The organism is Olleya sp. KJ81-1 (genome assembly GCF_055808135.1).
The window spans coordinates 528,015-585,685 of the sequence record NZ_CM147854.1 but is presented as its reverse complement, the minus strand read 5'-3'; the positions used below and the strand labels follow the sequence as shown (position 1 = coordinate 585,685).

The 57,671-nt window shown below is 31.8% G+C and carries 52 protein-coding genes and 2 pseudogenes (1 of these 54 only partly in view); 21 read left to right on the top strand and 33 right to left on the bottom strand.

Annotated elements, in window-relative coordinates; translation table 11 throughout:
* On the top strand, positions 1-1,447 hold the 3' portion of the coding sequence (locus tag AC0L3M_RS02765; RefSeq protein WP_473431752.1) for a PhoX family protein. Its footprint begins 50 nt before the window's first position; only the last 1,447 of its 1,497 coding nucleotides appear in the window; its start codon lies off the left edge, out of view; its stop codon occupies positions 1,445-1,447.
* Between the two features lie 23 nt (positions 1,448-1,470).
* A pseudogene (locus AC0L3M_RS02760) lies at positions 1,471-3,329 on the top strand (cytochrome-c peroxidase).
* Here AC0L3M_RS02760 and AC0L3M_RS02755 read toward each other — a convergent pair.
* On the bottom strand, positions 3,326-4,378 hold the full coding sequence (locus AC0L3M_RS02755; RefSeq protein ID WP_473431751.1) for a proline iminopeptidase-family hydrolase: 1,053 nt from the start codon (positions 4,376-4,378) through the stop codon (positions 3,326-3,328). The pseudogene AC0L3M_RS02760 and the gene AC0L3M_RS02755 overlap by 4 nt on opposite strands.
* A 121-nt stretch (positions 4,379-4,499) precedes the next feature.
* On the opposite strand from AC0L3M_RS02755, the gene AC0L3M_RS02750 reads away from it, so the two are divergent.
* Both AC0L3M_RS02750 and AC0L3M_RS02745 read left to right on the top strand, forming a co-directional pair.
* Positions 4,500-5,909, top strand: coding sequence for a DUF294 nucleotidyltransferase-like domain-containing protein (locus AC0L3M_RS02750; protein WP_473431750.1), 1,410 nt, complete (start codon positions 4,500-4,502; stop codon positions 5,907-5,909).
* Positions 5,910-6,063: 154 nt separating this feature from the next.
* Positions 6,064-6,399 carry a putative nucleotidyltransferase substrate binding domain-containing protein gene (locus AC0L3M_RS02745; RefSeq protein ID WP_473432467.1) on the top strand — a complete coding sequence of 112 codons (336 nt, stop codon included), beginning with the start codon at positions 6,064-6,066 and terminating at the stop codon, positions 6,397-6,399.
* Between the two features lie 28 nt (positions 6,400-6,427).
* Here AC0L3M_RS02745 and AC0L3M_RS02740 read toward each other — a convergent pair whose 3' ends face one another.
* From AC0L3M_RS02740 to AC0L3M_RS02650, 19 genes are all read right to left on the bottom strand, one after another.
* Complete coding sequence (locus tag AC0L3M_RS02740) at positions 6,428-7,189, bottom strand: NYN domain-containing protein (protein WP_145001473.1); 762 nt, start codon at positions 7,187-7,189, stop codon at positions 6,428-6,430.
* A 557-nt stretch (positions 7,190-7,746) separates the two neighbouring features.
* The gene (locus AC0L3M_RS02735) at positions 7,747-8,412 is read right to left on the bottom strand and encodes a response regulator transcription factor (protein ID WP_473431749.1); all 666 of its coding nucleotides are present in this window, start codon (positions 8,410-8,412) and stop codon (positions 7,747-7,749) included.
* 3 nt (positions 8,413-8,415) lie between these two features.
* Positions 8,416-9,687, bottom strand: coding sequence for a tetratricopeptide repeat-containing sensor histidine kinase (locus AC0L3M_RS02730; RefSeq protein ID WP_473431748.1), 1,272 nt, complete (start codon positions 9,685-9,687; stop codon positions 8,416-8,418).
* 547 nt (positions 9,688-10,234) lie between these two features.
* Positions 10,235-10,969: an acyl-CoA desaturase gene (locus tag AC0L3M_RS02725; RefSeq protein WP_473431747.1), complete on the bottom strand. Its 735-nt coding sequence runs from the start codon at positions 10,967-10,969 to the stop codon at positions 10,235-10,237.
* A 58-nt stretch (positions 10,970-11,027) separates the two neighbouring features.
* Positions 11,028-11,600 carry a Crp/Fnr family transcriptional regulator gene (locus AC0L3M_RS02720; protein WP_473431746.1) on the bottom strand — a complete coding sequence of 191 codons (573 nt, stop codon included), beginning with the start codon at positions 11,598-11,600 and terminating at the stop codon, positions 11,028-11,030.
* 38 nt (positions 11,601-11,638) lie between these two features.
* Positions 11,639-13,348, bottom strand: coding sequence for a serine hydrolase (locus tag AC0L3M_RS02715; RefSeq protein WP_473431745.1), 1,710 nt, complete (start codon positions 13,346-13,348; stop codon positions 11,639-11,641).
* 337 nt (positions 13,349-13,685) lie between these two features.
* On the bottom strand, positions 13,686-15,593 hold the full coding sequence (gene acs, locus AC0L3M_RS02710) for an acetate--CoA ligase (RefSeq protein ID WP_473431744.1): 1,908 nt from the start codon (positions 15,591-15,593) through the stop codon (positions 13,686-13,688).
* 199 nt (positions 15,594-15,792) lie between these two features.
* Entirely contained in the window at positions 15,793-17,688 is a 1,896-nt protein-coding gene (locus AC0L3M_RS02705) for an acetate--CoA ligase (protein ID WP_473431743.1), read from the bottom strand.
* 2 nt (positions 17,689-17,690) lie between these two features.
* A complete protein-coding gene (locus tag AC0L3M_RS02700; RefSeq protein WP_292949106.1) occupies positions 17,691-17,909 on the bottom strand; it encodes a hypothetical protein in 219 nt (72 codons plus the stop codon).
* Positions 17,910-17,980: 71 nt separating this feature from the next.
* On the bottom strand, positions 17,981-18,346 hold the full coding sequence (locus tag AC0L3M_RS02695) for a response regulator transcription factor (RefSeq protein WP_145001464.1): 366 nt from the start codon (positions 18,344-18,346) through the stop codon (positions 17,981-17,983).
* 16 nt (positions 18,347-18,362) lie between these two features.
* The gene (locus AC0L3M_RS02690; protein WP_473431742.1) at positions 18,363-21,053 is read right to left on the bottom strand and encodes an ATP-binding protein; all 2,691 of its coding nucleotides are present in this window, start codon (positions 21,051-21,053) and stop codon (positions 18,363-18,365) included.
* Positions 21,046-21,240, bottom strand: coding sequence for a hypothetical protein (locus AC0L3M_RS02685; RefSeq protein WP_473431741.1), 195 nt, complete (start codon positions 21,238-21,240; stop codon positions 21,046-21,048). The genes AC0L3M_RS02690 and AC0L3M_RS02685 overlap by 8 nt, the downstream gene beginning before the upstream one ends.
* A gap of 167 nt (positions 21,241-21,407) precedes the next feature.
* Positions 21,408-23,174 carry a sodium:solute symporter family protein gene (locus AC0L3M_RS02680; protein WP_473431740.1) on the bottom strand — a complete coding sequence of 589 codons (1,767 nt, stop codon included), beginning with the start codon at positions 23,172-23,174 and terminating at the stop codon, positions 21,408-21,410.
* 31 nt (positions 23,175-23,205) lie between these two features.
* The gene (locus AC0L3M_RS02675) at positions 23,206-23,466 is read right to left on the bottom strand and encodes a DUF4212 domain-containing protein (protein ID WP_292949116.1); all 261 of its coding nucleotides are present in this window, start codon (positions 23,464-23,466) and stop codon (positions 23,206-23,208) included.
* A 12-nt stretch (positions 23,467-23,478) separates the two neighbouring features.
* Positions 23,479-23,922, bottom strand: coding sequence for a hypothetical protein (locus AC0L3M_RS02670; RefSeq protein WP_473431739.1), 444 nt, complete (start codon positions 23,920-23,922; stop codon positions 23,479-23,481).
* On the bottom strand, positions 23,901-24,725 hold the full coding sequence (locus AC0L3M_RS02665) for a hypothetical protein (protein WP_473431738.1): 825 nt from the start codon (positions 24,723-24,725) through the stop codon (positions 23,901-23,903). The genes AC0L3M_RS02670 and AC0L3M_RS02665 overlap by 22 nt, the downstream gene beginning before the upstream one ends.
* Before the next feature lie 106 nt (positions 24,726-24,831).
* Positions 24,832-25,251 (bottom strand): transposase-like zinc-binding domain-containing protein, encoded by a 420-nt coding sequence (locus tag AC0L3M_RS02660; RefSeq protein WP_145001459.1) that lies wholly within the window; start codon positions 25,249-25,251, stop codon positions 24,832-24,834.
* Between the two features lie 153 nt (positions 25,252-25,404).
* A complete protein-coding gene (locus tag AC0L3M_RS02655; protein WP_473431737.1) occupies positions 25,405-25,758 on the bottom strand; it encodes a DUF779 domain-containing protein in 354 nt (117 codons plus the stop codon).
* Positions 25,759-25,827: 69 nt separating this feature from the next.
* Positions 25,828-27,327, bottom strand: a complete 1,500-nt coding sequence (locus AC0L3M_RS02650; RefSeq protein WP_473431736.1) for an aldehyde dehydrogenase family protein — start codon at positions 27,325-27,327, stop codon at positions 25,828-25,830.
* A gap of 173 nt (positions 27,328-27,500) precedes the next feature.
* Between AC0L3M_RS02650 and AC0L3M_RS02645 the strand changes: the two genes are divergently transcribed.
* Positions 27,501-28,421: an AraC family transcriptional regulator gene (locus tag AC0L3M_RS02645; protein WP_473431735.1), complete on the top strand. Its 921-nt coding sequence runs from the start codon at positions 27,501-27,503 to the stop codon at positions 28,419-28,421.
* Here AC0L3M_RS02645 and AC0L3M_RS02640 read toward each other — a convergent pair.
* Entirely contained in the window at positions 28,418-29,794 is a 1,377-nt protein-coding gene (locus AC0L3M_RS02640; RefSeq protein ID WP_473431734.1) for an alanine/glycine:cation symporter family protein, read from the bottom strand. The two genes, AC0L3M_RS02645 and AC0L3M_RS02640, sit on opposite strands and share 4 nt — an antisense overlap.
* Before the next feature lie 117 nt (positions 29,795-29,911).
* On the opposite strand from AC0L3M_RS02640, the gene AC0L3M_RS02635 reads away from it, so the two are divergent.
* The 9 genes and pseudogenes from AC0L3M_RS02635 to AC0L3M_RS02595 all read left to right on the top strand — a co-directional run bounded on the left by AC0L3M_RS02635 (position 29,912) and on the right by AC0L3M_RS02595 (position 35,834).
* Positions 29,912-30,946: a heparan-alpha-glucosaminide N-acetyltransferase domain-containing protein gene (locus AC0L3M_RS02635; protein WP_473431733.1), complete on the top strand. Its 1,035-nt coding sequence runs from the start codon at positions 29,912-29,914 to the stop codon at positions 30,944-30,946.
* A gap of 85 nt (positions 30,947-31,031) precedes the next feature.
* A complete protein-coding gene (locus AC0L3M_RS02630) occupies positions 31,032-31,595 on the top strand; it encodes a TetR/AcrR family transcriptional regulator (protein WP_473431732.1) in 564 nt (187 codons plus the stop codon).
* Between the two features lie 73 nt (positions 31,596-31,668).
* Positions 31,669-32,220: a carboxymuconolactone decarboxylase family protein gene (locus tag AC0L3M_RS02625; protein ID WP_473431731.1), complete on the top strand. Its 552-nt coding sequence runs from the start codon at positions 31,669-31,671 to the stop codon at positions 32,218-32,220.
* Between the two features lie 93 nt (positions 32,221-32,313).
* On the top strand, positions 32,314-32,628 hold the full coding sequence (locus tag AC0L3M_RS02620) for an EthD family reductase (RefSeq protein ID WP_473431730.1): 315 nt from the start codon (positions 32,314-32,316) through the stop codon (positions 32,626-32,628).
* A 3-nt stretch (positions 32,629-32,631) separates the two neighbouring features.
* Positions 32,632-33,279 carry a hypothetical protein gene (locus AC0L3M_RS02615; protein WP_473431729.1) on the top strand — a complete coding sequence of 216 codons (648 nt, stop codon included), beginning with the start codon at positions 32,632-32,634 and terminating at the stop codon, positions 33,277-33,279.
* Positions 33,280-33,355: 76 nt separating this feature from the next.
* Positions 33,356-34,011 (top strand): annotated as a pseudogene (locus AC0L3M_RS02610) (DsbA family oxidoreductase).
* 30 nt (positions 34,012-34,041) lie between these two features.
* Positions 34,042-34,704, top strand: a complete 663-nt coding sequence (locus AC0L3M_RS02605) for a peroxiredoxin-like family protein (RefSeq protein WP_473431728.1) — start codon at positions 34,042-34,044, stop codon at positions 34,702-34,704.
* Positions 34,705-34,714: 10 nt separating this feature from the next.
* Entirely contained in the window at positions 34,715-35,131 is a 417-nt protein-coding gene (locus AC0L3M_RS02600) for a hypothetical protein (RefSeq protein ID WP_473431727.1), read from the top strand.
* A 19-nt stretch (positions 35,132-35,150) separates the two neighbouring features.
* The gene (locus AC0L3M_RS02595; RefSeq protein ID WP_473431726.1) at positions 35,151-35,834 is read left to right on the top strand and encodes a haloacid dehalogenase type II; all 684 of its coding nucleotides are present in this window, start codon (positions 35,151-35,153) and stop codon (positions 35,832-35,834) included.
* 196 nt (positions 35,835-36,030) lie between these two features.
* Here AC0L3M_RS02595 and AC0L3M_RS02590 read toward each other — a convergent pair whose 3' ends face one another.
* Together AC0L3M_RS02590 and AC0L3M_RS02585 are read right to left on the bottom strand one after the other, a co-directional pair.
* Positions 36,031-36,978 carry a phosphoribosylaminoimidazolesuccinocarboxamide synthase gene (locus tag AC0L3M_RS02590; protein WP_473431725.1) on the bottom strand — a complete coding sequence of 316 codons (948 nt, stop codon included), beginning with the start codon at positions 36,976-36,978 and terminating at the stop codon, positions 36,031-36,033.
* A 48-nt stretch (positions 36,979-37,026) separates the two neighbouring features.
* Positions 37,027-37,980 (bottom strand): PhoH family protein, encoded by a 954-nt coding sequence (locus tag AC0L3M_RS02585; RefSeq protein WP_145001444.1) that lies wholly within the window; start codon positions 37,978-37,980, stop codon positions 37,027-37,029.
* A 108-nt stretch (positions 37,981-38,088) separates the two neighbouring features.
* On the opposite strand from AC0L3M_RS02585, the gene AC0L3M_RS02580 reads away from it, so the two are divergent.
* From AC0L3M_RS02580 to AC0L3M_RS02550, 7 genes are all read left to right on the top strand, one after another.
* Positions 38,089-38,922, top strand: coding sequence for an SAM hydrolase/SAM-dependent halogenase family protein (locus AC0L3M_RS02580; protein ID WP_145001443.1), 834 nt, complete (start codon positions 38,089-38,091; stop codon positions 38,920-38,922).
* Between the two features lie 42 nt (positions 38,923-38,964).
* On the top strand, positions 38,965-39,261 hold the full coding sequence (locus AC0L3M_RS02575; RefSeq protein ID WP_292949160.1) for a putative quinol monooxygenase: 297 nt from the start codon (positions 38,965-38,967) through the stop codon (positions 39,259-39,261).
* Positions 39,262-39,288: 27 nt separating this feature from the next.
* Positions 39,289-40,002 (top strand): gliding motility-associated ABC transporter permease subunit GldF, encoded by a 714-nt coding sequence (gene gldF / locus AC0L3M_RS02570; RefSeq protein WP_339809486.1) that lies wholly within the window; start codon positions 39,289-39,291, stop codon positions 40,000-40,002.
* A gap of 1 nt (position 40,003) precedes the next feature.
* A complete protein-coding gene (locus AC0L3M_RS02565) occupies positions 40,004-40,489 on the top strand; it encodes a DUF2062 domain-containing protein (RefSeq protein ID WP_342862313.1) in 486 nt (161 codons plus the stop codon).
* Positions 40,470-42,149, top strand: coding sequence for a gliding motility-associated ABC transporter substrate-binding protein GldG (gene gldG / locus AC0L3M_RS02560; protein ID WP_473431724.1), 1,680 nt, complete (start codon positions 40,470-40,472; stop codon positions 42,147-42,149). Before AC0L3M_RS02565 ends, gldG begins: the two co-directional genes overlap by 20 nt.
* An 85-nt stretch (positions 42,150-42,234) precedes the next feature.
* Entirely contained in the window at positions 42,235-43,353 is a 1,119-nt protein-coding gene (dnaN, locus tag AC0L3M_RS02555; protein WP_028283060.1) for a DNA polymerase III subunit beta, read from the top strand.
* Between the two features lie 162 nt (positions 43,354-43,515).
* Positions 43,516-43,893, top strand: a complete 378-nt coding sequence (locus AC0L3M_RS02550) for a hypothetical protein (RefSeq protein ID WP_473431723.1) — start codon at positions 43,516-43,518, stop codon at positions 43,891-43,893.
* A gap of 76 nt (positions 43,894-43,969) precedes the next feature.
* On the opposite strand, the gene AC0L3M_RS02545 is transcribed toward AC0L3M_RS02550, so the two are convergent.
* The 10 genes from AC0L3M_RS02545 to AC0L3M_RS02500 all read right to left on the bottom strand — a co-directional run bounded on the left by AC0L3M_RS02545 (position 43,970) and on the right by AC0L3M_RS02500 (position 57,470).
* Positions 43,970-44,524 carry a hypothetical protein gene (locus AC0L3M_RS02545; protein WP_473431722.1) on the bottom strand — a complete coding sequence of 185 codons (555 nt, stop codon included), beginning with the start codon at positions 44,522-44,524 and terminating at the stop codon, positions 43,970-43,972.
* A gap of 28 nt (positions 44,525-44,552) precedes the next feature.
* Positions 44,553-47,093: a T9SS type A sorting domain-containing protein gene (locus tag AC0L3M_RS02540; protein WP_473431721.1), complete on the bottom strand. Its 2,541-nt coding sequence runs from the start codon at positions 47,091-47,093 to the stop codon at positions 44,553-44,555.
* A gap of 191 nt (positions 47,094-47,284) precedes the next feature.
* Positions 47,285-48,508, bottom strand: a complete 1,224-nt coding sequence (locus AC0L3M_RS02535) for a hypothetical protein (RefSeq protein ID WP_473431720.1) — start codon at positions 48,506-48,508, stop codon at positions 47,285-47,287.
* Between the two features lie 116 nt (positions 48,509-48,624).
* Complete coding sequence (locus AC0L3M_RS02530; protein ID WP_473431719.1) at positions 48,625-49,377, bottom strand: LytR/AlgR family response regulator transcription factor; 753 nt, start codon at positions 49,375-49,377, stop codon at positions 48,625-48,627.
* A gap of 3 nt (positions 49,378-49,380) precedes the next feature.
* Positions 49,381-52,284 carry a sensor histidine kinase gene (locus tag AC0L3M_RS02525; protein WP_473431718.1) on the bottom strand — a complete coding sequence of 968 codons (2,904 nt, stop codon included), beginning with the start codon at positions 52,282-52,284 and terminating at the stop codon, positions 49,381-49,383.
* 126 nt (positions 52,285-52,410) lie between these two features.
* On the bottom strand, positions 52,411-52,749 hold the full coding sequence (locus AC0L3M_RS02520; protein WP_473431717.1) for a DUF4870 domain-containing protein: 339 nt from the start codon (positions 52,747-52,749) through the stop codon (positions 52,411-52,413).
* A gap of 86 nt (positions 52,750-52,835) precedes the next feature.
* Positions 52,836-53,249: a DUF6691 family protein gene (locus AC0L3M_RS02515; protein WP_473431716.1), complete on the bottom strand. Its 414-nt coding sequence runs from the start codon at positions 53,247-53,249 to the stop codon at positions 52,836-52,838.
* Between the two features lies 1 nt (position 53,250).
* Positions 53,251-53,805 carry a YeeE/YedE family protein gene (locus tag AC0L3M_RS02510; protein ID WP_473431715.1) on the bottom strand — a complete coding sequence of 185 codons (555 nt, stop codon included), beginning with the start codon at positions 53,803-53,805 and terminating at the stop codon, positions 53,251-53,253.
* A gap of 93 nt (positions 53,806-53,898) precedes the next feature.
* On the bottom strand, positions 53,899-54,108 hold the full coding sequence (locus AC0L3M_RS02505) for a YgaP family membrane protein (RefSeq protein WP_090838743.1): 210 nt from the start codon (positions 54,106-54,108) through the stop codon (positions 53,899-53,901).
* 167 nt (positions 54,109-54,275) lie between these two features.
* A complete protein-coding gene (locus AC0L3M_RS02500) occupies positions 54,276-57,470 on the bottom strand; it encodes an efflux RND transporter permease subunit (RefSeq protein WP_473431714.1) in 3,195 nt (1,064 codons plus the stop codon).
* Positions 57,471-57,671 lie beyond the last annotated feature (201 nt).

Here is a 57,671-nt window from a genome sequence, read left to right as displayed (position 1 = left end):
AGGATTTGGATTAATAGGCTGTGAAGGAGAAAATGGATTAGACGGAACTAACGGTCAGGATGGTCAAGATTTTACGCCTACCGATGAGCTTTTTAGTAACAAATCGGCTTTAGATCCTTTAGTAGATATTAGCGCTAACTTTAACAATGTAAAAGCTTACTCATTAATTAGCTCGACAGATTATTTACCAAATGGATTCCGTTTAGTTGGTGCACAAGATGGTGCAGGTTTATTAAAAGATGGTAACGAATATATTTATGTTGTCAATGCAGAGGACGATTACAGTGTCTCTAGAATTAGATTTGACGAAAACATGAGACCTATAAAAGGTGAATGGTTGTTAAACGCAGGAGTTGCTGATTTTGCAAGACAATGTTCTGGTACAATGTGGGAAGCTGCAATACATGGTGGCTCTCAAGATTTCTTTTTATCTGCTTCAGAAAGTATTGCATACGATGTTAAAGCAATAGATCCTTGGATAGAAACACCTACTCCAAATGCTGACTTTGGTTTGGACGCTCTGGGTGAATTTTCTTGGGAAAACGCAGTACCATTACCTCAAAATTCATATGCAGGAAAAACAGTGATTATTGGTGGAGATGACGATTCTAGTGGGTCTGAAGGTCAAGTAATCATGTATTTATCAGAAAATGGAGATGCAGATTTAACTAACGGTAAAATATATGTATTACGTTTAAAAGAAGTATCTGATGGTGCCAATGGTATCCAAAATGTTGCTGCAAATACAGTTTATAATGAAGGAAGCTTAGATTTTGGAGCCACCTATGATGTTGAATTTGTTGAAATAGAAAATGGTGCAGCCATGACCAAAAACGAAATGGAAACAGCTTGTACTGGTGTTTTTGCTTCTCAGTTTATGCGTGTTGAAGATGTTGACTACCAAAAAGGAAGTGATGAAAACGCTAGAAACGTTTATTTTGCAGTTACAGGAAGAGGTCCTGGAGCAGGAACTTATAATGATTGGGGAACCATTTACAAATTAAATCTAGATGCCAACAACCCTTTACAAGGTCAATTAACACAAATTGTAAGTGGTAACACAGACACAAACAACCAAGATGGTAACTTATCTAGCTTACAAAGTCCGGATAATATTTGTGTAACAGAAAACTATGTGTACATTCAAGAAGATCCTAACTCTTTTGATAGAGGTCATGCAGCTAGAATCTACCAAACAGACTTAAACGGAAATAATCCAACAGACGTATTAGATTTAAAAATTGAAAGCAACTTATCTCCTACTGGAAGCTCTTCTTTATCTGGAGAATTTGGTGCTTTAATTGACATTTCTGACAAAGTTGGTGTGCCAGACACATTTATTCTAAACTTACAACCACACTACTGGAAAAGTGACGATTTTATATCTACAAACTTACCACACAACCAAGGTGGACAAATCGTATTACTACAAGGATTACCTAGATAAAACGACATCTTTTATTATTAATAATGAATCTCCATTGTACAATGGAGATTCATTTTGTTTATTACAATCTTAACATGAAATCATACCATTCACTTTTAATTACAATAGTATTATTAGTAACATTATCAGCTTGCAAATCGGATAAAACCGAAACCGTAGACGTCATAAATTGGGACAGTGCTCAAAAGTACTATATAAACAATATAGACCTTGCTTCTAAATACTTAGATAGTTTAAAAACCGAAGGTCTTACTGGTAAAAACACCAAACACTATTTTACATTAGCACGAGAGGCTTTTAAAAAAGCAGAGCCTTTTGCCTCATATTTAAACCCTGAAGTAGGACACAGAGCTAATGGTCCTGCACTTCCTGTGTATAAAGAAGATACTGGCAAAATATTAAAACCTATTGGCCTTCAAAAAATAGAAGAAAGTATTTATGAGCAAGAGACGTCTGTCACAGATTTTAATCAAGAAATCTATGTTACACAAGGGTTGTTTGCTATCTTAAAAGTAAATATGGAAAACAGAGCGTTAACACCACAACGGTTTTTTATAGCTACACACCAACAGCTTTTGCGTATTGTAAGTTTGGGTATGTCAGGATTTGATACTCCTGTTAGTCATTTAGGTATAAAAGAAAGTGCTGTTTCATTAAAAAGCCTTCAAAACGTATATAATAACACCTTAAAATCTTCTATTATAAACAAAGACAAATCCTTAGATGATGCGTTTAACAACTCGATTTTAAAAGCAATAAATTACATTAATCAACATCAGGATTTTGATACTTTTGATAGGTTTACGTTTACCAGAGATTACCTAAATCCAATCACACGTCATTGGGTTTCTATCCGTAAAACAGCTGACATTTGGAAACCTACTAATACCGAACCATTCAATTTTGATGAACCTACTTTTTTTGAAAGCAACAGCTTCAACTTAAATTATTTTACACCAACAACTAACCGTAACCCAAGCGACAAACAAATAGCTTTGGGCGAAAAATTGTTTTTTGACACACAACTTTCTGCTAACAACAGTATGGCTTGCGTTACCTGTCATAGTCCTGCTTTAGGGTATGCAGATGCTATGACTGTTAACTTAGATAATAACGGTAAGCCATTACAGCGCAACACACCAACTTTAATAAATAGTGCCTTTCAAAAAGCTTTTTTTGGGATGGTAGATCAGAAACGATGATTGAACAAATTTCATCTGTGTTTTTAAATGATAAAGAATTTAATACTAACGTTCACACCTTTTCTGAAGCTATTTTACAAGATTCAACTTACGTTACATTATTTAAAGAAGCCTATGGACAAGTTCCAAAAAATAATACCAATGTTATTAAAGCATTGTCTGCTTATATTTCTACTTTAAACGGTTTTGACTCTAAATTTGATAAAAATATTAGAGGAGAACTTAATAATTTTACAGATGAAGAAACCTTAGGTTATAACCTATTTATGGGTAAAGCACTATGTGCCACATGCCATTTTATGCCTTTAACTAGCGGAACTGTACCGCCTTTTTTTACTGAAACAGAAAAAGAAGTTATTGGTGTTCCAAAAACAGCTCAAAATAAAAAGCTAGATGACGATTCTGGTTTTTATTATAAATATAAAGAAGCCTTACATAAAGGTATGTTTAAAACGCCAACGGTTAGAAACGTAGCTATAACAGGTCCATATATGCATAATGGCATCTATACAACTTTAGAGGAAGTCCTTAATTTTTACAACCTTGGTGGAGGTGGTGGATTAGGTTTTGATTTGGACCATCAAACGCTTCCTTTTGATAATTTAAACCTTACAGAAACCGAGCAGCAAGCCATTATAGCTTATCTAAAAACCTTAACTGATGTACCTGACACGTATTAAAACGCACCAGAATCTACATCTTTAATAAAACTAATTAACCCTTTAAAAAACACCTTTTGATCATCAAATTGAGATAAATGACTGCCATTTGGGCAAAGCAAAAAACGTCCATTTTGGACTTCGGTACTAATCCATTTCATGTGTTCTGGATCCATAGTATCATGCGTTGCTCCAATGGTAAGGGTTGGTGTTTTTATTTCTTTTAAACGGTCTTTTACATCCCAATTTTTAAGCGTAGCATTACCTTTAATACCAAACTCACTTGGTCCTTGCATTGTTACATACACATCAGGATTTAAATGCTTAAAACCTCTGTTAATTGGTTCTGGCCAATCTTTGACTGGCATTCTAATAACATGCTTGGTGTAATAATTTTCGACAATTAAATCTAAATATCTTTGGTTTGTGTAATCTTCTTTATCCTCATAGCTCATAATTTCTTTTAAAACTTCAGGATCTAATTTTGGTGCTAACACCTGGTCAGAATATTTTTGATAGTCAGGTATTGAAGCTACCATGTTAGATATAATTAATCCTTTTAAATTATCTTGATATTTTAAGGCATATTGCATACCCAAAATTCCTCCCCAAGATTGACCATATAAGTAAAAATTATCTTTATTTAAACCTAAAGCCATTCTGACCTGTTCCACCTCTTCTACAAATCTATCTAAATCCCATAAACTTAAATCTTTGGGTTGATCGCTGTAATACGATCCTAATTGATCGTAGTAATAATACTCTATATTTTCCTGCGGAAAGTAACCATCAAAACATTCATAAATTTCATGTGTCATTCCTGGACCACCATGTAATAAAAGCACCTTCATTGTTGGGTTATTTCCAACGCGTTTAGTCCAAACCTTAAATTCGCCTTTAGGTGTTGTAATTGGTATCATTTTTATACCTCCTAAAAATTGATCTTCAGTATTGGGTTTTAAATAATTTTCTGCAGTATTAGTAGCCTCAACCTTTTTTGTTTCTTCTATCTTTTTACAATTAAAACATAATAAAGACAAGACACTTAAAATAAATAGTTTGGTTTTCATAAACTTGATAATTAGAAGACTAAGTTAATCAAATAAAATGTCTTTTTATCTTGCTAATTATTTTAACAAAATGATAGTAATAGTCCAATTTTAACCTATTAATTTTGCATAAATTAGTAAGATGAAAAACGCCATTACAGAACGTATTTTAGATTTCATAAAAGGCTTTCCTCCTTTTGATGCTTTAAGTCATGAGCAATTGTTAGCTATCGCGTCTGAGATTGAAGTAATTTACATTGAAAAGGATAATTTTATTTTTAAACAAAATGAAGCTTTACAAGAGGTGTTTTACGTGGTAAAGGCAGGTGCAATTGGTATTTTTAAAGATGATAAATTAGTTGACAAATGTGATGCTGGAGATATTTTTGGATTACGAGCATTAATACGTAAAGATCATTATTTATTGGATGCAAGAGCTATTGAGCAAAGTATTATTTATAGTATTCCTGCTAAGGTTATTGAAGATATTATAATAAATAACCCAAAAGCCAATCAGTTTTTAATAGCCAGTTTTGCTACTAATACACGTAATCCTTATAGTGATGAAGACAAGGGTACATTATTTGCTAACATTGGTGTTTTAAAACCTGAAGCCTCTAGTTTTACCGAAATGCAATCGGCAAAGTTTTCTAAAAATCCTGTGGTATGCAATCCATTAATTAGCATACAAGAAGCTTCGCAAATAATGAGCACTAATAAAGTGGGATCTATTGTAATAACTAATAACAAACAGCCAATTGGTATTATTACAGATAAAGATTTGCGTAATAAAGTGGCTACTGGATTACACACCATAACAGACACTGTGGAAGCCATTATGTCTTCTCCAGTTATCACGTTTCCTGACAGTATATCTGTTGCCGAAGCACAAATTGCAATGCTTAAAAATGATATTTCACACCTATGTATTACCAAAGATGGGACACCATATTCTGAGTTAATTGGTATCCTATCAGAGCATGATATTATTGTAATTTATGGTAATAATCCTTCGGTTTTAATTAAAGAAATAAAACGAGCAAATTCTGCTGAGTCGTTAAAATATATAAGGGAAAAAGCGCAAGATTTATTAAAAGGGTATCTTAAACAAAGTATCCCAATTAGTTTTATAACCAAAATAATTTCTGCAATAAATAATGCTATTACATCGCGTATTTTAGAGTTAACTATTGCAGAGTTTAACCAAGAACCACCTGTGTCTTTTGCTTGGTTAGCTATTGGAAGCCAAGGAAGAAAAGAGCAACTATTATATACTGATCAAGACAATGCTTTAGTGTATGAAGACAGTACAGAAGACTATAAAACAAAAGCTTACTTTTTAAAATTAGCAACTGCTGTAAATAAAAAACTAGCTATTGTTGGCTTTAAGTTTTGTCCTGATAACATGATGGCAAGTAACCCAAAATGGTGTTTAACCGTCTCTGATTGGAAATCTCAATTTACCAATTGGATTACCCATTCTGACGAAGATAAAATGATGTTGTGCAACATTTTTTTGATTATAACTTTGTTTATGGAAACCAAAGTCTAGTTAGTGGTATGTCTGATAATATTTTTAGAGCCATACATAGTCATGAAATCTTCTTAACTTTTATGGGTAGAAATGCTTTAAAAAAACCTGCACCTTTAAGCTTTTTAGAAGCTTTTTAGTAGAGCATTCTGGAGAACATAAAGATCAATTTGATATTAAATCCAGAGCTATTATGCCACTTGTTGATGCTGCACGTGTTTTAATTTTGTCGCATGATATTAAGGATGTAAACAATACTATAGCACGCTACCAAAAACTGGTTGAAATCGAACCTCAGCACAAAGATTTGTTTGACTCGTGCATAAACGCATTTAGAGTATTGCTACGCTTTAGAACAAAACAAGGATTGAAAAATAATGATTCTGGTCAGTTTATTGACGTAAAAAACCTTAGTAAAAATAACAAGTTAAAACTTAAAGGTTGCTTTAAACCTATTAAAGAAGTACAAGATTTATTAGCTGCGCGATATAAAGTGTCGCAATTACCTTAAATTATAGTAGTAATAATTGTGTGAATAATTATCGTTTTCGGCCTTTAGGTTTTACCTCTTTAATTCTGACATAAATTAGCTTCATGCGACCTCTAGTGTCCTCACGACTATCTATTTCAAACGCTGGAATACTGTTAATTAAAGGTGTTAGTTTTTGAAAACCATAATTTCTAGAATCAAAATTAGGTTGCTTTTTTTGTAATAAACTTCCAACATCACCTAAAAATGCCCAACCATCGTCATCTGCAACATCGTCAATAGTTGTAGCAATAAGCTTAATTTCTTTTTGTGTAATGGTGTCGTAATTATTTTTGGACTTAGAAGATTTGGTTGAGGGTTCTAATGTACTGTCTTCCGTTAGGTTTTTAAGTATTTCTATGTAAATAAACTTATCACAAGCGACTATAAAAGGGTTTGGCGTCTTCTTTTCTCCAATACCATAGACTTTCATTCCAGCTTCACGTAAACGCGTTGCAAGACGTGTAAAATCACTATCACTAGATACTAAGCAAAAGCCATCTACTTTCTCTGAATATAAAATATCCATTGCATCAATAATCATAGCAGAATCTGTAGCATTTTTACCAGTAGTATAGCCATATTGTTGGATTGGAGTTATAGCATTTTCTAATAGTAAACTTTTCCATTTATTAAGATTTGGTTTGGTCCAATCTCCATAAATACGTTTAATTGTTGGATTACCATATTTAGCGATTTCTTCCATCATCTCCTTTACATATGCTGAAGGAATATTGTCTCCATCAATAAGTACTGCTAATTTTATATCCATAAGTGCTAAGTTGAAATTTATAACGTAGCTAAAGGTAATAGCTTTAAATTAAAAAACCACTCATTTTTGAGTGGTTTTAACAGTCTATGGATAAGCTATTATTTTCGTGTTGCTTTTTTAGCTAGTTTAGCAGCCTTTTTTTCTTTAGGCGATAAGGTCGCTTCCTTTTTTACATTTTTTTGCGTCTTGTGATTTAGCCATAATTATTGTTTTTAATAATGAATTACATATTAATTAAATGTAATGAAAAGTAGCATACAAATTAAAATTAAAACCATTAATTGAATTTTATTTTTGATTACAAGATTAATACAAAATAAAAAAGCCCTACAATAAATTTGCAAGGCTTTAATCGAGAATACATCATGACAATTAGCTAAAATTATTTCTGTAAACTCTAATCAATTTACTTGGTTAAAGTAAATCATAAAAAAGGCAATCACTAAGGATTGCTTAAAGTTTTTTCCCTTAGAAAAAACATTATTAATTAATTAGCATACAATTTTAAGACTTGTTAGCTTATGTATTTTACGGTTTCCCGTAAAGACTTGTTTTTTTTAAATTAATCCTAAATCTTTTACGATTGCAACAAGATGTATTGCATTGTTAGCTTTAAATTGTATACGTAGTTTGTTTAGCTTTTTTTCGATAGTACTCAAGCTATTAGGCGAAATATTATCTATTTTTAGTTGTTCTCTAATTTGTTCTTGCGACAAACCATTAGATAGTAGTTTAATTAATAAAATGTCATAATCATCAATCTCTAAATTAGACTTTGGACTTAAAGCTTGTTGCACTTGAGGTGATAAATATTGACCATTTTGATATGTCGTTACAATAGCCTGATCAAGTTCTATCAAACCACGTCTACCTTTACAAACATAACCATCAATGTTATGTTTATTAACCAAGACTCTTACTTTTTGTAATCTATCTTCTACCGAATAAACAATAATTTTTAAATCAGGATTCTGTTGCTTTAAAGCAGCAACAAGCTCTTCTCCTGATTTATATTTCTGGTCTCTATGATCTGCAATAAACGATAAATCTGTAATTAACAACTCAAATGGTTGTTGGTCTAGAATTGCTTTAGATATTTTAAGATAAGCATCATCACAATATTGTACTTGTGTGACATTAGTTATGGATAAATTACTCAAGACAGATAAAACACCTTGACTAATACTACCTAAATCATCTGATATAATTACTTTACTAAACATACTTTATAATATAATGTTTGCTTTAAACCCTTTATTAACTGTGGATGTAAAAGTAATTGTTCCATTAACAGATTGAATACGGTTTTCCACATTTTGCAAACCATTATTCTTTTTTAATAGTGTTCCTACACCATTATCGTTGTAATTAATAGTCACTTTTTTATTGTTTTGACTAAAAACTACGACTACAATATTAGCTTGACTATGTTTTTTCATATTGGTCATTAACTCCTGTAACACTCTGTAAAGTGCAGTCTTTTTAACATCTGACACCTTTTTCCAATCTACCTTTGCAATGTCCTTTGTAATCACATTAACCTGATTACTACTATAATTAGCTAATAAATCTGTAAGTAGGATTTCAAAATCTTGATTAACATTTATTGTGCTATTTTCTTTAGAAATATCTCTAGTTTTAATGTAAATTTTTTCCAGATCGTCTAAAAAGTCTTCATTTATAGTGGCTTTACTCTGTAATTTTGTCATTATTTGATAGACATCATTTGCTACCTCATCATGTACTTTTTTAGATATTCTAGTTTCTGTTGTATAAACCTCTTTTAATTTTTCTTTTTTATGTTTAGCTCTAAAAAAATAGAGTAAACCCAAAGCTAAAATCAATATTACAACTGCTAATAGTTGGTAGATTTGTTTTTGAGCTTTCTCTATTTGAGACTGTAATTGACTTTTACTAACGTTATATTTTAGTAAAGCAAACTTATTTTGACTCAGTTTTGTCGCTTTTAATAAGCTATCGTTTAAAAATGAATACTCCTTAAATACCGTATTATCTCCTAAATTATACCTTGTTTTAACTGCATCTAATTTGTAGGACAAACTGTTTACCTTATTAGCAACGTCATAGGCTTTTATAGCAAAGGATAAAGCTTGGACTGTATCCTTTTTACTTAAGTAATATTCTGATAAATTTTTATAACTTGGATATAACTCGGCTAAATTATCAACATTTTGACGTATGGTATAAGCTGTCCTAAAATCGTCAAATGCACCTTGATTATTTAATTTAAATTTTATAAACCCTAAATTATCAATAACTCTAGCCTTTTCTATTGAATCTTCTACCCTATTAAATAAATTAGTTGCTTTTATTAATGTGCTCTTAGCGTTATTATATAATTTTTGATTTTTATAAATATTAGAAATGTTGTTATACAATACCAAACTATCTCTTGAAGTCGCAGTAATAGATAACGCTTTTAAATACGTCTCATTAGCTTTATCAAACATGTTTTTTTGATTATAGACTTGTCCCAAAAGGTTTAAAACTCCTGTTGTTAGTTTAGTATTATAATCATTAACTTTTAGACCATCTAATATCTTTAAAGCTTCAACAGCACTTACTTCACTATCATCATAAAAACCTACTTTGTAGTCTATTCTTGCTAAAAAATATAAATCATAAGCTATACCTAATTGGCTGTTTTTTTCTTTTTAATTTCTAAATGCTCAACTAAATATTGATATGCCTTAGCTAGCGTTTCTTCAGAGGTTACTTTCTCTATAGCATTTGTATAGTATGACAAGCTATCTGTTTGATGCTGCGAAAAAGCCTTATTACTAAAAAGACAAGTAACGCTTATATATATAAAAAGAAATAATTTTAGGTTGGTTTTCATACCTCTAAAATAGAAACTTATATTTAGTTATCTAAGTACTAAATTTACTTTTTAGTCACTAAAGCTAAATAGCCTATTTCACTTTTTATTTAGCTTAATCCAAGCCAATTGTAAAACATTAAAAAACAGCTCTATATAAAAATTAATCATTTTGGATTAAACATATATGCAAAAAAAACTGCTAATTAATTAGCAGTTTTTTTAATTTTTATAATATGTAGTTTATCTAAAACATACATTATGCAGTATGTAAAATCAATTTCAAACCAACGTACACCAAAATTAGCACGTCCACTATGCGAGTGGTGGTTATTATGGTATCCTTCTCCCATCATCAAAATATCTACAGGCAGTAAATTTTTAGACGTGTCACTAACTTTAAAGTTACGATAACCATAAATATGCGCAAACCAGTTTATAATAACTCCGTGGATTGGTGCCATAAAAAAGGCGATAGGTAGTAATAACCATTGCCACCAAGCAGTTGCAAAGACACTAAAAAACACAATATAGGCTGCAACCCATGATAATCTTGAAATTCTAGAACTTGCTATTTTATCAAATGCCTTCCATTGTGGTACATTTTTAGTAAACTTATCTGCTACTGCAATACGTTTTTTATTAATATCCTGATAAATATTTTTTGTGCGCCACATCATAGTAAACAAATTACTATCGTATTTAGGTGAGTGCGGATCTTTTTCTGTATCTGCATAAGCATGATGCATCCTATGCATTACTCCGTAACCATAGGCACTTAAATAATTTGATCCTTGAAAAACCCATGTTAATACAAAGCAAACACGCTCTGTCACTTTGGACATTGTAAAGGTTTGATGTGCTGCGTAACGATGTAAAAAGAAGGTCTGAAAGAACAAACCTGTATACCATAAAATTATGATAAATATTAAAATAGCCATAGACTTTACTTTATTTACAAAGGTCTACATACTATTATGCTCATACAATGAACCTAAGTTAAGAAATTCGCTTTCTAATCCTACTTAAAGCCTGAGGAGTGACTCCAATATACGATGCTATATATTTTAACGGAATCTCCTTTATTAAGTTTGGTCGCTCTGTAAACAAATTTAAATAACGCTCTTCAGCTGTTTCATTTAAAAGCGATTGCTCACGTTTTGATTTAATCAAAAACAAACGTTCTGAGGATAAACGACCAATTACATTACCTGCAAAACTTTTTTCGTACACTTCCTGTAGATCGTCATAAGATATGCTCCACATGGTAATATCCGTTAACGCTTGTAACTTATATAATGAAGGTTTTCTGGTCAAAAAAGAATCGTAAGCACTTACAAACTCATTTTTAAAACAAAATCCAAAGGTCAAATCTATTTCTTTTTCTTCCTTCGGAATTAAAAAACGAGCGATACCTTTTTCTATAAATGAAATATAGTTTTCTGTATCGCCAACGTCTAGTATTGTGCTTTTCTTTTTAAAAATTCTATTCTCTAATTTAGACGAAAACAGTTGCCAATCTTGATCAGATATAACCACTGTTTTTTCTATATATTCTCTAATATTAATCATATTTGCATGTACACTACAAATATCGCGAATTAATTTTATTATTCTACGCGCTGACCTGGTAATACTTGACCATTTTGAAATAAAATCATTTGGTCTATTTCACCTTCCTTGTTTGCTTTAAACTCCACTTTAGCCTCCACAACTTTTAAATAAAACTGATTTACTTCTGAGGGATAAATTTCGAATTGTGATTGGTTAGTTGCTTGTAAAAATAAACGTCCATCGTTTGTTGAAATAGTAATAAAAAAATCTGGTGTTAATTGATATTTACCAACATACGTTTTTAGTATTTCTGGAGATATAACAACCTCTTCCAATACCACATCTAACGATTTTAAAACGGTTCTTGCATTGTCGTTTGCTGGATTTAATGCTAAAGACTTTTTGTAGTTAGTAATAGCTAATGTTTGTTCTCCTGATTTTAAATATGCTTCACCTAATGAGTCGTATGGATTTGAAGCTTCCGGAAATTGTGCTACATTTAATTTAAATAATGCTAAAGCAATTTCGTTTTGGTCATCATTTAAAAACTGATAACCTAAAGTGTTAAGTTGGTCTACATCAAAATTATAAGTATCGGCTTGACTTACCTTAGCATCTTTATAAAACATGACAGCCTCAGCTATACTACTCTCTTTAATTTTATTAGCCATTACCTTTGCTATCGATGGTTTGACAGGTTGTAATGGATATGTTGGTACCATTAATTTAATAGCAATAGCATCCACATTTTCATTACTATTTGTCAAAACTATTACGCCTTTTTTATCTGCTTTATCAATAGCTGACATTGCACAATAACCACCTGTTGCACCATTATGCATTAAAAATTTACCATTTTCAATATGCCAAGCTAATGCCATTTCTACACGCTGTTCTTCACTTTTAAAAGTAGACTGATGTGCTAGTTGCATCGCCTTATCTAATGGTGTGTTTCCAGAAGCACAGTTTAAATTTGCTTGGATATATTTTACCATATCACTAGTAGTTGACCTTAATCCTCCTGCTCCAGCTAAGGTGATAATATCCCAATTATTAGTTTCTGATAATCCTGTATGTCCTTTTGCTAAACGATTTTTCATTTGCTGAGTTAATACTATTCTGGTATCATCCATTTGTAAGGGATTAGCAATATGTTGTATTACTAATTCCTCAAAAGTTTGACCACTTTGAAGCTCTAAAATGTGACCTAATAATCCCATTCCTAAATTTGAATACTCACTAATAGCACCAATATCTCTAGTTAACTCGTAATTAGAAATAAAACTATATAATTGATTATAGGTATAATCTGCAAACGGATTGTTTACGTCTTTTGGGTTAATATTATCTGGCATACGTGGTAAAGCAGACGTGTGTGTTGCTAAGTGTTGTAATGTAATCTCTTTGCCATTTTTTGTTGGCACTGTAACTGTTTCTGGTAAGTATTTTGAAATTGGGTCGTTTAAACTCATTTCGCCATTATTAACCTTTAATGCTAAAATGGTGGTCGTAAATGTTTTTGAAATAGATCCAATCTCAAACACTGAATTTTTATTTACAGGTGTTCCATCCTTAATTGCAGTATTACCAAAGCTATAATAATCTATATTTTGACCATTAATATATCCAACTACGATACCAACATTAACTTGATTATTAACTCGTGATTGAATGTATGTTTTAACTTCATCTGGAATTTGAACGTCTTGTGATTTAGCTTGAAAGCTGATGATAAATACGATAAGAATGACTATTAGTTTTTTCATTTTGGTAATGGTTTTTATTTATGCTAATAATTAACTTGAATATAGGCTAATGGTTAATTTATCCTAAAAATAAGACGTTTTTAATCTGTTTTTGTTACAAAAAAGTACTTTTTAATAAATTATGCAGACTAAATTATTGCTTTTTAATAAAAAAAACGCAACCTAAAAAGGTTGCGTTTTTTGCATTAGGGATTGTAGTGGCATCCTTTTGCTTTTTTTGCAAAAGATATAACGGAAAGCCCGACACTTTGTAGCCTAAGCGGAAAAGTGTAATGCCCAAATAAATAATTATATATTACTATTTAAGTTTGCTTTGTCATGCTTTTTTACAATGATACTACAGTACATTATCCATTATTTCTTGCACACATTCTGGATTTAATAATGTACTTGTATCTCCTAAATTTTCTGTCTCATTACTTGCTATTTTACGTAAAATACGACGCATAATTTTACCACTTCGTGTTTTAGGTAATCCATTGGTAAACTGTATTTTATCTAACTTAGCGATTGGTCCTATTTGCTCAGTAATTAACTGATTAATCTCTTTACGTAAATTGTCTTGATCTCTACTTTCTCCTGTTTCCTTAAGGGTTACGTAACCGTATAAAGCGTTTCCTTTAATATCGTGCGGAAAGCCAACAATTGCACTTTCTGATACAGCTGGATGCTCGTTAATAGCATCTTCTATTGGTGCAGTACCTAGGTTATGTCCTGAAACAATAATAACATCATCCACACGACCAGTTATCCTGTAGTAGCCAACCTCATCACGTAATGCGCCATCTCCTGTAAAATATTTACCCTCGTAGGCAGAGAAATAAGTGTCTTTATAACGTTGGTGGTTTCCCCAAATGGTTCTTGCCATACTTGGCCAAGGGAATTTTATACACAAACGACCATCGACTTGATTTCCTTTTATTTCTTGTCCATGCTCGTCCATTAATGCTGGCTGAATACCAATAAATGGTAAGGTTGCATAGGTTGGTTTTGTTGGTGTTGCAAATGCGATTGGTGTAATCATTATTCCTCCAGTTTCGGTTTGCCACCAGGTATCTACAATTGGAGCTTTACGTTTTCCAACGTTATCATCGTACCAATGCCAAGCTTCTTCGTTAATTGGCTCGCCAACTGTACCCAATACTTTTAATGAGGATAAATCGTGTTTTTCTAAATGCTCTACGCCTTCTTTAGCTAAGGCACGTATTGCTGTTGGTGCTGTGTAAAACTGATTGACTTTATGTTTTTCGACAATTTCCCAAAAGCGTCCAAAATCCGGATAGCTTGGTACACCTTCAAACATTACGGTTGTTGCTCCGTTACATAATGGTCCGTAAACAATGTAACTGTGTCCAGTAATCCAACCAATATCTGCTGTACACCAATACACGTCTTGCTCTCTGTATTGAAATACATTTTTAAACGTATATGCCGAATATACCATGTAACCTCCTGTGGTGTGCACCATACCTTTTGGTGTACCTGTGGATCCTGAAGTGTATAAAATAAATAACGGATCTTCTGCATCCATTATTTCTGGTACGCAGTCATGATACGCTTCGTCCAAAAGTGGTTGTAACCATTGGTCACGACCTTGTTGCATATTAATGTCTGAGTTAATACGTTTTGCAACTAAAACAGTATTTACACCAGGACAATCCTGAAGTGCTTCGTCCACAATACCTTTTAAATCTATTGTTTTTGCACCACGATAAGATCCATCACTTGTAATTACCATTTTACAATCACTATCATTTATTCTGGTTGCTAAGGCTGTTGCCGAAAATCCTGCAAATACAACAGAATGAATTGCGCCTATACGTGCACATGCTAATACAGAAACTGCCAATTCAGGAATCATTGGTAAGTAAATACAGACTCTGTCTCCTTTAGCTACTCCATTTTCTTTTAATACGTTTGCAAATCTACAAACGCGATCGTGCAATTCTCTGTAGGTAATATGAAGCGCTTCTTCGTCTGGACTGTTAGGTTCAAAAATAATAGCTGTTTTATCTCCTCTTGTATATAAATGTCTGTCTATACAGTTTTCGGTTATATTTAATTTGGCACCTTCAAACCATTTGACTTCAGGTTTATCAAAATCCCAGCTTAAAACGTTGTCCCATTTTTTACGCCACATAAAATGCTCTTCGGCAATTTCTTCCCAAAAACTCTCTGGGTTTCTGACGGATTTACGGTAAACTTGGTAGTACTCTTCTAAATGTTTTATGTGATAATTACTCATAATTAGTTTAATTTATTAAACACTATACTTGTGTTTATTGGGATATTTATATTATTAATTTAGTTTTTATTTTCTAGACACTTCGACTGCGCTCAGTGTGACAAATAGCTATTTATCTTTTTACATCTCGATACAATTTTCTCGTACCTCAAAAATCACTCGATGTGACGTATAATTTAAAGCGCATTGTATCCATAACTTATTTATGAATCCCAATACTATGGGTTTTATATACTATTTTTATTTCGTCTATAATTGTAACATCATCAATGGTTGACGGTATATTATACTGTTGCTCATCAGCGATATTACGTAACAATTTACGAAGAATTTTTCCACTTCTAGTCTTTGGTAATCGGTTTACTACCAATACCTCTCTAAAGGAGGCTACTGCTCCTATTTCGCGACGCACATCTTGTATAATTTCATTTTGAATAGCATCGTTATTTAAAGTTGTTTCTGTTTTTAAAACCACTAAGCCTAATGGCTTTTGTCCTTTAAGTTGGCAATGCACGCCAAATACAGCACATTCTGCTACAGATTTATGTGAAGAGACAATTTCTTCCATTTCGGCAGTAGATAATCGATGTCCAGCAACGTTTATAATATCGTCTACACGACCAGTAATAAACACATAACCATCTTCGTCTTTGTAACCACCATCTCCAGAAAAATAATAACCAGGAAAACGATCCAAATAGCCCGATTTAAAACGTTCTGGATTTCCCCAAAGGTTACTTAATGTTCCTGGTGGTAATGGTAATTTTATAGCAACATAGCCTTCTACACTAGATTCTACTTCCTCTCCTTCTTCATTTAATATGCTAATATCATAACCTGATACAGGTAATCCAGCCGAACCTGGTTTTATGTCTTGTAAAGCAACACCAACCATATTTGCAATCATTGGCCATCCGCTTTCGGTTTGCCACCAATGATCAATTACAGGAATTTGAAGTTTTTCTTCAGTCCAACTTAAGGTTGCCACATCACAACGCTCTCCTGCTAAAAACAAATATTTTAAACTTGACAGATCAAAACGTTTTAACATCTGACCATTAGGGTCTTCTTTTCTAATAGCTCTAATTGCTGTTGGAGCAGTAAACATTGCTTTTACATTATGCTCATTAATTACACGCCAAAACGTAGACGCATCTGGTGTTTTAATAGGCTTCCCTTCAAAAACAATAGTTGTGTTGCGGTTTAATAATGGTCCGTAAGCTATAAAACTGTGTCCTACAACCCAACCTACATCACTCGCTGCCCAAAATGTTTCACCTTCATTTACACCATAAATATATTTCATAGAGAATTTTAAAGCGGTTGCATAACCTCCTGTATCTCTAATAATTCCTTTTGGTGTTCCTGTGGTTCCTGAAGTATATAATATATAAGAAGGATGTGTGGAATTTACCGAAATCGCTTCGATTGATGGAGATGTTTCGACTAAAGTTTGATAATCTACATCGTAGTTTTTCTTCGGAATCTCAACACCTAATTGTCTATCAAAAACTATAACATGTTCTGGCTTTACTTCCGCTTTAGCGATTGCTTGATCTACAAAAGGTTTATAAGGAATAATTTTCTGGATTTCGACTCCGTTTGATGCAGTAATAATTGCTTTTGGCTTACAATCATTAATTCTAATAGCCAACTCGTGTGGTGCAAAACCACCAAACACAACCGAGTGTATTACACCAATCCTAACACATGCCAACTTAGCATATAACGCTTGCGGAATCATAGGCATATAAATAATACACGTATCGCCTTTTTGCAATCCTAAACTTTGTAATCCACCTGCAAGTTTTGATACTTCGTGGTGTAATTGATTAAAGGTAATATGCTGTTTTACATTAGTAACTGGCGAATCGTAAATAATTGCATTTTGATCTCCAAATCCTTCTTTGATATGTTTGTCAATACACAAATAACTTAGGTTAAGCTCTCCATCCTGAAACCATTGATCATAGTCATATTTATCTTTAGACAATATGTTTTTTGGTGCCGTAAACCAATCCAATTGCGAGGCCTGTTCTTGCCAAAATTGCTTTGGTTGCTCTATACTTTTTTTATAAAATTCTTGATAATACATAGCTAGGCTTTTTTAGAATTAAATAAGCCAAACCAATTAGGATTAAGTACTTTTAACTTGACAAGTGCATAGATTATAAGCACAAAACAAAGCCCTAAAACTATAGACAGCATTGGACTTGTATAGGTTTGACTTTCAAATTTAAACCTAAGATAAAGCGTAGCGATAACATAAATACTAATTATAATATCTGACGCTAATGGATTGATGTGAAATTTCATGTCTTTAAACTTTAATTAAACTTAGTTTGTTTGCACACAAAACCAATTTTAAATAAACTTAAAAAACTGTTTTAAGTCACTAGCTCCATAATTTCTGAAACTATTTTTTTTACTGAAAAAGGTTTTGTTAAATACTTATCTGCTCCAAGTTTTAAACCTTTTTCAATATCTGAAGCCTTATTTTTAGCAGTTAAAAATACCACTTTAGTATTCTTTAAACTGTCCGTATTTTTAATATGTGTTAATGTTTGATAACCGTCTACATTTGGCATCATAATATCTAACAAAACTACATTAGGAATATGATGTTTTAATATCTCTAAAGCCTCACTTCCATCTCTTGCAATAAACACTTCAAAATCTTGTTTTTTGAAGGTATATTCTAACGACATTACAATATTAGGTTCGTCGTCTACAATTAAAATTTTCTTCTTCATACTTTACGATAACAATTTACTTAAAAGGTATGGTAAAAACAAGCGTTGCGCCATTTTTAACGTCTTTTTTTGCCCAAATTTTTCCGTTATGCTTTTCTACGATTTGTTTTGTGATTGCTAAACCTAATCCGCTACCCTGTGGTTTAATAGTATTTTGGTGTTTTGACTGGTAAAATTTATCAAAAATAAACTTATGGTCTTCTTCTGGAATCCCTTTACCATTATCAGTTACCGAGATTTCTACAGTTTGATTTCCTAACTTATAGTCTATTTCAATAACTCCTGTTTTTGGATTACAAAATTTAATTGCATTGGATAATAAATTAATTAAAACCTGAAGGATGCGATCCTCATCATATTTAGTACTAAATGTATGTGGATTATTATTAATTATTTTAACCTCTTTTTTAGCTGCAATCTGAGAGATACTGCTAATGGCTTGGTGGATTGTTTTTTGAATATCGTGATATTGTAAGTCTAAATGTAAACGACCAGTTTCAAGCTTTTCAAAATCTAATATATTATGTATTAACCGTCCTAAACGATCAGTATCTTGCAAGATGTTTTTTAAAAACTGAGCTTTAATGTCTTTTGGCATATCATCGTCATCATCCATTAATAGTTCGGTTGCAGCTCTAATACCTGTAATTGGTGTTTTAAGCTCATGTGCAACTGTATCTAAAAACTCGTCTTTTTGTTTGTCTTTACTAATTAATTCTTCATTTGCATCTTTTAATTTTGAAGACAGTTGAGACAATTCGTTAGATTTTTCTAGAAGTACCTTGTTGCTAACAATGTTTTCTTTAGACTCTTCCAAAATCTTTAACACTTCTACTAAGCTAATCTGTTCTTCTTTTACAACACTTGCAATTAATATTTTAGCTGAAGCCGAACCAATACTTCCTGTTAACAATTTTTCTGAAAAATTAATTAATCTTGCATCTGCCAATTGGGTGTCTTGAGGCAACTTATATTTTGTGAAGAATATATTTAATGCTCGAGTGGCTCTTTTTTCACCTAAAAAACGAATTAATACATTTTTAATATCTGCAACATGTGCTTCACCTTTCCAGACCAATGCACTATCCTGAAGCGTTGTAAAATTATTACTATCCACAAACATCTCTGCATAATTACGCTCTCGGTAATTACCTTTTGAGGTTAATGAAAACACTAAATAACTCATAATATTAAATGTCATACTCCAGAAAAACGCATGCGCAGGTGGACTTAAAAAATCGATACCAAATAAAGCATAAGGTTTTAAAGCTGAAATACCGAATAACCCTAACTGAGTAAAATCATCCTTACCTGTATAAGCCTGTAATGTAAAGGGTAACACCAAAGTATAAATTGCTATAAAAAAACCTACAATTATACCTGTAATTGCTGCTTTAGAAGCACCTCTATTCCAATATAATCCTATAAAAAATGAAGGTGCTAACTGTGATATTATGACAAATGAAATTAACCCTATGGAGTACAACGATAATTCTTTTGAAAAAGAAACATAAAAGAAATAAGCCGAAATTATAATAGTAAAAATAGAAATACGACGAATGTTCTTAATGTATTTTGAATTTCGTTCTGGTTGGTTTTTAATAAACTTATCTAAAAAACCATAAGGAATAATCAAGTTGTTACTCACCATTGTAGACAACGCCAAAGTAGATACAATTACCATGGATATTACAGCAGAGAAACCTCCTAAAAAAACTAGTGTTGCTAGAAAAGAATTTCCGTTTTCTAATGGTATTAACAGTGAGTAATACTCTGCATTTTGAGTATCTCCAAAAGTTAATTTTCCAGCCCAAGCAATAAAAATAACAAACAGATTAAATAACAATAAATACAATGGAAACAGCCAAATTGCTTTTTTAAGATGTTTTTCTCTATTGTTTTCTAAAACCGAAACCTGAAATTGTCTTGGTAATAAAAATATAGCCATAAAGGACAAGCCTATCAAGAAAAACCAGTTAAAACCATCTTCTATCCCACTAAGTGTGGTGAGCTGTTTAAAGTTTTCGGTAACTGAAATTTTCTCGTAAATATCTGTTGTTCCATCAAATAGATAAAACGTGACATAAACACCGATTGCTAAAAAGAAGACTAGTTTTAAAACCGACTCAAAAGCTACTGTAGCAATAATACCTTTATGTTTTTCCGAAGCATCCGCATTTTGAGTCCCGAAAAAAGTAGCGAATATTGCTAATAATAAAGCGACGTAAAAAGTAGAATCGTCAATTACTGCGGTAGAAACATAACTAGTATCGTCGGACATTATTTCAAACGTTTCTGAAACTGCTTTTAATTGCAATGAAATGTATGGCAAGGTTCCGAATAAGCAAATAATAGTTACTAAAGCACCAAGAAATCGACTATTTCCATAACGTAAGGATATAAAATCTGCAATAGATGAAATTTTATGTTGTTTAGAAATACTAATAATCTTTCTAAGCACTACAATCCATAAAGGCGCAGCTATAACTGGTCCTAAATAAATTGGTAAAAAATTGATTCCTGAATTTGCTGCAATTCCAACACTTCCGTAATACGTCCATGCCGAACAATAGACTGCTAATGACAACGTATAGACATAGGGATTATTAACCCATTTGCTTTGTCGTTTTTTTTCAGCAAGAAAAGCAATGTAAAATAACACTGCTAAATAGATGACAATTATGGCTATTAATGCGTAATTATTCATAGTGGCGTTTTAATACGATATATGAAATAACTATGGATAACAACCAAATTGAAAATATTGATAAATATAAGGTTGGGATTCCAAAAATGGCACCTTCAAAATTGAAAACTAAAATAAACGGAATATTAAAAATTAAACACAATGCTATTGATAATACCACTAGCTTTTGTTCGTGTCTTTTTTTCATTAGGTTAATTGGTTTTGCTTTCCGCGAAAGCGAAAAATTTATGATGTTACTAATATAAGAAAATCAGCACTACAATTTGTAATGCTGACTTTCTAACTAACTAAATTAAAATTAAGCTCAATACATTTTCGCTTTCGCGGAAAAATACTCAGACCGAACTCAATGTTTTAATGGTCTTGAGCTTCTCCAGCTCCTGAAGGGATTCTAATACTTTCAACCATATCTTGTACATCTTGAGGTGGTGCAGGTGTTAATCTAGACACCACTAATGATATTACTACATTTACACACATTGCAATGGTACCAAATCCTTCTGGAGATGTACCAAACCACCAATCTGCACTTGTACCACCACCAAACATGTTTAGTTTAAATTTCATCATGTAGAACAGCATTAAAACAATACCGACAACCATACCAGAAATGGCACCTTGACTATTCATACGTTTATCAAATATTCCTAAAATAATAGCAGGAAAAAAGGAGGCTGCTGCCAAACCAAATGCTAGCGCGACGACTGCTGCCACAAATCCGGGCGGATTAATACCAAAGTAACCTGCAATTAATATAGCTACAAATATGGCTATTCTAGCTACCTTTAATTCGTCTTTATCAGAAATATCTGGTTTTAATTGCTTTTTAACTAAATCATGAGACACAGATGTTGAAATTACCAATAATAATCCTGCTGCTGTAGATAATGCTGCTGCCAATCCTCCGGCTGCTACTAAACCAATAACCCAATTAGGCAGATTTGCAATCTCTGGGTTTGCCAATACCATAATATCTCTATCTACATATAGCTCGTTTGAAGCATCACTTACATTAGCTACTATACGCTCTCCACTTGCGCCTCGTGCATCTGTATATTCTGGTTTTTTACCTGATAAAGCATCTCCAGCAACATATTGAATTTTTCCATCTCCATTTTTATCAGACCATGCTATCAATCCTGTATTCTCCCAATTTTTAAACCATTCTGGGATTTCTTTATACTCTTTATTACTAACCGTTTCTATTAAATTAGTTCTTGAAAACACTGCAATTGCAGGTGCAGTAGTATATAAAATAGCGATTAAAAACAAAGCATAACCAGCAGATTTACGTGCATCTTTTACTTTTGGTACTGTGAAAAAACGCACAATTACGTGTGGTAATCCTGCAGTACCTGTCATTAAAGCCAATGTAATTGCAAACACATCCCAAGTAGATTTTGTTCCGCTAGTATATTCATTAAAACCTAACTGTGTGTGTAAAGTGTCTAATTTATCTAGCAAAAATGCACCACCTTCTACCTTACTTCCCATCCCTATTTGCGGAATAATATTTCCGGTCATTTGCATTGATATAAAAAATGCAGGCACCATAAATGCAAATATTAACACACAATATTGTGCTACTTGTGTGTATGTGATTCCTTTCATTCCTCCTAATAAAGCAAAGGTTAAAACCACTGCCATACCAATAGCAACTCCAATATTAATATCCACTTGTAAAAATTGAGAAAATACAATACCAACACCTCGCATTTGTCCTGCAACGTAAGTAAATGATACAATTAATGCACAAATTACAACTACTGTTCTTGCGGTATTGGAGTAATACCTATCACCAATAAAATCAGGTACTGTAAACTTACCAAACTTACGCAAATATGGTGCTAATAATAAAGCTAAAAGCACATATCCACCAGTCCAACCCATTAAATAAACCGATCCATCATAACCTGAAAAGGAAATAATACCAGCCATACTAATAAAGGAGGCTGCACTCATCCAATCGGCTGCTGTAGCCATACCATTTGCTAACGGAGAAACACCTCCACCAGCAACATAAAATTCTTTTGTTGAGCCTGCTCTGGCCCAAATTGCGATTCCAAAATATAAGGCAAAAGTAAGTCCTACTAATAACCATGTCCAAAATTGTACACTCATAATATTATAGTTTTTAAGTTATTAGTTTAGACTACTCGTCAAAACCGTATTTTTTATCTAGTTTATTCATTAATCTTACATACACGAAAATTAAAATTACGAATACATAAATGGATCCTTGTTGGGCAAACCAAAAGCCTAGTTTAAAGCCTCCTAGCCTAAATTGGTCTAATTCTTCTCTAAATAAAATGCCACATCCAAAGGACACTACAAACCATATGACAAGTAATATTGCTAGGTATTTAATGTTTTCTTTCCAGTACGCTGTTGCGTGTTTTTGTTTATCACTCATAGTTGTTAGTTTTTATAGGTAAATCATTGCTTGAAGCGAAATAGTATTTGAATCCAATGCTCCAAATTCTTGATTTGTATATTCTAAAGTTAATTTTGAATTATGTCCACTCATATACGCATTTACTCCAATGCCTAAAGTAGATCTATCATCACTTACAGCATCATAACTATGAGTACCGTAACTTACGTAAGGTTGATAACGTGTTTTAGCTTTGTCACCTTTAATAACATAACCAACATGACCGTAAATCATGCTTCCTGTACCATAAGCGCTATATAAATAATCTTTACCGTAATCGCTATTTTGATAGACCGCATAAGCAGTAATTGCGCTTCCATTATCACCTAGAGGCGCATCATAAAAAGCATCTACTGCAAAGATGGAAACATCCTCACCTTCTAAATTTGGTGTTAATGCAGTACCAGTATCTATTACAGATCCTTTTGGATGCAAGAAAAAACCAGCTCCAACATTAAATATTTTTTTCCACCTAAATAACTACCTACTTTGTAAGGCAGAAAGTTAGATTCTTGATCTAAGAAATTATAATCAAAATAACCTGCATATGTTTTACCTGCATCTTTAGATCCTAAAGTTGCACGACCATTATAAACTGCTTCGCCACCTGCAACAGCAGTACGCGCATCTAACGATGATACAGAGGCATCATTAATAGCTACGCGATATTGAAGTTTATCAAATTTACCTTTTGCAAATACACCTAAATGACGCGCAAATTGATCCGACAACCCAATTGTTGCCCAAGATTGACGGTTGTTATCCAACGTCATCATATTAAGCGTGCTTTGATTATTTAATCTAGAAATCCCATTAAAATAGTGCAAACCTCCACCAACTGTGTGGTCTTTGCCTAAATTGTATTGTGCCCAAACATCATGAAAAAAGAGTTGAGAACCATCTCCTTTTCCAGTAGGACTAAGTGTAGAACTTGTTAAACTGTTTAATCCGAAGTGTGTTACGATTAAAAAGTCTTTATTAATTTGTGCAAACATCAAAATTCGAGCACGACGCAAATTAAAATTTAATTTACTATTCTCATTTCCGTTTGCATCAAAAGTATCGTCTGTGTTATAATTAGCTTGGACTTGTGCCCAAGAAATAAGCCGAAGATATTTAGAACCATCTTCGTTAAACTTAAACTTAAGACCTCCATCGTAATCGGGAGAGCCTTGAGCTGTCATTAATTGAAAGGACATTAAAAAGAGTCCTACCAATAATACGGTTGTTTTTTTCATTGTTTTAAGGATTAATTAGTAGTTAATTGGTTTTGTGTGCACTACTAAGCTCTTAAAAACAATGTGTTAACAAAAAATTAATATATTTATTTGTTAATTTACTATACTAATCCTTAAAGCGTTCCCATTTAATCAACATGAATTTATCTCCTAACTCAGTAACTACAACGCCTGCACCTTTTATGTTTTTTGAATCACTAAAATAAATAGCTAACTCTGATGCGTTTAAAATCTTATATGTTGGGTGATAATTGGAATTGTATGGGCGTTTTATGTTGTACTTTTTTACCCAATTCATGATGCTTACATGAGAAATTCCTAAAATGCGTTCAATTTCCCGATAGGTTAAGCCTTCTAAGTATAACTGTAACGATTTATTAACGTAGTAGTCGTCTATTTTCTTTCCTATCTTATTAACAGAGAAGAAATAGTTGCATTTTTTACACTTATAACGTTGTCTATCGTTAACAATTCCGCTTTTAATGTAATGGTCTGATCCACAATTTGGGCACAAATCTACTGTCATATATATTAATTTAGCATAAATATATCAATTTAGCAATATAATTAATACTTATTTGTTAAATAATTAATGAATACCCACAAAAAAAGCCCTAAAAACAACAATATTGTTGGTTTTTAGAGCTTAAATTATTAAAATAGGAATTCCTTTTTAAAATCAGTTATTAAAAAAAGCCTCCTCTTCTGTAGTTAATAATCTTGAATGAATTAAAAATCGTAAACCTAACGGAATCTCTAAAGAGAAGCTTGCACCACGACCTTCTGTAATGTCTACTGTTAAATGTGTGTGTTTCCAATATTCAAATTGGTCTTGATTCATATAAAAATTAACACCATTTAAAGTTCCTAAAAGTATATCGCTTTCATCTAAATACAAATCGCCTTTTTCGAATAACATAGGAGCAGAACCATCGCAACAGCCTCCACTTTGATGAAAAATTAAATCGCCATGTTTTGTTTTTAATTGTTCTAATACTTTTACTGCCTCTTCTGTGATTGCTACTCTTTCCATAATTTAAAGTTATTAAAAAAGGCTGAATTATAATTTAAGTCAGCCTTTTATACTATTAATCTGTTTCTACTAAAAGAAACCTAATTTGTTTTTATCGTATGAGATTAACATATTTTTAGTTTGACGATAGTAATTAAGCATCATCACATGGTTTTCTCTACCAAATCCAGATTTTTTATAACCTCCAAATGGTGCATGTGCAGGATAAGCATGATAACAATTTACCCAAACACGACCAGCTTTAATGGCTCTTGGTATTTGGTATAATTGGTGTGCATCTCTAGTCCACACTCCTGCTCCAAGTCCGTAAAGTGTATCGTTAGCAATTTCTATTGCTTCTGCTTCATCTTTAAATTTAGTAACACAAGCTACAGGACCAAAAATTTCTTCTTGAAAAACTCTCATTTTATTATGTCCTTCTAAAATAGTTGGCTGAATGTAAAATCCATTTGCTAAATCTCCTTCTAGTTTTTTAGCATCTCCTCCTGTTAGTACTTTGGCACCTTCGTCTTTACCAATCTTAAAATAAGATTGTATTTTTTGGTATTGATCGTTAGACGCTTGTGCACCAACCATGGTGTTAACATCGTAAGGATTATCTTGTACAATTGCATTAGTACGTTCTATAACGCGCTCCATAAAAGCATCGTAAATATCTTCTTGAACTAAAATTCTTGAAGGACACGTACAAACTTCACCTTGATTAAACGCAAATAAAACTGCTCCTTCAATAGCTTTGTCTAAATACGCATCGTCTGCATCCATTACAGAATTAAAAAATACATTTGGTGATTTACCACCTAACTCCATTGTTACAGGATTTAAGTTTTTGGATGCGTATTGCATAATTAATTGTCCTGTTGTAGTTTCTCCTGTAAACGCAACTTTATCTACTTTAGGACTTGAAGCTAAAGGTTTACCAGCTTCTGGTCCAAAACCGTGTACAATATTTACAACTCCTGGAGGAAATACATCTGCAATTTTCTCCATTAATAAAGTTGCCGAAGAAGGTGTTTGTTCGGCTGGTTTTAAAACTACACAGTTACCAGTTACTAAAGCTGGAGGCAACTTCCATGACAACATTAATAATGGGAAGTTCCATGGTATAATTTGACCTACAACACCTAATGGCTCCTTAATATTCATGGATAATGTGTGTTGGTCCAACTCTGTTGCACTACCTTCTTCCGATCTAATACAAGCTGCAAAATAACGCCAATGGTCTGCTGCCAATGGGACATCTGCATTCAACGTTTCTCTTATTGGTTTTCCATTATCACAAGTTTCAACTAAAGCAAATTCTTCTAAATTGGCTTCAATAATATCTGCTACTTTGTTTAATAAATTAGAACGTTCCGTTGCTGAGGTATTTCCCCAAGCTTCCTTTGCTGCATTGGCTGCATCTAAAGCCATTTCGACATCTTCTTTTTGAGATCTTGGATATTTAGCAATTAAACTATTATCTATTGGAGAGGTGTTCTCAAAATATTGTCCACCTAAAGGTTCTATAAATTTTCCGTTTATAAAATTGCCATATTGTTCTTTAAATTCAGGTTTAGAATAACTCATATAATTTCATGTTAAATTAGTAATTAGATAATTTATTAGTTTAAAAAATAGATTATCTTTAGTTTTGATAAAGTTATTTTATCATATTCTAATTTAATTGAACAGAATTATCATAATCTTGAACATATCTATTATTAACAAATTTATGTTCAAATTTTATTGTAGTATTGATTATGCAGTCCTTATTAAACAATCATAAAAGCAACAGAAAACTGACCACCTTAGTGGAAAACAGAACAACGTATAATGCAGATTATGCCGAGCTTAATATTTTTGAAACTCACGCTTTCGCGGAAAAAGTCTCGTTGACGTTTAACTTTCCGATTATTGCAAGTATGCTAACTGGACAGAAAGTTATGCATTTAGATGGTTTTGACCCTTTTGATTTTTTTCCAGGTGAATCTGTAGTGATGCCAACCAATAAAGAAATGGTAATTGATTTTCCTATTGCCACAAAAGAACAACCAACACAATGTTTAGCCTTAGGTATTGATGCTTTTAAAATTAATGAGGTTGTAGAAAAATTTAACCAACAAGTGGCTATTGAAAATGAAAATAACAGTTGGGATTTAAATGAAACCACTTCTCATTTAATAAACAATACAGATGTTAATCATTTAATTGAAAGACTAACCTACACCTTTACTAATAACAACAAATCTAAAGATGTATTACTAGATTTAATGATACAAGAATTGATTGTTAGACTGCTTCAAACTAAAGCAAAGTCCTTAATTATAAACGACCCTAATCAGATTTTTAATGATACTAGAATTGGAACGGTTATTAAATATATTAAAGACAATTTAACCAATAAAGATATTAGTGTAGACCTACTTGCTAAAAAAGCCTACATGAGCACGTCTCACTTCCATAAACAGTTTAAAAACACCTTAGGTATCTCTCCTATTGATTATATAAATTCTGAAAAAATTAAATTTTCTAAAAAACTGATTAAAGAATCCAAAGATTTTAGAATGTCCGAAATTGCATTTAAATCTGGATTTAATAACACCAGTTATTTTAACCGACAGTTTAAAAAAATGGAACTAATGACGCCTCAACAGTTTAAAGCTTCGGTAAATAAAATTTAAATTTCTTTCATCCTTTTAAAATATGCTTTAGCTTCTTTTAAAACTTTAGGAGCCAATATTAAAGTTGCTGTCATAGTTGGAATTGCCATTAAAGCAAAAACACCATCAATCAAATTAATCATTAACGCAAGTGATGTTGTTGCTCCTAAAATAATACTTAGTATATAAAAATAATTATAATAATGTTTGTGTTTATCTCCTATTAAAAACGATAGACATTTTCCGCCATAATAGGCATAAGAAAACAATGATGACACACTAAATATTACAATACAAAGCAATAATAAATAGCGTCCAAAAGTTGGCATTGCTGCTCCAAAAGCATTAGCTGTTAGGCTTACTCCATTAGCTTCTGTAGTTTGCCAAACACCTGTTACCAAAATTGCCAAAGCAGTAAGCGTACAAACTATTAAAGTATCTATTGCTGGTCCTAGCATAGCAACTAAACCTTCACGAATAGGTTCGTTAGTTTTTGCTGCTCCATGTGCTAAAGGTGCTGTACCAATACCAGCTTCGTTTGAAAATGCACCACGACGAACACCCAAAATTATTAATCCACCTAAAAGACCACCTAAAAAAGCATCTCCTTTATAATTTTCTGCTGCAAAAGCATCTGTAAAAATAAGTTTAAAATAAGTTGGCACGACTTCCGCATTAGCGAACAAAATAATAAGAATTAACACAAAATATAGCAACACCATACTTGGTACTAATTTGGATGCTACTTTACTAATTCTGTTTAAACCACCTAAAATTACAACAGATGTTATAGTAACTAATACCAAACCAATAACTAAATTGGAGGTAAAATTTACTGTAATTCCGTTAGGCTTTAAAACAATATCATTAATGGCTTGCGTTAATTGATTAACGTTAAATACTGGTAAAGCACCAATCAAACCACAAAAACTAAACAAAACCGCTAATGGCTTCCAGTGTTTACCTAATCCTTCCATTATAAAATACATTGGACCACCTTGTGTATTACCTTCGCTATCCTTACCACGATACATTATAGCTAAACTTGAAGTAAAAAACTTGGTTGACATACCAACTACTGCACTAATCCACATCCAAAATACAGAGCCTGGTCCTCCAATAGAAATTGCGACTGCCACACCAGCAATATTACCCATACCAATGGTAGAGGATAAGGCTGTGGTTAATGCTTGAAAATGAGTGATTTCTCCTTCGTCATCCTGATTATCATACTTACCACGTAATATTTGTATGGCATGACCTAAATATCTAAACGGTAAAAACTTAGACAAAATTAGCAGGTATAATCCACCTCCAATTAATAAAATTAGTAGTGGTAAACCCCAAACAAAAGAGGCAAAATCTGCTATAAAGTCATTTATTTTATCATACATATAACTACAAAGTTTTAGACTTTAAATATAACTATTATCTTTACAACCCTAACAAAAATACCATTTGAAACCAACTAGACTTTTTTTCTTGATGCTGTCAGAGCTTTTGCTATACTAATGATGTTACAAGGTCATTTTATAGACTCGCTTTTAAACGCAATTTATCGGGACACTTCCAATACTATTTATAATATTTGGGCTTATTTTAGAGGGATTACAGCTCCAACCTTTTTTACTATTACAGGTTTAGTATTTGTATTTTTATTATTAAAAGCTAAAGAAAAAGGTACAGAACAAGAGCGAATTAAAAAAGGAATAAATCGAGGCTTACTGTTAATTGTATTGGGTTATGCCTTGCGCTTTTCGTTTATTAGTTTAATGTATGGGCAAGTTAACATGAATTTTTTACAAGTAGATGTCTTACAATGCATAGGTCTATCCTTATTAATTTTAATTTTTTTATTTAAAATAAGTTTTAAAAATGAATGGGTTTTAGCCGCATTATTTTTAATAATAGGCTTTAGTATTTTTGTGTCAGAGCCATTATACCGAACCTTAAAAATTGAAAACGCGCCAATATTATTCTCTAATTACTTAAGCTTACAACATGGATCGGTATTTACTATAATTCCATGGTTTGGCTACGTTGCATTTGGTGGTTTTATTGCTGTACTATTTGCTAAATTTGGACATAAAAACAACTATAAACCTATTAAAATTGCTGCCTTTTTAATTATAGGTGTGTTTATGATTTATTATTCTAGTCCAACTTTAAAACTACTAGATAGCCTATTTAATTTACCTTTATTTACCAGAAGTGCTAACTACAATTATTTGTTTAGCAGACTTGGAAATGTATTGGTAATCTTTGGGATCTTTTACACTTTTGAAACTTATCTTAAACAAGCTATAATTACTAAAATCGGTCAAAAAACGTTGTCTATCTATGTCATTCATTTTATGATTATCTACGGTAGTTTTACAGGTTTAAGCTTAAAACACTTTTTTTATAAAAGTTTAAATCCAACCCAAGCTATCCTTGGTGCTATTGCTTTTATGGTGGTTGTGTGCTTTATTTCTTTTTATTATGTGCAAACTAATACCTATTTATATAATAAGATTCGCAAGCTTTATTTAAAGCTTAAAAACTAAAAAAATGTTAAAAGCTTTTTTATTACTAACCAATCGTTTAGTTTTGTCATGTAATTAGAAGTTACCGTTTACACGGAAATTAAAAATGGCAAGAACAAAACAATATAACGAAGCTGAAGTAGTCGAAAAAGCAATGCACCTTTTTTGGAAAAATGGTTATGAAACTACTTCAATGCAAATGCTTGAGAAAGAAATGGGCATTAACAAGTTTTCTATATATTCTAGTTTTGGCAACAAACATGGTTTGTTTTTAGAAAGTTTAAAGCTTTACAAATCTAATGTAAGTACTGTATTAGATAAGTTGAAAAAAGGAACTAAGGGTATTGAAGATATTAAACAATTTTTTCACGACTCTGTAAGTTCTAATTTTAAAAGCGACAAAGTTAAAGGGTGTTTTGTTACCAATACCTACAATGAGTTTTCTGATAAAGAAGACGAATGCATTCAAAAGCAAATGAATAGTTTTATGGATAATTTAAAATCCATAATTATTGAAAAGCTAGAAATGGATGCTTCAAAAAACGAAGAAACTATAGCAAAACAAGCTAACTATTTATTGCTAGCCAAACACGGTTTAGCAGCAGCATCTAGAGTTAACACAAAAGAAGAAATTGAGGATTATATAGAAATGGTCTTCAAAAATTTATAAACATTTTTTTACACAATAACTAAACGAACGTTTAGAAAAGATTAACAGAATATTAAAATAAAAACAAGAAATTATGACAACTTTAAAAATTCACAACATCGAAACTGCACCAGAAGCTGCAAAACCATTATTAGAAAACTCTCAAAAAGCATACGGAATGATTCCTGGTTTACACGGAGTTTTAGCTGCTTCACCAGAATTATTAAAAGCATACCAAGAGTTACACCAATTATTTACAGAAACATCTTTTAATAACGACGAGCTTACTGTGGTATGGCAAACCATTAACGTAGAACATGCTTGTCATTACTGTGTACCAGCACATACAGGTATTGCTAAAATGATGAAAGTTGATGATGCAATTATTGACGCTTTACGTAATGAAACGCCTCTTGCAGATGCAAAATTAGAAGCACTACGTACTTTAACATTATCTATAACACGTAATCGTGGAAATGTTTCGCAAGCAGATTTAGAAGCGTTTTATGCTGCTGGATATGGAGAGCAACAAGTATTAGAAATAATTTTAGGATTATCTCAAAAAGTAATTAGTAATTACACAAACCACATCGCAAATACACCTGTTGATGAGGCTTTTCAAAAATTTGCTTGGTCAAAAAAATAATCTAGTTTTTAAATTAAAAACTATAGGTTGATTAATGGCTACAAACCTTCCTCCTTTTTTGAGGAAGGTTTATTAATTTTATAACAAAAAATCATGATAAAAGTATCAGTAATGTATCCAAACAGTAAAGATGTACAGTTTGATGCAGACTATTATAAAAATACGCACTTACCAATGGTATCAAAATTAGTTGGTAGCGCTTTAAAAGATTTAGAATTAGACTTAGGTATAGCTAGCAGAGTTCCTGGTGAGCCTGCACCTTATGTAGCTATTGCGCATTTAAAGTTTGATAGTATTGAGACTTTCCAAGAGTCCTTTGGACCTCATGCAGAAACTTTTGCAGCAGATGTAAAAAACTATACTAATGTTCAAGCTGAACTTCAAATTAGTGAAGTTATAACATTTTAAAAAATGAAAACACAAGAGATTAACATAAAACCACTAGCTAAGCCATGTTTTAAAAAAGTATTTAGAACAACTACCGAAGCTCCTGGTTTTATGCATCTTGTTTTCGATGAAAAACAACTTACTCCATATCAATTTAGATCTATTATGATAGATTTAAAGAATGAATTATCAGCACTAAGTGTTTCAAAATTCAACAAAAAACTAAGCTATCATTGGCTTGTTCGCTTTGATCAGCAAGTAAACACACCTTTTCATGTAGACAATGCTGCAGATCAATCTATTTTACTTTTAGGTTACGAACCTAGCGACATAAAAAGTGAATTACAGCTAGCTGATTATCATAAATATGCTAACCAAGCCTACAACACTCCAGAAGATTACTTTAATAGGTTTACGCCTATTTTTAAAGAGGATGAGAATGTATTAAAGCCTTATGTTACTACAATAAATACATTTAATAAGGACTATTATTCCATTGTAATTATAAATAATAGTAATCCAAAATCGAATTTAGAAACTTTAGGATTGTTTCATAAAGCAACAATTCTAAATAAAGATTTAAGCAAAAGCAGAATTGTAAATTCTATGGTTTTAAATGTTGTTTCAACAGATGAAATAACGGAAGACGAAAAAAAGAAAGCATCTTTCTAAACAGTGATTTGATTAGTAAATAAGTAGATTAGTGTTATAGAAATCAATATAAATTTCAACTAAAAAAAATAAAATTATGGCAGATAAATTAAAAATAGATATCGTTTCAGATGTTGTGTGTCCTTGGTGTACCATTGGCTACAAACGTTTAGAAAAAGCAATACAAGAATTAGGTGTTGAAGATAAAATTGACATAGAATGGCAACCGTTTGAATTAAACCCAAATATGCCAGCAGAAGGTCAAAACGTAACGGAACATATTACAGAAAAATATGGTTCTACATTAGAGCAACAAAAACAATCGCAACAAATGATGACTAAAGCTGGTGAAGAACTAGGATTTAAATTCGATTATTTTGATGAGATGCGAATGGCAAACACTTTTGATGCTCATGTTTTATTAGAATATGCTAAAGATTTCGGCAAGCAAACCGAATTAAAAATGACCTTAACCAAAGCTTTTTTAGCGACAGAAAAGACGTGTCTAAAAGAGATATTTTAAAAGAAGCCCTTTTAGAAGTTGGTTTAAATGCAGATGAAGCTTTAGCGAAATTAGATAGCGATGAAGCACGATTGGAAGTAAGAAACAAACAAAACTATTGGAAAAACATGGGTGTAAACTCAGTACCAACTATAGTTTTTAATCGAAAAAGTGCAGTAACAGGAGCACAACCTGTAGATACTTTTAAACAAGTGCTAACAGAGTTAATTGCTGAACAACAAGCAGTTTAATTTTATAATTTTTCAAAAGAAAAGAACGATATGAGTTCAAATAAAAAAGGAGAGTTAGATGTATTGTTAGACGAAGTTCGTCAAGCAAGCGCATCTAAATTTACAGACGAAAAGAAACAAATATATGCAGATGGAATTTCTAGTGTACAAAACTCTGGAGTTTTAGATTCGGCCTTAAAAGTTGGTGACAAAGCGCATAATTTCACTCTAAAAAATGCCTTAAACGAATCGGTTAGTTTAAACGACCAATTAAAAAACGGACCTGTTGTTTTAACTTGGTACAGAGGTGGTTGGTGTCCATATTGCAATATTACTTTGCACGCTTTACAAGAAAAATTACCAGAATTTAAACAAGAAGGCGCTACACTTTTAGCTTTAACTCCAGAATTACCTGATAATTCACTAAGCACATCAGAAAAAAACAAACTTGAGTTTACGGTTTTAAGTGATATAAAAAACATTGTAGGTAAACAATATGGAGTGGTTTACACGTTAACAAATGATGTTGCTACTATTTATAATGCTGGTTTTGGACTAAACGAAGTTAATGGAGACGCAAGTAATGAATTGCCTTTAGCTGCAACTTATGTTATAGATACCAACGGAATAATTACCTATGCTTTTTTAGATGCAGATTATACACAACGTGCAGAACCATCGGAAATATTGTCAGCTTTAAAACAATTGAAATAACATTTTTAAAATGAAAAAACTAGTTAGAATTCTCACAGGAATCCTAGGTTTCATAATGTTTGTTCCAGGTTTAGCAAAGTTTAGAGAACCTTTTAAAACATTTATTTACAAACACCTTACAGGTATTGGTTTTCCGTTACCAGATGTTATGCAATATGTTGTGAAATTTAGCGAAATTGGTGTTGGTTTAGCCATGTTATTTTTAGCATTTAAAGGCAATAGCCTAAGCCAAAACCTGAGAGAAAAAATATTCTACTTAGGTAATTTAACCATTATTATAATGATGGTAGTTGCTGTGTACACACATTTGCATCCAAATGTTCCTGCAGATGTATTACCATTAGAATTTAAACCACCTGTAATGCCTATTTCTTATATAGTATTGGTATTTTTAAACCTCTATTTATATAAAAAATCAAAATCGTAAATCCTAAAAAACGACACTAATGATAACTAAACCTAAAGTATTATTCTTTGATGTAAACGAAACACTTTTAGATCTAACCGTAATGAAAAAACAGGTTGGAGATGCTTTAGGTGGTAAAGACGATTTACTGTCTTTATGGTTTACAACTATGCTACAATATTCGTTAGTGGTTTCGGCAAGTGGACAATATAAACCGTTTGGACATATTGGTGCTGCTGCTTTACAAATGGTTGCTGCAAATAATGATATTGCAATTTCTGAAGAAGAAGCTAGACATATTGTTGTAAAATCGATGCAAAATTTACCGCCTCATCCGGAAGTTAAAGACGCTTTAAACACGTTAAAAACTGAAGGTTTTACCCTTGTAGCTTTAACCAATTCTAACGATGAAAGCCTTAAAATTAAAATTGAAAAAGCTGGTTTAACCCAATATTTTGATGATTTGTTAAGTATTGAATCGGTTGGAAAATTTAAACCTTTTAATGATGTTTATAATTGGGCTTCAAATAAAATGAACATAAAACCAGAAGACTGTATGCTTATTGCTGCGCATGGTTGGGATGTTGCTGGTGCTCTTTGGGCTGGTTGGCGTGCTGCTTTTGTTGGTAGACCAGGACAACAAACATTTCCGTTAGCACCAAATACGGAGATTAATGAAAGTGATTTACAAAAAGTAGCAGATATTTTGGTGACTTATAAGTAGTGCTTTTTTAAAATAAACTGAACACTAAAATTTTGTTTAAAGGTTTTAAATCGGAGTGGACTTCGATTTAAAAAGATATACTCACCAAGTTTTATTAGTATTGGTAAGTATTTTTTTTGCTATTAAAAACTATATTTTACAAAAAAAAGAGCTTGCAAATGCAAGCTCTTTTTTTATTTCAAAAATATATTATATTTTATTTCAAATATGCTAAAACATTAGCTTCAATACGTTCTTCAATGTTGGACACATCTGCTTTTACAAATGGTTCTCCCATAATATTCTCGTATAATTCAATATAACGTTCTGATACGGTTTCAATATATTCATCAGACATAACTGGTACAGTTTGTCCCTCTAAACCTTGAAAATTATTAGCAATTAACCACTGTCTAACAAACTCTTTAGACAATTGTTTTTGTGCTTCGTTATTATCTTGACGGTCTTGGTAGCCTTCAGCATAAAAATATCGAGAAGAATCTGGTGTATGGATTTCGTCAATTAAAACAATTTTCCCATCCTTAGCTTTACCAAATTCATATTTAGTATCCACTAAAATTAATCCACGTGAAGCAGCTATTTCTGTCCCTCTTTTAAATAATTTACGCGTATAATCTTCCAAAACAATATAATCTGCTTCGCTAACTATTCCTTTTTTAAGGATGTCTTCTCTAGAGATATCTTCGTCATGATCACCCATTTCTGCTTTTGTTGCAGGCGTAATAATAGGCTCAGGAAACTTATCGTTTTCCTTCATTCCTTCAGGCATAGCAACACCACAAAGTATGCGTTTCCCAGCTTTATACTCACGCGCTGCATGACCAGACATGTAACCACGTATAACCATTTCTACTTTAAAAGGCTCGCATAAATGTCCAACCGCAACGTTTGGATCTGGAGTTGCTGTTAACCAATTTGGCACCACATCTTCGGTAGCTTTCATCATGCTTGTGGCAATCTGATTAAGGATTTGTCCTTTATATGGGATTCCTTTTGGCATAACCACATCAAACGCGCTTAAACGGTCTGTTGCAATCATTACCAACTCTTCATCATTAATATTGTAAACTGCTCTTACTTTTCCTTTGTATAGACTTTTTTGATTAGGAAATTTAAAATTAGTGTCTATAATAGTATTACTCATTAGTTGTATTGTTGTTGTTGTTGTTGTTGTTGTTGTTGTAATATAAATTTACTCTCTGTTTTCAATATTTTTATAAGCTTCGATAATTTTTTTGACTAGTTTATGTCTAACAACATCCTTGTCATCCAGAAAAATCATTCCTACACCTTCTACTCCTTTTAAAATAAGTAAAGCTTCTTTTAAACCAGAAATAGTACGACGAGGCAAATCAATTTGTCCTGGATCACCTGTTAATAAAAATTTAGCGCTTTTACCCATTCTGGTTAAAAACATCTTCATTTGTGCATGCGTTGTATTTTGACCTTCATCCAAAATAACAAAAGCATGATCTAAAGTACGACCACGCATAAAAGCTAAAGGTGCAATTTGTATGGTACCATTTTCAATATACTGCGCTAATTTTTCCGCAGGAATCATATCTCTTAATGCGTCATATAATGGTTGCATATAAGGATCTAATTTTTCTTTTAAATCTCCAGGTAAAAAACCTAGATTTTCACCTGCTTCCACTGCTGGACGTGTTAAAATAATACGTTTTACCTCTTTATTTTTTAATGCTTTAACTGCTAATGCTACTCCTGTATACGTTTTACCTGTTCCTGCTGGTCCAATAGCAAATACCATATCGTTTTTACGCATTAGCTCTACCATTTTACGTTGGTTAGCAGTAATAGCCTTAATAGGTTTACCATTGGCACCATGTACTAAGACTTCGCCACTTTTTTCAGAAGTGCTGTAATCATCACTGCTTTGGCTAGTTAAAACACGCTCGATTACATTTTCGTCTAATTTATTGTATTTAGAAAAATGCTTTAATAGCATGGTCATTCTGCGATCAAACTCATCCAATAACTCTTCGTCTCCAAAAGCCTTAATGGTATTTCCTCTAGCTACAATCTTGAGTTTTGGAAAGTATTTTTTTAGTAGTGTGATATTCTCATTTCCGGTTCCAAAAAACTCTTTTGGAGAGATCTCCTGTAGTTCAATAATTATTTCGTTCAAAAGCGCTGATTTATTAAATTAATCTGTACAATTTTATTAGTTTTGTGTATCTAACAAATTTACACATTTTTTGTGTGTTCTAGGTTAAAAAAATATCAACAATAATTCATGCCAATTATAACGCTTACCACAGATTTTGGAGAGAAAGATCACTTTGCTGGCGCAATAAAAGGCGCTATTTACAGCGAATTGCCAGAAGTTAAAATTGTTGATATCTCTCATAGTATCTCTCCTTTTAATATTGCTGAGGCAGCCTATATTATACAAAATGCCTATAGTAGTTTTCCTAAAGGTACAATCCATGTCATTGGTATTGACTCCGAAATTAATCCAGAAAACAAGCATATTGCTGTAGAGCTGGACGAACATTATTTTATCTGTGCCAATAACGGAATTATGAGCATGATAGCTAATGAGATTGCACATTCTAAATTAGTAGAAATTAATATACATGATAAAATAGAAACCAGTTTTCCTGTTTTAGATGTCTTTGTAAAAGTAGCATGCCACATAGCACGTGGTGGAACATTAGAAGTTATAGGCAAAGCTATTGATAAAATAAAACCAATTAAAAATCTAGTGCCTTACGTTAATGAGGAGCAAACGCAAATAATTGGCAGCATAATCTACATTGACAATTATGGTAATGTCGTTACTAATATTAGAAAAAACTTTTTTGAAACGCTGCAAAAAGGACGTTCTTACGAAGTGTCTGCAAGAAATTATAAGTTCAAAAAAATACAATCCAAATATAGCGATATTGTTAACTTTGACACACCAGAAGATAAACGTAATGACGAAGGACGTGGTTTAGTCGTCTTTAACAGTTCCAACTATCTAGAAATAGCCATATATAAAAGTAATAACCAAACGGTTGGTAGTGCAAGTAGCCTAATGGGATTAGGACTGCGAGATACAGTAACCATTAATTTTTTTAAATAAATAAAAGTATCGCTTTCGCGGAAACACATTAAAACCTAAGCCATGTTTGTAAGAATTGTTAAATTAAGTTTTGCTGAAGAAAATATAGCCACCTTTTTAGCTAATTTTGAAACCGTAAAATTTAAAATAAGAAACTTTAAAGGCAACCAATTGTTAGAATTGTATCAGGACAAAACCAATCCCAATATATTTTTTACTTATAGTTATTGGGATAATGAAAGTGATTTAGAAAACTATCGCAACTCAGACCTTTTTAAAGGCGTTTGGGCTAAAACTAAACCACTGTTTAATGCAAAACCAGAAGCTTGGAGTGTTGACAAATTAGCTTCGTTAAAATAAATTATAAATAACATTAATAAATAAAGCATGCTAGCCATACTTAAAAAAGAAATAAACTCATTTTTTGCTTCGCCAATAGGCTACTTAGTAATTGCTATATTTTTGTTGTTAAACGGACTATTTTTATGGGTCTTTAAAGGCGAGTTTAATATCCTTGATAATGGATTTGCCGATCTGTCAACGTTTTTTTTATTGGCACCATGGATTTTAATATTCTTAATTCCAGCGGTTACCATGCGTAGTTTTAGTGACGAGAAAAAACAAGGCACTTTAGAGCTACTGTTAACTAAACCAATAACCACATTACAATTAGTATTAGGTAAATATTTTGGAGCCTTATTACTAATAATAATAGCGCTAATACCAACACTATTATACGTTTATACTGTTTATCAATTAGGTAACCCATTAGGTAATTTAGATTTTGGAAGCACATTAGGATCCTATTTTGGCTTATTATTTTTAGTAGCAGCCTATACTGCAATTGGTGTTTTTGCATCAACCATATCAGACAATCAAATAGTTGCTTTTATAATTGCTGTGTTTTTATGTCTATTTTTTTATATTGGTTTTGAAGGCATTGCAGATGTAATATCTAGTAATACTGTGGAGCAATTGGGTATGAATGCACATTATAAAAGTATGAGTCGTGGTGTTCTGGATACTAGAGACCTAATATACTTTTTAAGTATTACTATTTTGTTTATTGCGCTAACCAAATTCAATATTAAAAAACAATAGTATGGTAATTACACCCATTTTAATAATATCGTTTATAGTTGTATTTATCTTAGCATGGCTATTTATAAAAACCATTGGAGACAATAAATGGATAAGCTTATTACTTACAGTAATAGCAACACCTCTACTCTATTTTTACTTATTTTATCCAATAGTTAATATCTTTTCTAGTTACCATCACCAAAAACATTTTAATGCTGATAATTGGGCTGAATACCCAGAACTTAGGTTTGAAATGATGGATCAATTAAATGATAATAACCAATTAATTGGCAAAACTAAAGCTGAAATTAAAACAGATTTTGGTACAGCAGAATGGTATGGTTGGGATGATAGTATTAAAGCCAACTCTAAAGATCAATGGAATTATAATATGGGCTTTAAACCTGGTGCTTTTACTAAAGACCAAGAATGTATTGAGCTACAATTTAAAAACGATACTGTTGTTGCAGTAAAAACCTATCAACTTGAGAAAAAATTTGAATAAGTCTATCAAAAATATCGCATTTGTAGTTATTGGGTTAATTGTAATTAATGTAATAGCCAATACCTTTTATAAACGTTTTGATTTAACGACAGATCAACGCTACACTTTAAATCCTTCGGTTTTAACCATATTAGAAAAGGTAGAATCCCCTATTTTGGTTGATGTATTTTTAGAAGGTGATGATTTTCCTTCAGAATTTAGAAAATTACAATCTGAAACCAGACAATTATTAGAAGAGTTAGTCGCTTATAATAATAACATTAGTTTCAATTTTATAAATCCAATAGAGGACGAAGCTACTAGAGATCAAAATATCCAGCAATTAAATGCAAGAGGGTTAACACCCATGCAATTAAACGTTCAAGAAAACGGAAAAACTAGTCAAGCTGTTATTTTTCCATGGGCTTTAGCAAGTTATAATGATCAAACGGTAAAAATTCCGTTAGTAAAAAATACCATTGGAGCGACTCAACAACAATTAGTTAATAACTCTGTACAACAATTAGAATATGCTTTTGCAGATGGTATTAGCAAATTAGTTAATCCTAAACGACGTAAAATAGCAGTTTTAAAGGGTAATGGACAGCTAGAAAACAAATACATTGCAGACTATATTAAAAGTATAAGAGACTATTATTTTATTGCTCCATTTACATTAGATAGCGTTTCTAATTACGCGGAAAGTACTCTGAAAAAATTACAGGAATACGATTTAATTATTTCGGCTAAGCCAACAGAAGCATTTTCAGAAAAAGAAAAATTTGTTTTAGATCAGTATACCATGAATGGTGGTAAAAGCCTATGGTTAGTAGAGCAAGTCGCAATGGATAAAGATAGTCTTTATAACGATTATGGTAAAAATATTGCTATCCCATTAGATTTAAATTTAACCGATTTTTTCTTTAAATATGGTATACGTATTAATCCACTTATAGTAAGCTCTATGTACTCTGCTCCTATAACTTTAGCGTCAGGAGAAGGTAGTGAGAGTCAGTTTCAAAGCTATCCTTGGACCTATTCGCCTTTAGCAAAAGGAAATAGCAATCATCCTATTGTCAATAATTTAGATTTTTTAAAATTTGATTTTGCCAATCCTATGGATACAATTAAAAGTAGTACCCAAAAAACAATATTACTCCAAACTGCGCCTTTAACTAAATTAGAAGGTACGCCTCGCGAAATCAGCTTGGATATGGTCAATAATAAGCTAGAGCCTAAAACCTTTAATAAAGGTCCACAAACATTAGCTGTATTGCTAGAAGGCACCTTTACGTCGGCATATAATAACCGAGTAAAACCTGTGGCTATTTCAAACTCTAAAAATACTAGTGTACCAACCAAAATGGTAGTCATATCTGATGGTGACGTCATTAAAAATGACGTTGGAAGATTAGGTCCTGAAGAGCTAGGTTTTGACAAATACACAGGACAAACCTTTGGTAATAAAGAATTTTTGACAAATGTGGCTAATTATCTTTTAGATGACACAGGACTTATAAACATTAGATCCAAAGAAATTGCAGTTGCCTTTTTAAATCCTGAAAAAATTACAGAAGAAAAAACAAAATGGCAACTACTAAACCTCTTATTACCATTGGTTTTATTAGGTGTTTTTGGTTTAATATTTAACTACCTTCGTAAGAAAAAATATGCCAAGTAAGTGTTAATAAGTTTGTTTCTTATTTTAACACATTAGCAATATATTTGTAAGACAAATTATTAATAGTATTAATTTACACATATAGATGAAATTTATCGTATCAAGCACATACTTACTAAAACAATTACAGGTTTTAGGAGGTGTAATTAACAGTTCAAATACATTACCTATTTTAGATAATTTTTTATTTGAATTAAATGAATCTAAATTAACTGTATCTGCAAGCGATTTAGAAACAACAATGTCTGCTGTTTTAGATGTAGATAGTGACAACGAAGGAAGCGTAGCCATTCCTGCACGTTTACTTTTAGATACTTTAAAAACATTTCCAGAACAACCTTTAACGTTTGTTATTGAAGAAAACAATACCGTTGAAATTAGCTCAAACCATGGTAAATATGCTTTAGCTTATGCAGACGGGAACGAGTTTCCAAAAGCCATTAGCCTAGAGGATCCAAGCAGTACAAAAATGCCTGGTCATATTTTAGCTACAGCTATTAACAAAACTATTTTTGCAGCAGGAAATGACGATTTAAGACCTGTTATGAGTGGTGTATTCTTTCAGTTTTCAACTGAAGGTTTAACCTTTGTTGCTACAGATGCTCATAAATTAGTAAAATACTCTAGAGAAGATGTTAAAGCCTCTCAGGTAGCCGAGTTTATTATGCCTAAAAAGCCTTTAAACTTATTAAAAGGAATACTTGGTGCTAGTGACGAGGAAATTACTATTGAATATAATGACTCTAACGCTAAGTTTACTTTTGAAAACACAATATTAATCTGTCGTTTAATTGACGGTAAATATCCTAATTACGAAGCAGTAATACCAAAAGAAAATCCAAACAAACTAACAATAGACAGAACACAGTTTTTAAACTCTGTACGTCGTGTTAGTATTTTCTCTAACAAAACAACACACCAAATTAGATTAAAAATTGCTGGAGCAGAATTAAATATATCTGCCGAAGATATTGACTACTCTAACAAAGCAGAAGAGCGTTTGACTTGTGATTACCAAGGAGACGACATGCAAATTGGTTTTAATTCTCGTTTTTTAACAGAGATGTTAAACAATTTAGGATCTAACGATGTACAATTAGAGTTAAGCATGCCTAACAGAGCAGGTATATTAACACCTATTGATGATTTAGAGGTTGGAGAACAAGTAACTATGTTAGTGATGCCTGTAATGTTAAACAGCTAATAACTTAAACCTATAGCATAAAAAAAGCAACTCAATAGAGTTGCTTTTTTTGTTATAATAAATATTATATTCCCTTAATTTTAATACTTTTACAGCGCAATAATCTAAGTTACCCTCAACATTAAATAACTTAGCAATTGATTAAAACAATTAATCTAGAATATGAAGTACAGTTTTAAATTATTCTTTTTACTAATAACTAGTATCGCTCTATTATCTTGTAATAATAACGACGATGCTTCTAACGCAAATAACACCACTACCAATCCCATTATTGGTGATTGGCTTCGCGAAGATGCTACTGCCTCTTTTGAATATCACATTCACTTTGAAGGTGAAAATTTTGGTAAAATAGTAACTATGGTAATAACAGAGGACAATGTAATATCAAGTGCAAATCCTTTTGAATGGTCTATTCATAATGAAATACTTACTATTGTTGACAATGAAGATTTTGAGCATAACACCACAGTAGAATATACTGTAGACGGTCATCTAAAAATTGAAGGTTTTTCTGATTTAGAATTCACAAAACAATAATTCTAAACACCCTTCATATAATCACATAACAAAAAACGCAACCTGTTAAGGTTGCGTTTTTTGTATAATAGTTTTTTTATTCTTGATCATCTAAAGGTAAAAGTATACCATTATAATTTCCTGAAATTTCTGTACCATCATTTCTAACAAAGTTAAATGTTAATGTTAAATTATCTATAGAATAGTTAGTTACACTAATACTACCTTCTGTTACTTCTAAATCTGGATTACTACCACTTTTATAAAATTGACTAAAACCATTTTCGTATTCTGTATCATTAATATCTCCATTTACTATAAATTCTAAACTTGAAATTTCAGACAAATCATAAGTGACATTGGATGTCAAATCTGAATAGTTTATTCTAGCTGTAAAATAATCTACATTATTAAGTGTAGTACCATTATAAGAAGCTTCAATTTGTGCTTGTGTACTATTTGTTAAACTTAAAAACACCGAATTATTTAATGTAGGTTCTACAATTGCTGTTTTCATTTCAAAATCTGAATCACCTACTATTATTTTATTTGTTACTGTGTGCTCTTCAATTGAATTATTATCATCATCTGATGAACAAGCTGTAAAAAAGACAACTAACAGGCTTAGGTATAAAATTTTATATATTTTCATTTTTTTATTTCTTGTAGTTAATATTTTTTTAGTTTTTAATAAACTTTTTAATGGTTTCTCCTTGATCAGATTTAATATTTATAAAGTATAAACCAGCACTTAAACCAGATACATCTATCCCTTTAGATAATGTTTTAGTTTGTTTAATCATTTGTCCATTAACATTATAAATAGCTATTGCATTTATTGTTTTATTAGATTTAATAAACAATCTATCGTTTACAGGGTTTGGATAAAGTGTAGTAACAAGATTTGTATTTATATTCACCTGATCTGCGCTAAGTGTAGATGTATGCTCATAAGCGCCTAAATCTATTGTGGTATTGAATATTCTATCATTATAAGATAAATCTAAATCGCCAAATAAAGCTACATCGTAGTAAGCGTTATCTCCTTGATCAACAATATAATTTGAAGCTGATGTTGGCTTATAATCACTATCCAAATTTAAGTTATCTGTTGCTGGATCTAAAGTGGTTACGTTTGTAGTATTAAATGTCCCATACGTTCCTGCGTTTGATGATACATTAGCTATAGAATTTCTAATAAACACATCGTATGTAGAACTTAAACCGTCGGAAATATCTCTAGTTGCAACTGTGCCATTAGTTGTATTCTGCCAAAAAATAACATTATTAATATTTAAGTTTACACTACCATTACCTGATGCAGTAATAGAATTGCCATAAGTACCGTTATAATCGTTATTAACAAACGTACTATTATTAATTACAACATCTAAAGTACTTCCGTTATTCCAATCTTCTCTGTAAATATCTAAGGCTGTAAGATTGATATCGTTATCTGCTACCAATACATTTGCCCAACGTGTAAAAATATAGCCGTTTGTACTATCAGATTGCACATAAACCAATCCCATATTAACAATGGTGTTATTTATAAACTTGGTGTTTTCAATTAGTAATCCTTGATTAAACTTTCTAATTTTTAGTAAATACCCATTAGAATAATTACTTCTGAATACCGAATTTTTAATTTTTAAATTATTAGCATTCAAACTATTTGGTATAAAAATCACACCGTTTTCTTCTACGCCACCAGATTGTGATGTATCATAAATGTTTTCAAAAATAATACCATCAAAAGTGACGTTACTTGTTCTTAATTCAAATAAACGCTCTGCATTATCTGTTTTGTTTGAAGTGAAATCTCCATCAATATCATCACCATTTATATCACCAGTAAAAATGGTTGCATTTGTAGTATGAATAGCCGTTAAGTCTCTATCTGCTAAGGTTGTTTCGGTTCCAAAGAAACCTCCAATAATATCTACTTCGTTTGTACTAACAGCTATTGGTGTATTTTTATCTGCTAATGTATACGTTCCTTTTGCTACCCAAACAGCATCATTTAAATTGGTAAGTACTAAAGCATCTGTTACGTTTGTAAAAGCATCTGTCCATGAGCTGCCATCGTTGGCTCCTGTAGCATTTGCATCTACATAATAAACTGTAGGTATACAATTTTCACTATAACTTGATTGATTATCTTTAGTCCAACCTGCTACATACTGACCGCTGTTTGCTGGTGGCGAAAAGCCTGCATCAACTTGAATACAAGTTAAACTTGGATTACCATAAGATTTCATCCAGTTTATATTGCTGTTGTTACCATTAGCTATATTTAATTGGTATAAAACACCGTTATTATGACATTGTAGGTCTGTAATCTGCGTATTGGAGCTAACATCTAAGGTTTCAATTTGATTATCTGCACAATGTAAACGTGTTAATGATAAGTTGTTACTAACATCTATTGTAGTTAAATTATTTGTGTAACAATCTAGACGTGTTAAATTGGTAAAAGCTTCAATACCTGTTAAATCTGCAATAGATAGACCATTGATAAGAAGCTCTGTTGTAGCTTGTGCTTCAGCCACTGTAATTTCAGTATCATTATTTACATTGATACTACTATCGTTAACTAAAAAACTTTTGAAATTAGCATCTGGAATATTTACTATTTGGTTTAACGCTGCGCAATCTTCACTATAAAATCCTGAGCTACCTTTTGTCCAACCTTGACTATAAATTCCAGCATCTGCAGGTGGTGTAAAACCAGCATCTATTTGGATGCATGATAAACTATTACCATAAGCTTTCATCCAGTTAATATTGCTGTTATTTCCGTTGGCTAAGTTTAATTCGTACAATACACTATTATTATGACATTGAATGTCTGTAATTAATGTGTTTGCACTAATGTCTAAAGTTTCTATTTGATTAGATGCACAGTGTAAACGTGTTAATGCTAAATTATTACTAACATCTAAAGCTGTTAAATTATTACTGTAACAATCTAATCGTGTAATGTTTACAAAAGCTTCAATACCTGTTAAATCTGAAATTGATAGTCCATTTACCAATAAGTCTCCTGCAAAGGCTTGTGCTTCGGCAACAGAAATTTCAGAATTAGCATCTGTATTTATTGAAGAGTTCCCAACAAGATATGCTTTAAAATTAGCATCGGGAATGTTAACATTTTGTGCATGTATACTACACCATGCAGTCACTATTAAAAAGGAAAATAAGAGTAAAGTTTTTTTCATTGTAGTTAAGATTAATATTAATTTCATCTACAAAATAACAGTAACATTAAAGGTTTTCAATTTGCTTTTTTCTGAATAGTACTAATTTCTTTCTGAATAAATTACAAAGGTTATTTTTGTACTTTTCATAAAAAAAAGCCTGCTTAAATAAGCAGACTTAAAATAACTATAAATAAATAGCGCGTTTTTAATTATTCGCAATTCATTTTTTGTCCGTAAGGCATTTGTCCATGAATTATGCCTCCAAATTGTGAGCTACCAAAACCACTACCATTATACTGTTGCTTGATTAAAAAACCTTGTAAATAGCAGTCGTTATTTTTATTTTTTTCAGTGAATGCTCCTTTAATCCAACGGTATAAAATATGACCTGTGTATTTATTTTTAACAACACTCCAATCGTTAGATTCAATGTTCAATTTTAAAAGTTTTGCGCCATCTTTGGCTATGGTTTTAGAGACATTTTGTTTAGCAAAATTAACTAATGACGTATTACTATTCATACTGCCTGCTTTTGGCATTTTTATAGCGTCCATAGTAGATTTTGCAGCTGCATCGTAATTGGCTTTTAACGTCGCTTCAAATTCCTTTACAATTGGTATCGCTTTTTCTAACCAATCTAAATGAAATTGTTGTTCGCCTTTACCAATAACATTTAAAATAGTAATATCTTTTTCATGCATATATGATGGTACATTAAAGGCGTGTCCACCTTGATGAGATGCAGCATAAATAACAAAAACATCGTCTGCAATTAACATACCTCTTACTAAAATTGGCATACCTGTACCAAGCTCTAAAGTTTGCGATCGGTCTGCGCCAACTTTGGTTGTAAACATTCCTGAAACAAGCTCGTAACCAATATAACCTTCTGGTGACATAGCTTCTAATTCTGGTGTGGTTAAAAAGCGTAACCAAGCATATTCTGGATCTTGTGCAGGTAATATATCTACATTGTCACCCATATCTGTCATTTGACGTCTTAATTTTACACGATCTACACCTACAGCGCTCATCCCTTTAGTCATAGCAAAAGGATACGACATGTATAAAAAATCGTCACTTATTGTATTGGCTGGTTTTGGTTTATTAGCGTCTGCTTCTTGTTGCTTTTTCTCAAGATATTTTTGATAGTATAAATCTTGTTTCGTTTGGTCGTTAGGATATTTTTTAGCTAATTCTGCTTTAAATTCTTCATCGGTATATTCGGTTTTTGATGCATCTTGATTTGATGTTGAAGAACTGCTAACCATTCCTGAGGTGTTTTCAGATTTTGAAGATGAAGTGCTCGTTTCTTTTTTCTCTAACTTCTTTTCTACAGCTGCTTTAGCTTTCTTTTTAAGCATTTTACCAAATTGTGCGTGCGACGTATTGTAGCACAATGCTAAAACAAATAATAGTACTAGTTTTTTCATAAGAATTGTGTTTAATAAGCTTCAAAATAAAGCACTTAACTACTATTCTTAATTTGGTTTTTTCTGAAAATGATGATTTTTTTCTGAATGACTTTCAAAAATTATAAATTAAAGAATCACATGAAGGTTTCCTTAATCACATCTAAAAACTGATCTCGTTTAGATTTAGAAATTGGAATGCGTTTTTGATTATTCATTAATAAATAATCGCCATCGTCTTTTACTAATTCGTCTACATATTTTAAATTAATTAAATATGATCTATGACATTTAAAAAACATAGCATTATGCGCTAACTGCTCGACAAAATGTTTTAGTGGTTTACAAATTGTTTTTTGTTTGCCATCCATTAATTGCACTTTAGTATACATTCCATCTGCTTCAAAATATAGAATATCGTTATGCGAAGCAAACATAATACCTTTAGGGATTTCTAAAGCAATTTTATCTATGGATAACTGCTTTAAAGAACCGCGTAATTTGTTGAGTTGATCGCTAAGATTATTTGCTTTTATAGCTTCTTCTGCTTTTACAACCGCTTCTTTTAATTCAGTGATGTCAACTGGTTTTAATAAATAATCAACTGCAGAAAGCTTAAAGGCTTCAATTGCATATTGGTTGTAAGCGGTAACGAAAATAATTTTAAAATCGATTTGGTCTGGAAAGTATTCTAAAATATTGAGACCAGATTGGTTTGGCATCTCAATGTCTAGGAATACAATATCTGGTTTTGTTGTTTTTATTAACTCTACACCAGAGCTTAAATTTTGCGCTTCATCAATGCTAGTGATGCTTTGGCAATATTCATTTAACAAGCTTAACAGTAAATGTCTTGCACGTTTTTCGTCGTCTATAATTATAGCTTTCATAATTTAATTTATAGGTATAGTTATTACCACTTTTGTACCTTTTGCTACTTCATTATTATCATACAAATCCTGTGTTGTAATAGTGATATCTCTATTTAATTTATTATTATATAAATGTACACGTTCTAAATTAGCTTTAGTTGCAAAAGGTTTGTGTTGCTGGTTTGCTTGTTTTAATTTTTCAGATTGAATACGTCCAATACCATTGTCTTCAATAGTAATTTGTAATTTATTTTGTATTATTCGTTTAGCTTCAACCTTTAATTGTTTGTCGGTTAACTTGTGCAATAAACCATGTTTTAAAGCATTTTCGACATAGGGTTGAATAAACAACGAAGGCACTTTTATTTTTTTTGTATCAAGCGTTTTATCGATATTAATTTTATAGTGCAGTTCATCTTCAAAACGTACGTTTTCTAATTCTAAATACAGTTTTAGTGCATTTAATTCTTCTTCTAGAGTAATTTCATTTTGCTGACTGTAATCTAAATAATTTCTAATCAATCGACTAAATTTTACTAAATATGAACTCGCTAATTCTTTTTCATTTGAAATAATATAATCTTGAATAGAGTTTAAAGCATTAAAAATAAAATGCGGATTCATTTGAGATCGTAAGTTTTCGAGTCTTAAATTGGTGTTTTTTTTATCAATTAAAATTTTATCAATTTCGGCAATACGTAGTGATTCTTTTTGTTGTAATCTCCATTTAAAATACATCCAAATTAGAATAAAAATTGATATTAAAACGATGCCATAAAACCAATAAGCTTCCCAAAATGGTTTTGATATTTCAAAAGTTATTGGTACTGCAAAAACAGCTTTTTTTGCACTAACATTTTGTGCTTTAATCTCTAATGTATAGCTACCACTTGATAAACTATTAAAATTTACAAACTGTGTGTTTAAAGGTAAGTTTTGCCAACTTGTATCAATTTGTTTTACACGATATTGATAATTAACATGCTGGTTGGACTGAAACCCATTGACATTAAATTTAACACCAATTTTATTAAAATTATAAGGCAATTTATAGCTACTAGAAACTAATGTATCACGATCGTTTATAGTTATAGATTCTACTCTAATTTTAGATGTTTTAAAGGTTTTAAATAACTCTTTTGATTTTGGAAGTGTATAAAATGCTTTGGGTTGTATTATAACAATCTGGTCTTTAAGCACTAAAAAGTCATTTACAGCAGTGTTTAATCCATCTTGCGCACTTAAAGACTTAAGATTATGTGTTTTTGTATGGTATTGAAACAGTCCAGAATCTGTGGATATCCACAAAATAATACCTTTAGATTGTATTGCATTTATTTGAATATCTTTTGGCAGATTTATTCCTGAAGGTTTTAGTTTATTATCATGATATTTTAAAAGTCCGTTATGCTGTGTTGCTAACCAAATGGTTTCGTTAGTATTAGTCATAGCATTAACAAGCAAACTATTTGAATTTTGAGTAATTTCTTCTGAAGAAAACGTTGATGTATCGTATTTATACAATCCATCAATATAAGAGACAAACAATCTGTTTTTATAAATAACTGAAGCTTTTACACGACTGTCTTTAACAATATTTTTTTTAAATAAACCAAACGGATTTTTATACACTATGCCTTGACGGTAATTGCCATAAAACAAAGTACTATCGTCTATTTTAGAAAAGGCTTTTGCTACCGAAAACCGACTATTTACATCAGTAATTTTATCTGTTTTTAAATTAACTATAAAAGACTCTGATGCATTAATACTAACAATTAATTGCTGCTTTTGTTCATCAAAATATAAATTCCCAATAACTTTTTTCCCAGGTAATTCAAGTGTTTTTTCAAGTTTATTCTCTCTAAAAAACAACAGATTGCCATCGTGAGTTCCTAAAACAAATTGATTATTCAGCAATGCTGTTGCAGCTGTTACTTTAGCGTTAAAAACATCTAAATTTGTATATTTAATATTAAGATTTGGTGATACCAACACACCATTATCTAATGTTGTAAACCAATAGTTATTATTAAAATCTACTTGAACATCGGTTATAGACTCGTTACTAAAAAGTTGCTTTTCAAACGCAAATACATCTTTTTCAAATTTATAAATAAACACACCAGAGCTTGTTAAAAACCAATAGCTATCTTTAAAATTTAATAGACTATAAATAATTTTATTCTCTATTTGTGTAGGTGTTTTAAGCTGCGTTACTAAGTTATTTTCTTTATTAATAGCATAAATAACATTACCATTGTTACTTTTATGTGTAAAGAATATATCTTTATTGAAAGCAAATAACCTTGGTGATTGTATATTTTCAGTACTAATTATTTCAAATATTTTTGAACTTTTATTTTTATTGATCTTATAAATACGATGTTGCTTCTCATTACCTTCATCGTTTATAACAAAAGAATAATTAGTGCTATTTATAGTAGAATTACTAATACACATACCATCAAAAAACTTAGTATGTTTTTTTGTTGTATAATTAATATCATATATACCTGTTACGGTAAATAATCTAATAAAGTTTTTATGTATTGTAAAAGGTGCTAATTGGCCAACAACTAATTTACTAGCATCATAGAAAAGTTTAAGTTTATTATTTTCTACATAAAAGATTTGTCCATAAATGTTGTTACACCATAAAGTACCACTATCGTCAAGATGTAACTGAAATAGTGAATTAGATTTTTGATCTGGATGGCTAAACTTTTTGTAAGATTTACCATCGTAACGATACAATCCCTTATCTGCTGCTAACCAAATGTATTGTTCGTTATCTTCTATTACATCATAAAACTCAACATCTGGAAGGTCTGATATTCTAGACATTTCCTCAAAAACAGGATCTTGAGCTTGCACACACACTACATATAATAAAAATAGTATTTGGTATAATAAACGCGACATAGATTACAAACTTAATATATAATCAAATATATTATCTGTTTTTTTCTGAAGTACAGTTCTTTTTTTCTAAACTAAAAACGCAACCCTTACAGGTTGCGTTTTTCTTCTTTATCAATATAATGTAAACTAACTAATAAAATTGAAAGATAAAGGGTAATGCGGTTCTTCGCCATTACTAACCTTAATGGCATTTATTATTGGGTAAATTATAGATACTAATCCTAAAACAAACCAGCCTAATAGTCCTAAACCAAAAAGTAAAATTAAAGGTAAACATACAATATACAAAACCACTATACTTAATTGAAAGTTAACAATGGTTTTACCATGAGCGTCCATTTGATATATTTTATCTTTTTGTGTTAACCAAATGATTAGTGGTAAAATTAAGCTACCACAACCTATAATTAAAGACACTAATTGACTTAAATGGGTTAATACTAATAATTGTCTGTCTGTTTTCATTTTTTACTTTAATTCGCTTTTTTAGATTTCTACTTATATGACGTATAATTTGTAAAAATGTTACAGATTTTAAAAATAAAATGTAATTAATGTGGTAATTTATCTTTTAATACACCATATAAAAACGTCCCTAAAGCAGCAGATAAAAATACTATAACTATAGGTAAATAACCTGCACCTACAAGAACAAATATAGGTCCTGGACATGCGCCAACTAATGCCCAACCTAACCCGAAAATAATGCCTCCAAGCAAGTATTTAGAAAACGATTTTTCTTTTGGCGCAATTACAATTGGATGACCATCAAACGATTTTACGTTATACCTTTTAATAATTTGAACAAACAAAATACCAAACGCTAAAGCAGTACCTATAATACCATACATATGAAACGCTTCAAAACGAAACATTTCATAAATTCTAAACCACGAAGCAGCCTCAGATTTATACATGATAATCCCAAAACAAAGCCCTATAAAAATAAATAGTAGTTTTTTCATATTAAAAAATTAAAGGGAATAATAAATGAACCATAACCAATCCACCAATAAAAAAGCCAATAACAGCAATTAACGACGGAAGTTGTAAATTACTTAAACCAGAAATGGCGTGACCAGAAGTACAACCTCCAGCATATCGTGCTCCAAAACCTACTAAGATTCCTCCAACAATTAAAATAGCAATTGTTTTTATATCGCTTAAAGCGGAAATAGAAAATAACTCGACAAGTAAATATTGGTTTTCAGTTGAAATATTTATACTAGACAATGATGCTTTTGTAGCATCACTAATGGCAGGCATATCTGCGGATGACAAATAATGTGATGCTATAAAACCACCAAGCATTGCTCCTATCACAACTAATACATTCCACACATCCGATTTCCAATCAAATTTAAAAAACGAATTGACTTTTCCGGCACCACAAGCAGCACAAAAAGTTCTTAAGTTTGATGACATACCAAACTTTTTTCCCATTAATAATAAAAATAGCATTGTACAGGCAATTAAAAATCCTGAAACAAACCAATGCCAAGGTTCAAATAAAAAATCCATAAATTAAATTTGCGCAAAAATACGTGCTACAAATCAATTTATGGACTTTTAGTCTACTAATTTTATAGGAATTAACCTATTATAAAACTAATGCTATTTAACGCTACAACCTGCGCCTTCTTTTCTCACACCTAACTTTACTAATATTGTTTCTAATAAGCACCACTTTGTAAATGCAGACTGTATTAAATTTACACCTATAAATACAGTAAACCACATCCATTTTGGGCTAACATAAACCGAAAGCACCACACTTAGCAATACCATCACACCAACAATTACTCTAAAATATGTATTCAACATTTTTCTTCTTTTTTAAATTTAAAACTTAATATTCACGTCATTCTGAATGTGTTTCAGAATCTAATTATTCACAACTCAAATTTCTTTTTATTACCCAATCTTATCTGCAAACCTCACGTCATTCTGAACTTGTTTCAGAATCCCATCATTCTCAACATAATTACCCACTATTTATAATTCTTCTTCTCTATCATATAATAAACAAGTGGCACAACCAACAACGTCAATACGGTAGACACTATAGTCCCTCCCATTAATGATATCGCTAATCCTTGAAAAATAGGATCAAAAAGTATCACAAATGCACCAATAACCACAGTACCTGCTGTTAATAAAATTGGTGTTGTACGCACTGCTCCTGCTTCAATACATGCTTGTTTTAGTGGCACACCTTCTGCAGTTCTTATATTTATAAAATCAATTAATAATACCGAATTTCGAACCATAATTCCTGCTAAAGCAATCATACCAATAAAAGAAGTCGCTGTAAAAAAGGCTCCCATAATCCAGTGTCCTAAAATAATTCCGATCAACGATAAAGGAATTGCAACCATCATAACGATTGGTGCTTTAAAGTTTTGAAACCAACCTACAATTAAGATGTATATTAAGATAATAGCACCTAAAAAAGCAATCCCTAAATCTCTAAAGACTTCCAAAGTAATTTGCCATTCGCCATCCCATTTTACAGTGTAATTATCTTCAAAATCTGGTTGACCTAAGTACATCTCGTTTAACTCGTAGCCTTTTGGTAACGGAATCTCATTCAACTTTTCTTCCATTCCAAGAATAGCATACGCAGGACTTTCTAAATCTCCAGCCATATCTGCCATAACATAAACCACACGCTTTTGGTTTTTATGATAAATACTTTTTGCTGCAGTTGTTTCTGTAATAGTTACCAAATCTGCAATAGGCACCATATTACCTTGTTTTGATCTAACTTTTAATTGCGAAATATCCGTAATTGTAGATTTCTCCTTTTCATCTAAAGCCAATACTAAACCAACTTGAGTCACCGCATCTTCGTCATACAAATTTGTGATGGCTCTGTTTGACAATGCCATATTCATGGTGTACGCTATTTGCTGTGGTGCAACACCATACAACATGGCTTTTTCTTTGTTAATATCAAATTGGTATTCGGTTTGATCCGCTTCCACCATCCAATCAATATCTACCACATCATCAGTCTGTTTTAGTATATTTTGAACGCTATTAGCAATTCTAATTTGCTCGTCATAATCAGGTCCATAAACCTCTGCAACAATCGTTGATAATACAGGAGGTCCTGGTGGTACTTCTACTAATTTAATATTCGCATTATATTTAGCTGCTATTTTCTGAATATCTGGACGCATTAATTTAGCTATTCCGTGACTTTGAATATCACGCTCGCTTTTATCAATTAAATTTACTTGGATATCTGCCATATTAGATCCACCACGTAAATCGTAATGACGCACCAAACCGTTAAATGTAATTGGCGCAGATGTACCAACGTAATTTTGATAATTAACCACTTCTGGTCGTGTTGACAAGTATTGCGACACTTCTTGCGCAACAACGCCTGTACGTTCCAATGTTGTGCCTTCAGGCATATCAATAACCACTTGGAATTCATTTTTGTTATCAAATGGTAACATTTTTACAGCAACCGATTTTGTAAAAAACAAGACCATTGTCGCCATTAATACCATAAAAGTCAACCCTAAAAACAACCAACGTTTTGATTTACTTTCTAATAATGGACGTTCAAACTTGTTATAAACCTTATAAATTAACGTGTCTTCAACTGCTTTTTCTGGTTTCTCCGCTGCTCCTTTTTTATCTTTTTCTCTTAGAAAAATATATCCTAAATAAGGAGTTATCGTTAACGCTACAAACAAGGATAATATCATGGCAATAGACGCACCTATTGGCATTGGCGCCATATATGGTCCCATTAATCCAGACACAAAAGCCATAGGTAAAACAGACGCTATTACGGTAAATGTTGCTAAAATAGTTGGATTACCAACTTCATTAATTGCATACAAAGCAGCCTCTTTAAACGGTAATCGTTTCATTTTAAAATGCCTGTGCATATTTTCGGCAATAATAATGGAGTCATCCACCACAATTCCAGTTACAAATACTAACGCGAATAATGTAATTCGGTTTAGCGTATAATCCATCATATAATAACTCAATAATGTCAAAGCAAATGTAATTGGAACCGATAAAAACACCACCAATCCACCACGCCAACCCATTGCCAACATAACCACAAGTGTTACTGCAAAGATAGACCCAATAAGGTGCCACAATAATTCTGATACTTTATGCGATGCTGTTTCACCATAATTTCTGGTAACCTCAACATGCACATCATCCGGAATTAATGTGCTACGTAAATGATCGACTTTGTCAATAATGACCTCAGCAATTTTCATCGCATCTGCTCCTTTGCGTTTTGCAACCGAAATGGTTACCGCAGGATATTCAGACTTATAATCCGCCGATTTTACGCTTCCTTTTCCGTAACCTAAACTGACATAATTTTGTGGCACTTCTGGTCCATCAATAATTGTAGCGACTTGTTTTAAATAAATAGGCTGATTTTGTTGCACACCAATCACCAAATTTTCAACATCAGTAACCGAAGCTAAAAAAGCACCTGTATTTACTAAAAACTCAGTATCACTTTTATCAAAACTACCAGCACTTAATTGGCTATTATTCGCTTTAATCATTTCCGAAACAGACAAGAAATCTAAGCCACTTGCAGCTAATTTATCCTTATCTAAAACGACGCGTAATTGACGGTCACGACCTCCAATTTTATGCGTGATTGCTACGTCGTTAATCTTTTTAATTTCGGCTTCCAACTCTTGAGCCATTTGGTTTAATTGGTAATCGTCATAATTTTCACTCCACAGCGTTAATCCCAACATTGGCACATCATCAATCGCACGCGTTTTTACTAACGGAAACGTAACACCAGCAGGCATTTGGTCCATGTGCTTGTTAATTTCGTTGTATAATTTCACGAAAGAACGCTCAATATCTTCGCCAACATAAAACTGAACGATGACCATTCCTTGCTCTTTCATAGACGTAGAATAAACATATTCTACACCTTTAATATTCGAAATTAATTGCTCTAAAGGCTTAATCACGCGCGACTCCACTTCCGTAGGACTTGCTCCAGGATACCCTACAAAAATGTCTGCCATAGGCACATCAATTTGTGGTTCTTCTTCACGCGGAATTAAAAACGAACTGTACACACCAACCACCATAAATACAATCATCAAAAGCACTGTAAGCTTCGATTGCATAAAGACTTTGGCAATTTTACCTGCGATTCCTTCTTTCATAATTATTACTTTTTTTATTCCCATGACAATGGAAATATTTATATTTTGGGCGTTTTAACAGGCTATACACTGTATCTTTTTTACTTGTCCTTACTAAGTACATTTTTTATTTGCTGTGGCAATCTCTTAATCGATTGGGAGATTACCATGTCGTTGCACTCCTAATAATGACAGCTTATTTATTAAGTAAAAAAGGATGTC

Bases quoted from the DNA above. Each gene is read 5' to 3' on its own strand.
- AC0L3M_RS02510 (WP_473431715.1), bottom strand. From the start codon at position 53,805: ATGGATTTTTTATTTGAACCTTGGCATTGGTTTGTTTCAGGATTTTTA.
- AC0L3M_RS02530 (WP_473431719.1), bottom strand. From the start codon at position 49,377: ATGAAAGCTATAATTATAGACGACGAAAAACGTGCAAGACATTTACTG.
- AC0L3M_RS02575 (WP_292949160.1), top strand. From the start codon at position 38,965: ATGTTTGTAAGAATTGTTAAATTAAGTTTTGCTGAAGAAAATATAGCC.
- AC0L3M_RS02720 (WP_473431746.1), bottom strand. From the start codon at position 11,600: ATGATTAATATTAGAGAATATATAGAAAAAACAGTGGTTATATCTGAT.
- AC0L3M_RS02660 (WP_145001459.1), bottom strand. From the start codon at position 25,251: ATGACAGTAGATTTGTGCCCAAATTGTGGATCAGACCATTACATTAAA.
- AC0L3M_RS02675 (WP_292949116.1), bottom strand. From the start codon at position 23,466: ATGAGTGATAAACAAAAACACGCAACAGCGTACTGGAAAGAAAACATT.
- AC0L3M_RS02500 (WP_473431714.1), bottom strand. From the start codon at position 57,470: ATGAAAGAAGGAATCGCAGGTAAAATTGCCAAAGTCTTTATGCAATCG.
- AC0L3M_RS02685 (WP_473431741.1), bottom strand. From the start codon at position 21,240: ATGAAAAAAAGACACGAACAAAAGCTAGTGGTATTATCAATAGCATTG.
- AC0L3M_RS02525 (WP_473431718.1), bottom strand. From the start codon at position 52,284: ATGTCGCGTTTATTATACCAAATACTATTTTTATTATATGTAGTGTGT.
- AC0L3M_RS02540 (WP_473431721.1), bottom strand. From the start codon at position 47,093: ATGAAAAAAACTTTACTCTTATTTTCCTTTTTAATAGTGACTGCATGG.
- AC0L3M_RS02625 (WP_473431731.1), top strand. From the start codon at position 31,669: ATGACAACTTTAAAAATTCACAACATCGAAACTGCACCAGAAGCTGCA.
- AC0L3M_RS02690 (WP_473431742.1), bottom strand. From the start codon at position 21,053: ATGAATAATTACGCATTAATAGCCATAATTGTCATCTATTTAGCAGTG.
- AC0L3M_RS02600 (WP_473431727.1), top strand. From the start codon at position 34,715: ATGAAAAAACTAGTTAGAATTCTCACAGGAATCCTAGGTTTCATAATG.
- AC0L3M_RS02595 (WP_473431726.1), top strand. From the start codon at position 35,151: ATGATAACTAAACCTAAAGTATTATTCTTTGATGTAAACGAAACACTT.
- AC0L3M_RS02750 (WP_473431750.1), top strand. From the start codon at position 4,500: ATGAAAAACGCCATTACAGAACGTATTTTAGATTTCATAAAAGGCTTT.
- gldF (WP_339809486.1), top strand. From the start codon at position 39,289: ATGCTAGCCATACTTAAAAAAGAAATAAACTCATTTTTTGCTTCGCCA.
- AC0L3M_RS02580 (WP_145001443.1), top strand. From the start codon at position 38,089: ATGCCAATTATAACGCTTACCACAGATTTTGGAGAGAAAGATCACTTT.
- AC0L3M_RS02640 (WP_473431734.1), bottom strand. From the start codon at position 29,794: ATGTATGATAAAATAAATGACTTTATAGCAGATTTTGCCTCTTTTGTT.
- AC0L3M_RS02655 (WP_473431737.1), bottom strand. From the start codon at position 25,758: ATGGAAAGAGTAGCAATCACAGAAGAGGCAGTAAAAGTATTAGAACAA.
- AC0L3M_RS02635 (WP_473431733.1), top strand. From the start codon at position 29,912: ATGATGTTACAAGGTCATTTTATAGACTCGCTTTTAAACGCAATTTAT.
- AC0L3M_RS02605 (WP_473431728.1), top strand. From the start codon at position 34,042: ATGAGTTCAAATAAAAAAGGAGAGTTAGATGTATTGTTAGACGAAGTT.
- AC0L3M_RS02695 (WP_145001464.1), bottom strand. From the start codon at position 18,346: ATGAAGAAGAAAATTTTAATTGTAGACGACGAACCTAATATTGTAATG.
- AC0L3M_RS02630 (WP_473431732.1), top strand. From the start codon at position 31,032: ATGGCAAGAACAAAACAATATAACGAAGCTGAAGTAGTCGAAAAAGCA.
- AC0L3M_RS02645 (WP_473431735.1), top strand. From the start codon at position 27,501: ATGCAGTCCTTATTAAACAATCATAAAAGCAACAGAAAACTGACCACC.
- AC0L3M_RS02590 (WP_473431725.1), bottom strand. From the start codon at position 36,978: ATGAGTAATACTATTATAGACACTAATTTTAAATTTCCTAATCAAAAA.
- acs (WP_473431744.1), bottom strand. From the start codon at position 15,593: ATGAGTAATTATCACATAAAACATTTAGAAGAGTACTACCAAGTTTAC.
- AC0L3M_RS02620 (WP_473431730.1), top strand. From the start codon at position 32,314: ATGATAAAAGTATCAGTAATGTATCCAAACAGTAAAGATGTACAGTTT.
- AC0L3M_RS02705 (WP_473431743.1), bottom strand. From the start codon at position 17,688: ATGTATTATCAAGAATTTTATAAAAAAAGTATAGAGCAACCAAAGCAA.
- AC0L3M_RS02505 (WP_090838743.1), bottom strand. From the start codon at position 54,108: ATGTTGAATACATATTTTAGAGTAATTGTTGGTGTGATGGTATTGCTA.
- AC0L3M_RS02755 (WP_473431751.1), bottom strand. From the start codon at position 4,378: ATGAAAACCAAACTATTTATTTTAAGTGTCTTGTCTTTATTATGTTTT.
- AC0L3M_RS02725 (WP_473431747.1), bottom strand. From the start codon at position 10,969: ATGGCTATTTTAATATTTATCATAATTTTATGGTATACAGGTTTGTTC.
- AC0L3M_RS02665 (WP_473431738.1), bottom strand. From the start codon at position 24,725: ATGAAAAAAACAACCGTATTATTGGTAGGACTCTTTTTAATGTCCTTT.
- AC0L3M_RS02615 (WP_473431729.1), top strand. From the start codon at position 32,632: ATGAAAACACAAGAGATTAACATAAAACCACTAGCTAAGCCATGTTTT.
- AC0L3M_RS02520 (WP_473431717.1), bottom strand. From the start codon at position 52,749: ATGAAAACAGACAGACAATTATTAGTATTAACCCATTTAAGTCAATTA.
- AC0L3M_RS02700 (WP_292949106.1), bottom strand. From the start codon at position 17,909: ATGAAATTTCACATCAATCCATTAGCGTCAGATATTATAATTAGTATT.
- AC0L3M_RS02680 (WP_473431740.1), bottom strand. From the start codon at position 23,174: ATGAGTGTACAATTTTGGACATGGTTATTAGTAGGACTTACTTTTGCC.
- AC0L3M_RS02550 (WP_473431723.1), top strand. From the start codon at position 43,516: ATGAAGTACAGTTTTAAATTATTCTTTTTACTAATAACTAGTATCGCT.
- AC0L3M_RS02535 (WP_473431720.1), bottom strand. From the start codon at position 48,508: ATGAAAAAACTAGTACTATTATTTGTTTTAGCATTGTGCTACAATACG.
- AC0L3M_RS02545 (WP_473431722.1), bottom strand. From the start codon at position 44,524: ATGAAAATATATAAAATTTTATACCTAAGCCTGTTAGTTGTCTTTTTT.
- AC0L3M_RS02715 (WP_473431745.1), bottom strand. From the start codon at position 13,348: ATGAAAAAACTAATAGTCATTCTTATCGTATTTATCATCAGCTTTCAA.
- AC0L3M_RS02565 (WP_342862313.1), top strand. From the start codon at position 40,004: ATGGTAATTACACCCATTTTAATAATATCGTTTATAGTTGTATTTATC.
- dnaN (WP_028283060.1), top strand. From the start codon at position 42,235: ATGAAATTTATCGTATCAAGCACATACTTACTAAAACAATTACAGGTT.
- AC0L3M_RS02515 (WP_473431716.1), bottom strand. From the start codon at position 53,249: ATGAAAAAACTACTATTTATTTTTATAGGGCTTTGTTTTGGGATTATC.
- AC0L3M_RS02735 (WP_473431749.1), bottom strand. From the start codon at position 8,412: ATGTTTAGTAAAGTAATTATATCAGATGATTTAGGTAGTATTAGTCAA.
- AC0L3M_RS02740 (WP_145001473.1), bottom strand. From the start codon at position 7,189: ATGGATATAAAATTAGCAGTACTTATTGATGGAGACAATATTCCTTCA.
- AC0L3M_RS02650 (WP_473431736.1), bottom strand. From the start codon at position 27,327: ATGAGTTATTCTAAACCTGAATTTAAAGAACAATATGGCAATTTTATA.